The organism is Acidobacteriota bacterium (genome assembly GCA_018001935.1).
Lineage (GTDB): Bacteria > Acidobacteriota > JAAYUB01 > JAAYUB01 > JAAYUB01 > JAGNHB01.
The window spans coordinates 1-48,341 of record JAGNHB010000044.1 but is presented as its reverse complement, the minus strand read 5'-3'; the positions used below and the strand labels follow the sequence as shown (position 1 = coordinate 48,341).

The window sequence follows — 48,341 nt, the reverse complement described above, 5'->3', positions numbered from 1 at the left end:
CCACCGCTTCCCCCACCGCCCCCGCGACCCCCGCCGAGGGGCCCGCGACGTCCTCGGCGACGCCCGAAGCCCCCAAGAAGAGCGCTTATTCCCAGACCAAGGACATGGACTGGACGCTCACCCCGGAGCGCCGGGCGGCCATCGAGGCGGCCATCCCCGAGGCGAAGGGCTTCGTGGACGGCATGGCCATCGTCAAGGAGGTCGTCGAGAAGCAGGTCAAGGGCGACAAGGCCCGCGTCAAGCTCTTCCTCTCCAAGGCCAAGGGGAAGTACATCTACTTCGCCGCCCAGGTGAACCCCAACCCGTTCAACGACAACGCCAGCCTCAACCTGATCTTCAGCGAGGAGGGCCTGATGCCCGATTTCCTGATGGTCCAGATGGTCAAGCCCAAGGACCTGGACACCACGAAGTACAAGGAGCGCTACGGCGACTCCTCCGGGTACGTCTCCCCCTTCGTGGGCAAGCTCGGCGGGACCGACAGCCTGACCCTCGACCCGTCCTTCGACCTGCTGATCCCGGGGATCTGGAAGTAGGTTGTCAGGCTGAAGGTTGTCAGGCTGAAGGTCGGAGAGCGTTTCCCTTTCATTAGAGGCGTTCGACGGCCAGACGGGTCTGAGGGGGATGCCGGCTTCCCGTGCCCGAGCTTCAGCCTGAATCTCTACGGCCCGGTCTCTTTCTTTTCCGTTCGCTGCGGCCCCGTCCGGGGGGCCGCGTTTTTTTTCGCCCCCTGTGTTTTCCCCGAGTCCGTTTCCGGTTATAATCATCGAATCCCCGAAACCGAACTTCAAAGGAGGAAACACGAATGGGAATGATTGAGAAACACGACCCCGGCAGCTTCTGCTGGGTGGAACTGGGAACGGTGGACGTCAAGGGCGCGGAGACGTTCTACGGGGAACTCTTTGGCTGGACCTTCGAGGACAACTGCCCCGGCGGGGAGTGCAACTACTCCACCATCCGGCTGGAAGGGCTTTCCCTGGCCGGCTGCTACACGCTGTGCGAGGCGCATCGCGCCCAGGGGGTGCCGCCCCACTGGATGGGCTACGTGGCCGTCGAGGACGTGGCGGGCACGGCCGCCCGCGCCGGCGAGGCGGGGGGGCAGGTCCTGGCCGGGCCCATGGACGTCATGGACATGGGGAAAATGGCCGTCATCCGGGACCCGCAGGGGGCCGTCTTATCCCTCTGGCAGCCGGTCAAGCACGGCGGGTCCAAGGTCCGCGACGTCCCCGGCGCTTTCTGCTGGAACGAGCTGATCGTCAAGGACCCCGAGGCGGTCCTGGCCTTCTACAAGGCCGTGGCGGGCTGGGACGTGGTGAAGCAGGACATGGGCGGGTTCACCTACTACGTCTTCGTCAGCGACGACACCATGCGCGGCGGGATGATGGCCCTCGACCCCGCCTGGGGCGAGGTTCCGCCGCACTGGGCGGTCTACTTCAACGTCACCGACTGCGATGCCGTCGTCGCCAAGGCCGAATCGCTGGGAGCGAAGGTCCACATGCGGCCCACCGACATCCCGGGCGTGGGGCGTTTCGCCGTGATCGCGGACCCGCAGGGAGCCGTCTTCTCGGTGATCAAGATGGAGCCGCCCCAGTGCTGCGGCTGCGACGGGTGCTGCAGCTGAAGTGACTGTCCCTCGCCCCTCCACGGGGCGAGGGACCTATCTACGGGTTGTTGATCGCCGCCGCCCGGCTCTCCGCCCGCTCCCACGTCCGGATGAAGGCTTCCGCGCCGCCGAAGAGCATCGACAGCTCGGCGGGGGTGGCCCCCACGTTTTTCAGGTCCTGGATGAAATCCGGAAGCAGCCCGTAGTGTGCCATGCCGTCGATGTTCAGGTCGAAGTCCCGCACCCCTTCCACGCACTTCGAGAGCACGGGGTCGTCGTACCGGGCCGGTGTTTGCCAGTCGTGGTACCCCATCTCCCTCCACTGTTCCCACACGTCGTAGGCGGCCTGCTCCCACGCCGTCCGGTTGGCGTAGCCGTGGTAGGCCTTGAAGGCGGCCCGTGAATAGTCGCCGTTCGGGAGGGTCTTGTCGGGCTGGTTGCGGTCGATGCAGGCGGCCCAGTACCACCCGTAGTGGGCGCCGCTGATCTTCCCCCAGGAGATGTCGTCCCGGGGCACGCACCAGGGCTCGGGACCGATGTCGAACTTGTAGAAGGTCCCCTTGTCCACCTTGGCGAAGGCCAGGGCGGCCCCCTCCATGAACTCCCGCTGGAGGCCGTCCATGGGCTGGTGGTCGCCCGAGTCCCAGAATCGGCGGGCGTAGGGGGAGACCAGGCCGATGTCGTAGCGGACGCCGTGCTTCTGGGCCCTCGCCTCGTCCTTGATCCGGTGGTTGAAGGCGGCGTCCATCTCGCAGGCATGGCAGGCGTCGGTCCCGAACCGGGGGGAGGGCACGCCGTCGAAACCGTTGATGTCGGTCCCCAGGCAGACCCCTTGGCCGTTCATCTTCGGGAGGAGGGACCGGAGCTGCTGCAGGAACGAGAGGGAACTCCCCAGGCAGTTCCGGTCGTAGGAACCGGAGACGGTCGTCCAGTCGTCCGCATCCCCGTAGGGCACGTGGGCGTAGCGGTAATCCGTGAGGTAAATGTCGGGCTTCACGCCCCCCAGGACCGTCCCCAGTCCCACCACGCCCCCCAGGTCCCGGATGGCCTGGACCTGGTCGAGGTGGAGGGACCGCTCGTTGGACTGTTTCTCGGCGGGCTGCAGGTGCAGGTCGTCGCTGAGAGCCCTCAGGCCGGTGTGGGACGCCATGACCGGGTAGTCGAACTGCCGGGCCAGGGCGATGGTGTCCGCCTTGGCCTGGTCGGACATGTGGTCGAGATCCACCAGCATCCCCTTCTTGATCATGGCTTCGATGAACAGTTTCCCGAAGGGGGTGAGCCCCCGGGCGTTCCGGTGGGAATGCAGGGCTTCCTCGGCGGTGGTCAGGGTGACGTCCAGGTTCGGGAGGTCCGCCTGTTCCAGGAGTTCGCTGACCAGTTCCGCCATGCTCAGGCTGATGAGCAGGCTCAACGGGTCCCCCGGGATCAGCAGCGGGTTGGTGAGCGGGTTCCCGAAAAGGCCGTAGATGAAGACCGCGGGGTCGACGAGCCCCGGTTCGAGCTTCCGGTGGATGCCCCGGTCCCAGCCCTCCTTCAGGGTCAACCCGGTCCCGTTGTAGAAACGGTTGAGGATGTAGAACACCTCGCTGTTGACGGCCGTGCCCCCCACCCGGTTGTCTGCCAGGTGGACGGGGATGATGTGGCGGACCCCGAGCTTCCGGTAGGTCTCCAGGTAGTCCATGACCCGCTGGAGGTCCGCGGCCCGCTGGCTCGAGAGGTTGGAGAAGTACACGTTCTGCGCCAGTCGGTCCACCTCGATACCCAGCACCACCGCCAGCTTCCCCTCCGCGATGATCCGGCGGGCGTCGGCGGGCGTCAGGGCCAGCTCCGCCCAGTCGGGGGCCTGGTCGAGCAGCCACCACCGGGCCAGGTCCAGCTGGCTCTTGATGGAATCGTCGTCCCTGATCCCCGTGGGCCCGTGGCCGCCGATGCCGATCCCCGCCACGCTGAAGAGGGAAGCCAGGGCCTCGCAGTTCAGGGCGTCGGCCACCACCAGGCGGAGCCCGCCCTTCCAGGCCCGGCGCAGCCACCCCACCCAGGCCAGTTGGTGGTTCGTGGTGAGGTGGGAGGGCCACCCCTCGAAGTACGGCCAGCCGCCCCGGAAGTGGAACCCTTCCATGTTGAGGGGGATGTTGTGGTTGCAGTGGAGTGCGTCCTCGGGGTCCCCCTGGAAGTGCCCGTCCAGAACCCGGCCGTCCATGGCCCGCTGGGCGAAGAGGTGGGTGTGAAGGTCCGCCAGGCCCCAGGCGGGTTTCCTCTCGAAAAGGACAAAAGGCGCGTAAGCGGAGGACTGAACGGCATCCACCGTGATCCACGGGAAGGCGATCTCGCCGCCCCGCCCCGGGGTCACCACCGGGAGTTCCTCCCGGGAGTCCCGGAGAAACAGCGCGTTCCGGAGGCTGCCTAGGAAAGACACGGTCGCCTTGCGGTCGGGATGGGCCGCGAGGACCGCCTCGATTTCACCCCGGGCCTCGTCGATCACACCGAGGTGATCGCAGAACCGCCTCCGGATCGAGGAGGGGTCGGACTCGTCCACGATGCGCAACCGGGCCTTGCGACCTTTCAGCGCCCGCACGTCGAACCAGAGGGGGCGCAGGTGCCAGGTCCCCGGGCCGCACGTGAGGAGCTTCTCCTCCCAGACCCTGTTGTTCAGGGTTTTCAGGATCACCCGGGTCCCGGGGCCCCCGCCCCCGCCGACCCGCAGTCTCAGGTAGTCGGAGTCGAGGGTGAAATCGGGGGACTCGACCCAGCAGGGGGTGCGGGTCCGCTGCCGGGTGTTGAGAAAACACCGGCCCTCCTGCCCCACTTCCAGGATCACCCCCTCCCAGTAACTTCCCCCCAGCCGGGCGGGGTTGCGGCCGTCGGACAGGAGGATGTCCTGACCGCGGATCCCGCCCTCCACGCACCCGCCCCAGGGGTCCACCCGGGCAAGCAGGTTGGCCGGGGTCTCCGACCCCGCCCAGTCGAGGGTGGGCGGGAACAGGTCGTCCGGCGCGTACTCGAAGTCCCAGGCGATGCCGGCCCCCGCGGTGCCCGCCAGGGCCGCGAAAGACCACAAAAGGGCCTGCACGCGGCAAAGGACCTTTCCCCTTGTCCTTGACATCTTGACCTCCTGTGCGATTTGTCTTCGATTCGGCTCCTGCTTCCTTTATCCCCCGAAAACCCCGCTGCGGCTACTGGGACGTTCCCCCGAACGGCTGGGAGGAATCACCGGCTCCCCGGTTCGGGAAAAAAGAGGCGCTTCCCCGAAAAAAGCATGGACATTATTGTTCTTTGCGGTTATCCTGCACCGTTTAACCCCACTCATCTGGGTATTCCACTCGGAGGGATTGCATGAGTTTCAAGCGTACTTTTTCTGGGTTCCTTTTCATCCTCCTGGCCTTGCTCCTGACCGCCCCCGGCGTCGCGCAGAAGCAGGGCGAGAAGCTCGCCTTCGGCGACGACGACTCCCTCGAGGTCATCCGTGAGAAGATCCGACACAACGGGTACAAGTTCACGGTGGACCACAACCGGATCTTCGACATGAGCCCCGCGGAAAAGAAGGCCTTCTTCTCCCGCCGGCCCTCGGTCATCCCCGTGGGCCCGGTGGACAACTACGGGCCGCTGCTGAGCCTCGTGGGCAAGGTCGCCCTCCCCGCCGCCTTCGACTGGCGCAACGTGGGCGGCCACTCCTACATCGGCCCCGTCCGCGACCAGGGGAGCTGCGGCTCCTGCTACTCCTTCGGCGCCAACGCCTGCGCCGAGGGGACCTACAACTACGCCAACGGCCTCGTCGACGGCAACTGCATCGATTTCTCCGAGTCCTTCATCATCTGGTGCCTGGGCTCCATCGAGCCCTACAGCAGCCACTTCAGCGGCTGCAACGGCGCCGACTACGAGTACATGGAACTTCAGGCCCTGGTGGACATCGGCGTCTGCGACGAGGCCCACTTTCCCTACGTGACGAGCAACCCCGGCTGCACCCACTGGGGCGACCCCATGTACAAGTTCAACGGCTGGTACCGGGTCCCCTGCAACGACATCACCGCCATCAAGACCGCCATCTACACCTACGGCGTGGTGGACGCCGCCGTCTACGTCGACAGCGCCTTCTCGGCCTACAGCGGCGGGATCTACGAGAACACCTCCACCGAGTGCACCGGCTCCCCTACCTGCGCCTACGTCACCACCAACCACGCCATTTCGCTGGTGGGCTGGGACGACGCCGAGGGCGTCTGGATCCTTCGCAACAGCTGGGGAAGCACCTCCTGGGGCGAGGGCGGCTACATGCGCATCAAGTACACCTCGGCCCGCGTGGCCTGCTCGGTGTGCTACATGACCTACACCCCGGCGCCCAACGTGGTCCGCGACAGCGACGGCCTGACAGCGGAGAGCTGCTCCCCGGCCAACCAGGCCCTGGACCCCGGTGAGACGGTGGCCATGGACATCACCCTGAAGAACACCGGCTCCCTCGACACCACCAACCTCACCGCCACCCTGCTGGCGGGCGACGGCGTCACCAGCCCGGGCCCGGCACAGAACTACGGCGCCCTGACCGCCGGCGGGGCCGGGGTGACCCGGAACTTCAGCTTCACCGTGGACCCGTCGTACGCCTGCGGGGCGCCGGTCACCCTGACGCTTCAGCTCAACGACAACGGCACCGACCTCGGCACCCTGACCATCGCCAAGACGCTCGGGACGGTCACCGGCGGCGGGCTCACCTTCAGCTCCGGCGCCGTCTCCGCCCCCATCCCCGACAACAACACCACGGGTGTCAGCGTGCCGGTGGCCGTCAGCGCCTCCGGGCTCGTCGGCGGCGTCAAGGCCAAGGTCCGCATCGACCACACCTACGACGGCGACGTCACCCTGTCGCTGATCTCCCCCCTGGGGACCACCGTCGCCCTCTCCAACAAGCGCGGCAGCTCCGGCGACAACTTCGGCAGCGGCGCCCAGGACTGCACCGGCACCTACTGCGTCTTCGACGACGCGGCCGCCACCGCCATCGGCTCCGGCACCGCCCCCTTCGCGGGCAGCTACAAGCCCGACGGCACCCTGTCCACCTTCAAGGGCGAGGCCATGAACGGCACCTGGTACCTCAAGGCCGTCGACTCGGCCAGTTCCGACTCGGGGACCGTCTACTGTGTGGAACTGGAGTTCAGCCGCTCCGTGTGCTGCGGCCAGGTGGGGACACCCGACATGATCGCCGGCAGCAAGGCCCTCACCGCCGAGAACTGCTCCCCCGCCAACCAGGGCATCGACCCCGGCGAGACCGTCACCGTGGAACTCGGCCTCCTCAACGTCGGCGACGGCGCCACCACCAACCTCGTGGCGACGCTCCAGCCCGGCGGCGGGGTCACCAACCCCGGGCCCGCGCAGACCTACGGGGCCATGGCCGCCGGCGGCGCGGAAGTGAAGCGCTCCTTCTCCTTCACCGCCGATTCCTCCCTGACCTGCGGCGGGACCTTCACCGCCACCCTGCAGCTCCAGGACGGCGCCCTCGACCTGGGCACCGCCGATTTCGCCTTCAAGGTGGGCGCGACGCAGGCCGTATCCTTCGGCCCGTTCAACGGCGGCGCCGTGACGATCCCCGCCTCGGGCGCCGGCACGCCCTACCCGTCCACGGTCACCGTGGCCGGCGTGACGGGGACGGTGAGCAAGGTCACCGTCACCCTGAGCGGCCTGACCCACACTTTCCCCGGTGACATCGACATCCTCCTGGTTGGCCCCAACGGGCAGACCGTCATGCTGCTGTCCGACACCGGCAGCGGTACCGACGTCACCGGCGTCAACCTCACCTTCGACGACGCGGCCGCCTCCTCCGTGGGCTCCACCATCGTCTCCGGCACCTTCAAGCCCACCAACAGCGGCACCGCCGACGCCATGCCCTCCCCGGCCCCGGCCGAGCCCTACGGGACCACCCTGTCGGTCTTCAACGGCGTTGGCGCCAACGGCGACTGGAAGCTCTTCGTCCAGGACGACGCCACCCCCGACAGCGGTTCCCTGACCGGCTGGTCCCTCAACATCACCTCCGCGGACCCGGTGTGCTGCACCGGCGCCCCGCCCCCGGCGGCGGACCCCTACGACTTCAACGGCGACGGCTACACGGACATCCTGTGGCGCAACGGCACCACGGGCGCCCTGGGCGACTGGTACGTCACCCCGGCCGGCGCCGCGGCGGGGGCCCTCACGGGCACCGTGAGCGACGGCAACTGGCAGGTCTTCGGCTCCGGCGACTTCAACAGCAGCGGCATCGCCGACCTCATCTGGCGCAACGTCTCCACCGGCGACCTGGCCATCTGGCTGATGGGCGCCGGCGGCTACGACAGCACCGTGTCCCTCGGTTACGTGGACCCGGGCTGGAAGGTCCTGGGAGCGGCCGACCTCAACGCCAACGGCAACGCCGACATCCTGTGGCGCAACTTCAACGACGGGTACCTCTCCGTCTGGCTGATGTCCAACACGGTGGGCGTGCTGGGCTCCACCTTCGCGGGCGGGATCAGCTCCATGGAGTGGAAGGCGGTCGGTTCCGGCCACTTCGACAACGACGGGCGAGCCGACGTGCTGTGGTGGAACGCCACCACGGGCGTGCTGTCCATCTGGTTCGAGGACGAGAACGGCTGGCAGGGCGACATGTCGCCGGGAACCGTGGACACGACGTGGAAGATCACGGGGATCGGCGACGTGGACGGCAACGGGATCGACGACCTCCTGTGGCGCAACGCCACGTCGGGCGACCTGTCGGTGTGGTTCCTGAACAACGGCGGGACGGTGTCCGGGACGACGTTCCTGGGCGGGATCGCCGACCTGAACTGGAAGGTGAAGGGCGTGGGCTTCTTCAACAACGACGCCTACGCGGACATCCTGTGGCGCCACGCCACGTCGGGCGACACGGTGGTCTGGTACCTCTCCGGGACCGGCAAGATCGGGGAACTCTTCCTCGGCACGGTGGACCCGGTGTGGGTGACCCTCAACCAGGGGAACTTCCCCGGCCACACCGAGCTGCCGTAAGCGCGGCGCCTCGACGCTCAGTGCGAAGCCCGGCTCCCCCCGCGGGGAGCCGGGCTTTTTTGGGGGAAGGGGTTTAGGCTGTAGGCTGTAGGCTGTAGGTCCGGAGGGGGTTCCCATCGGGGTTGGTATCGGTATCGGTATCGGTATCGCAATCGCAATCGCAATCGCAATCGCAGTCGCAATCGCAGTCGCTTTCGCAATCGCAGTCGCAATCGCAATCGCAGTCGCTTTCGCAATTGCAACCGGTATCGGGCCGTTGCCCAGCGCCTGCGTTCTGACCCACCGGTTGTCGATTTTGGTTGCCTGCCGAGGCCGCTGTTGCAGGGCGAAGCCCCGGTGAACGGGACGACCGTGACCCGGCGGCCCGCGGTTTTCCGGCGCCGCATCCGGGGCGCACGGGTCACGGAGCGGTCTGTAACCAGGAGGAGCACCTCCGGGGGAACACCCGCCGGCTAAAATCTCTGTCGTGACCCTTTGCGGGGCTTGGCGTCCTGGCGTCATTGCGTGAGGTTGAGACCGCCGGTCCTCTTTGTGAGATCCTGGGCAAAATGAGCAAGCAATCGGGAGGCGACCGCTCGAGTCCGTGGCCGGATGCGGGACGAGAGAGCGTGGGTCGTGTTCCGTCCCGACGAGGTTGCCTGCCTTTCGCGGGAGGGGGCCTTCACGCGGACGCGCTCCCGCGGCGGCGGCCGAAGAGGGGGTAGGCGGCGACGCCGAGGCTGAGGCAGGCCGGGCCCCACAGACGGGCGTCCGGCCCGCAGTGGATGAGCATCCACAGGAAGAGCAGGAGGGGCACGCCCACCACCGCCGCGAGCCCGGGGCGCCCGCCGGGGACGGTGAACCCGCGGTGAAGGTCCGGCCGGGTCAACCGGAGCCGCCACAGGGAGAGCAGCGTCAGGGTGGAGGTGGAGACCCGCAGCCACATGTACGTCGCCACGAGTTCTTCGACCCGGAAGGCGGCGAGGGCCGCGCAGAAGAGGGTGGTCAGGACGATGGCCTGCACCGGGGTCCGGTAGCGCTCGTCCAGGCGGGCGAAGGAGGGGTGAAAGTAGCCGTCCTCCGCCAGGGTGAAGGGGAGGCGGGTCGAGGAGAGCAGGGTGCTCTGCAGGCCCAGGAGGACGGAGAGCATGGCGGCCCCGAACATCAGCAGCGCCAGGGTTTCGCCCCCCACGGTGCGGGCCGCCGTGACCATGTGGCCGGTCCGCCACTGCGCCCAGTCCGCTCCGGCGCCGATGGCGGCCATGGTGGGCAGCAGGAAGGTGACCATGGCCAGCGGCACCATGATGGCCAGGCCCCGCGGGAAGTTGCGTTCGGGCCGGTCGACCTCCTCGATGATGGTGGAGAGCTGTTCGTAGCCGGAGTAGAGCCACAGGCCGAGGGCGAGCCCCACGCCGTAGACCTCGCCCCAGGGCTTCCCCGGCGGGACGAGCGGCACGAAGGGATTGACGGCGGTGCGCGTGAACCCCAGGACGGTGAAGACGGCCACCGGCACGAGGACCACGACGAGCAGCATTACCGACAACTGCCCCACCACCTCGATGCCGCGCACGTTGACCCAGGCCACCAGCAGGAGGAAGAAGAGCGCCGCCAGCCAGTGGGCCCACCCGTGGGCCACCTGGGGGTAGACCTGGGCCGTGTAGTCGGCCAGGAGCACGGCGTAGGCCGCGTTCATGAGGAAGGTTCCGCACCAGTTCCAGAACCCGCAGAGGAAGCCGGCGAAATCGCCGAAGGCCGCCCGCGTCCAGCGGTAGAAACCGCCCTCCACCGGCATGGCCGTGGCCAGTTCCGAGGCGGCCAGGGACATGGGCAGGCTGAAGAGCCAGGGGACGACCATCAGGAAGAGGAGGGTCATCCCCGGGCCCGAGGTGGAGACCATCTCCTCGAAGCCGAATGGCCCCGCGGCGCAGTAGGCGTAAAGGACGGCGACGAAGGCGCCCAGTTTCAGTTTCCGGAAGCGCTTGTCTTCAGGAGCACCATTGCCCGGCTGGTTCGGCTTTTCGCCCATGCGCCCTCGCACGATGGCGGGCAGACGGCCTTGATCCGCCTATCCCCACCGCCCCGGTCCGATTCCCCCTGATCCCGTAACAATTTTCCCCTGAAACCGGGAGACCGTCAATCGGGATTTTCCCCGGCGACGGTTCGGATCCGGCTGCGCGAAAACAACAGAGTGACGGTTCCCGTCTCACGCCAAGTCGTTGAGACGCCAAGCCTCGCCAAGAAAGAGCCCAGGAATGGGCAACTTCGTCGTGCCTCTGCGCCTCCGTGAGAGCATTTCCGGAAAAGCTCTCACAGGGGCACGGAGCCGGGCACAAAGAGCCGCCTTGACATCGGGGCATTTTCACGGTATCAACGTTCTTCTCGGAGGGGCGCCATGACTGTTTCCACTTCCGTGAACAACCCTGCACCCGCCTTGTCCCGCGAGGCGATCGCGGCGCTGCCGAAGGTGGAACTGCACGTCCACCTGGACTGCTGCCTGAGCTACGACGCCGTGGCGCGGCTGGCGCCCGGGACCACCCGCGAGGCCTACCGGCGGGACTTTGTCGGGCCGGCGCGCTGCATCGACCTGGCGGCCTTCCTCCGGCACATCGACCGCAGCCTCGCCCTGTTGCAGACCGAGGAAGGCCTGCGGGTCGCCGTGGAGGACCTGTTCGGGCAGTTTGTCGCCGACCGCGTCCTCTACGCCGAGGTCCGCTTCGCCCCCCTGCTTCACCTCCGAAAGGGCCTGGCGGCGGACGTCGTCGTCGCCACGGTGGCGGCAGCCGTGGAGCGCTGCACCCTGGAAACCGGCGTGGAGGCGCGGGTCATCCTCTGCACCCTCCGCCACTACTCGGAAGCGCAGGGCCTGGAGACCGCCCGCCTCGCGGAACGCTTCCGCGGGACCGCCGTGGCGGCCCTGGACCTGGCCGCCGACGAGGCCGGTTTCCCCCTGCGAGAGCACGTGGCGGCCTTCTCCTTCGCCCGGGAGCGGGGGATTGCCCGGACCGCCCACGCCGGGGAGGCCCGCGGAGCCGAGAGCGTCCGGGAGACCCTGACGCAGCTGCGGCCGATGCGCCTCGGCCACGGCGTCCGGAGCGTGGAGGACCCGGCGCTGGTGGGGGAGTTGGCCGCGCACCGCGTCCACCTGGAAGTCTGTCCGTCCTGCAACGTCCAGATCGGACTCTTCCCCTCCCACGCCGCCCACCCGGTGGACCGGCTCTTCCGGGCCGGGGTTTCGGTGGGAATCAACACCGACAGCCGAACCCTGACCGACGTCACCCTGACGGGCGAGTACGAGCGGCTCCGGGACGCCTTCGGCTGGGGCCTGCCCGAGTTCTACCTGTGCAACCGGAACGCCCTGGACGCGGCCTTCCTGGACGACGCCGTCCACGCCCGGCTCATGGAGCGCCTGGAGGCCGGCTACGCCCCCGATTCCGCGGCGAGGTGACCCGTGATCGAATGGATCGGCTTCGACGCCGACGACACCCTCTGGCACAACGAAACCCTCTTCCACCTCACCCAGGAACGGTACGTCACGCTCCTGTCGGCGTACCACCCCCCGACGGAGATCGAGCGCAAGCTCTTCGCCACCGAGATGCGCAACCTCAAGGACTTCGGCTACGGCATCAAGGGCTTCACCCTCTCCATGATCGAGACGGCCATCGAACTGACGGAAGGCCGGATCCCGGCAGCCCAGGTCCGGGAGGTCCTCGAGTTCGGGCGGGCCATGATGCGCGCCCCGGTGGAACTCCTGGAACACGCCCGGGAGACGGTGGAGACCCTACACGAGTCGTACCCCCTTCTCCTCGTCACCAAGGGGGACCTCTTCGACCAGGAGTCCAAGATCGCCCGGTCGGGCCTGAGCCGGTTCTTCCGGGGCATCGAGATCCTGACGGCGAAAACGCCCGAGGCCTACCGGGACGTCCTGGAGCGCTACGGGATCGCCCCCGGCCGCTTCCTTATGGTGGGGAACTCCCTCAAATCCGACGTTCTCCCGGTGCTGGCCATCGGCGGTCAGGCCGCCCACGTCGAGTACCCCCTCTGCTGGGAGCACGAGAAGGTCACCGAGAGCGAGCTGGAGGGGAAGCCCTTCCACCGCCTCGCCTCCCTGGCGGACCTCCCCGCCCTGGTCGCCGCGATCGGGAGAGTGTGTTCAACCACTAATCTCACTAATTCACACTAATGATCAGACATATTCGAGGTCCGAACAGCCGAAGAAAGACTGAATTCACGGGGTTTCCGACGGTCCGGAGCGGCCCGACAGAGGAAGGCAGGAGTCATCACAGCACGAGGATCTCGAGGAGAACGGCTTTGACAACCACGGAAAAGGCTGCGATTGCGATACCGAAATCGATTCGCCCCCGTTGGGTTCTGGTCTGGACCTACAGCCTACAGCCCACAGCCTACAGGCTTCGAAGAACTCCATGACCGCCCGGGAGGTGTTGCTGGAGGTTTTCGGGTTTTCCGCGTTCCTGCCGCACCAGGAGGAGGTGGTGGACGCGCTGGTGGCGGGTCGCGACGCCTTCGTGGTGATGCCCACGGGCGGCGGGAAGTCCCTGTGCTACCAGGTCCCGGCGCTGGTCCGGCCGGGGACGGGCGTGGTGGTCTCCCCCCTGATCTCCCTGATGAAGGACCAGGTGGACGCCCTGCGAGCCAACGGCGTCCGGGCCGCCGCCTACAACTCGGCCCTGGGGGAGCGCGAGGCCCGGCGAACCCTGGCCCGCCTCCACGCCGGCGAACTGGACCTGCTCTACATCGCCCCCGAGCGGTTGCTGACCGACGCCTTCCTGGAGCGCCTGCGGGACCTGCCCCTCGCGCTCTTCGCCGTGGACGAGGCCCACTGCATTTCCATGTGGGGTCATGACTTCCGCCCGGAATACCTTGCGCTATCCCGCTTGCGGGATCTTTTCCCCGGCGTCCCCCTCGCCGCCCTGACTGCCAGCGCCGACCGGCAGACCCGGGACGACATCGTCCGCAAGCTCGGCCTGGAGGATGCCCTCAATGTCCTCGCCAGCTTCGACCGGCCCAACATCCGCTACGCGGTGGAGGCGAAGCACTCCCCGTTCCAGCAGTTGGTCAAGTTCCTGGCCGCTCGCCCGTACGACGCGGGCATCGTCTACTGCCTCAGCCGCAAGCGCACGGAGGAGGTGGCGGCAAAGCTCCGCGGACACGGGGTGAGCGCCTCCGCCTACCACGCCGGGTTGGCCGACGGGGTCCGGCGCCAGGTCCAGGAGGACTTCTCCCGCGACCGGGTGCGGGTGGTGGCGGCCACCATCGCCTTCGGCATGGGGATCGACAAGTCCAACGTCCGCTTCGTGGTCCACTACGACCTGCCGAAGAACGTGGAAGGGTATTACCAGGAAACGGGGCGCGCGGGGCGGGACGGCCTCCCCGCCGAGGCGCTGCTGCTCTACTCGCCGGGCGACCTGATGGCGGTGAAGGGGCTCATCGAGAAGGGGGAGAACCCGGAGCGCGTCCGCATCGAGCTGCACAAGCTGAACGCCATGGCGGGCCTGGCGTCGTCCGCCACCTGCCGCCGGCGGGCCCTCCTGGCCTACTTCGGCGAGGCCCGGGACGCCGACTGCGGCAACTGCGACGTCTGCTCCAGCCCACCGCGGCGTTACGACGCCACCGTGGACGCCCAGAAGATCCTCTCGTGCGTCTGGCGCACGGGGCAGCGCTTCGGCGTCAACCACGTCGTGGACGTCCTCCGCGGCGCCGACACGAAAAAAATTCGCGACTTCGGCCACCAGCGCCTGTCCACCTACGGGATCGGGAAGGACCGACCCGGCGAGGCCTGGAAGAGCCTGGTCCGGCAACTGGTTCACCTGGGGTACCTCGAGGTCGACCTGGAGCGCTTCTCGGCCCTGCTTCTCACGCCCGCGGCCCGGCCGGTGATGCGGGGAACGGTGGCGCTCGAGCTGACGCTCCCCGCCGAGGTGCTCGAGCCCCCGGCCCCGGGCGCCGCAAAGAAGCGGGGCAGGGCGGAGGCGGCGGTCGAGGCGGGGGTCTGGGCGGGAGCCGGGGCCGAGCCGGACGAGGTCCTGTTTCAATTGTTGCGGAAACTGCGCCGGCAGCTGGCGGAGGAGGAAAACGTCGCCCCGTTCATCATCTTCGGCGACGCCGCCCTCAAGCAGATGGCCGCCCGCCGCCCCGCGACCCTGGACGCCTTCGGCCGCACCCCCGGGGTGGGGGCGTTCAAGCTGCGCCGCTACGGCCCGGTCTTCGTCGAGTTGATCCAGGGCTATCTCCGCGAGACGGGGGGGTGAGCAGCACTCTGTCGGACCTGTCGGACCTGTCAGACTTGTCGGACTTGTCGGACCAGTCTGACGACCTGCAAAGCGGCCATGCACCCCCTCGCCGGATGCTCACTCCTTCCCCTGGCCCCTGGCGGGGGCCGCCGTCACTTCGCCATGAAGAGGATCTCCTGCTGCTCCGCCCGCTGGACGGCCTTGAAGAAGTCCCGGGCGTCCGGGTACCGCTCGACGGGCAGCGTCGTCCCCTTGACCTGGTACCTCTTCCGCACGACCAGCCGGTTGGGCGCCTCCTCCACGGCCACGGAGAAACACCCGAAATCGGTCTCCTTCCGGAGGGCCTCCAGGTTTTCCTCCACCTTCCAGCCCTCGGGGTAACGGATCGTGACCTCCTGGACGGAGACCAGGGCACTCCCCCCGAGGTCCACGGGCACCTGTCGCTCCGGCTTGGTCAGGACCGGTTTCCCGACGTCGATGACGAAGAAGGGCTGGAACAGCCACAGGCTCCCCGTGGGGCGAAGGACCCCGTTGGACTCCACGGTGTAGGCGATCACCAGGTCCTTTTCGGGGTCGAAGAGGTTCTTCCACTCCAGGGCGGTGAGCCTGACGTCGGGAATCCGCTGGGAGAGCCAGCCCTGCCACTTCTTCCGCCGTTCCAGCTCGGTGATCTCCCGGTAGTCCTGCCTCAGGCCGCCCATGATCCCGTTACGGTACGTCTCCACCACCTTGGCGGTGATGAACCCGGAAACCGCCAGGGTGACGTCCACCTTCACCTCCGCGCTCAGCTCGAGGTCCGGCGCGTCGATGGTCACCAGTTCCCCGCCCTGTTCCCTGACCAGCAGGCCTTTCGCCTGGCGCATCCCGGGCGGCAACGCGGGCCATCCCGCCGTTTCGCAGGTGGGGTCGAAGAAGCGGGTTGCCCCGTCCGCCGGTTTGAGGGCGACGATGCAGTGGTTGAAATCGGAAAGCGACGCGAAGTCGGGGTCCGGCCGTCCGTCCCCGCGGGAGCTGCACAGCACGGGCCAGGCCGGGATGCCCCGGCTCCGGAGCAGGTGCATCAGCAGAAAAGACTTTCCCTTGCAGTCCCCGAACTTCGACGTGCAGACCTCCTCGGAGGGGGTGGGGATCATGCCGCTGAGCCCGATGTGGACGGAAACGTAGCGCACCTGGGACTGCACCCAGGCGCAGAGGCGTCGGACCTTCTCGGGGTCGTCCGCCGCCCCCTCGCAGATTTCGTCCGCCAGGGCGTTCACGGACGCCGGGACGGGCCACCGGGCCGACGTGAGCCCGCGATACCAGTCCGCGGCCTCCGCCCAGGTCTTCGCCGCGAAGCCCGGCCGGAGGTGGAGTCGGACGGCCACCTGTTCGGCGACATCCCGCCGGGGCGGGAGGCAGGGTTCGTCCGTGGGGAGGGCCGCGACGTCCTTTCGGCGGAAGACCCAGGTCCCCGCGGCGGAGATGGGTTGAAAATCCTTGATGTTGTAAGCTTTCCAGGTCAATTCCGCCCCGGGGGGGACCCGGACGACGAGCTCGGAGTGGCGCGTGGGGATGTCGCCCTGGAACGACCAGCGCAGGAAAGGCGGGTAGTCCCGCTGCTCCGTCTCGTACTCGAAGCAGACGAACGCGCCTTTCCCCACGTTCGGCAGGGAGGCGACCCGCTTCTTGTACTCGGTGAACAGGCTGCTCTCCAGGAGTTGGGTTTCGGTGGTGTCCTTCATCTTGACCTGGGCCACCTTGCCGTTGGGTTCCTGCACCCAGCCCCGGAATTCCCGGATCTTGAGGTTCGGCCCCGCGGACAGGGCACGGACGCCATGCCGCTCCCCCTCTGCCGACAGGATGCGGAACGCTTCACGGACGGTCCGGGTCATCACGCCCTGGTCGTCGAACACGGCTTCGGAATAGTCCATCAGGCAGACGGCGTCGTGCTTGACGGGGTCGTATCCCGAGACGCTCTCGGCGGCGAGGGGAACGGCCCACTCGGGGAGCTTGTCCTCGGCCCTCAGCCCGGCGGGGGCCAGGGCCGCCAGGGCGACGAGCAACGAGGCGGCGAGGTGTCGGGTGCGTGCCTTCATGGCTCACTCCGGCCGCTTCAGGACGACAGTGGTCTCGTCCCCTTTGCGGGCGGCCTGGTAAAACCCCTTCACCAGGCCGTAGTGCGTCGCTTCGTAGAAGGCCCCCTTGCAGCGGAACTGGCGCTGGAGCTTGAGCGTTTCGCCCTCCATCGACGTTTTCAGGGAGTAGCTCCCCACGGGGTTGTCGAAATTGACGGGGTTGGGGAGCTGGTCACTGGTGACCCCCGTCGGCAAGGTGAAGGAAAGGGTGTCCTCGACGAGGTAGGGGTAGGACATGCAGACCGGGAAGCGGCGGGTGTCGGTCTTGAAGTAGTCCGTCTGGTTTTTCCCCAGGAGGGAAGGCTTGAGCAGGTAGCGTGTCCGGGTCTCGGCCAGGCAGTCGGGCACGGTGAACTCGGCGGTGATGGAGAGGGGGGCCTGGGGGTCGCGGAGGTTCAGGAACGCGTAGGCCGTCAGCTCAACCTTCTCGAAGTCCTTTTCGAGGTATTCCTTGACAAAGGTGCGGCGCTCCTCCTCCGTCTCGTCGTCCCAGTAGTTCCGGGTCATGAAGTCGGGGTTTCCAAAGTAGTCGAGCCGGAGCTTTCCCTTGAAGGCCCGCCCCTCGAAGGTGCCCTCGAGGGTGCGAACCACCCGGTTCTGCTCGGCTTTTCCCGGGGGGGCCAGCAGGATCTCGGCGCTCTCGGGGGAGAGGACGATGACGTCGGTGTCCTGCTTGTACCACGCCACCTGCCCGTAGTTGCAGTACGGGGTGGAGGGGTCCAGGTAGCTCCAGCCGCCCGCGTCCTTGACGGCCACCAGCGGCTCGTCGAACTGGTTGAGCAGGATCTCCCGCCGGAAGTAGGTGTCGTCGCGCCCGCAGGCCCAGGCCGGGTGAGCGTCCAGGTTGGCGGAGCGGAGGAGCGCGGTGCAGAGCAGCATGATGTCTCCCCGGTCGCCCTCGCCGTTCTTGATGACGTCGTCCACCTTCTTGTTCGCCTTCTCCTTCTCCTTGCTCTTCTCCTTCGCGGCCCGCTCCTCTTCACCTTCTCCTTGCTCTTCTCCTTCGCGGCCCGCTCCTCTTCACCTTCCCGCAAAAAGCTCGTGTTCTTGAAGTTTCGGACGACGTAGTCGTAGATCTTCCGGGCCGCGTCCTCCCCGGCGGGCTGTCCGCCCAGGATGGTGTCCCGCAGCTTGTTCACCGCCTCCTTGGACTTGATGAACTCGTAGGTTCTCTTACCCAGCTCTTTCCCGAACTGGTTCCAGAACAGCTCGATGTACCGGGCCTGGCCCTCGCGGGTCTTGAGGTCCAGGGAGGAGGCGTTTTCGACCTGCTGGAAAGCATAGTAACGGAAGAAGTAAACTCTCAACTCCTCCCCGGGCGGGAGGAAGTCGTCCTCGGGCTCGGGCGGGACGTTGACGGCCGAGTAACGGATTCGCCCGCCGCTCTCCTCGGTCCGCCGGGTGGACGCCTGCCGGTAGGTGTCCACCACGAAATTGTTGTAGAGCCTGACGTCGCCCTGGTCGAACTCGATCCAGGAATCCAGGCTCGCCAGCTGGTCCTCCTGGAAGGGCCAGCTGAAAACCACCATCTGGATCTGCTCCAGCGGCGCCTGGAGGAAAACCTCCACGATGGAGCCGGCCGAGACGTCGGGGAGGGCGAACACCTTCATCTGGCTCTTGTTCCCCTTCTTCTTGGCCACCACCTTCTTCATGATGTCGTCCTTCTGCAGCTCCACCGACGTGCCGTCGGGGCGAACCGTCCGGGCCAGGATCTTGCGGGTGTTCTCCGGGACCTGGAAGTTGGCGCAGTCCCGCCCGGCGTCGTTGAGCACCTTGATGGCGGCGTGGTAGCTGTAAACCCCCCCGATCACCTCGGCGTGCCGGAACAGGAAGATCGCCTTGGCGCCGGGCGCCACGTGGGTGTCCGTCATGGACAGCTCGTTCGGGGTGAAGACCGCCCACTTGCCCATCTCGACCTTGGCGGGCAGGGCCGTGCAGAGGGCGGCCAGGGCGAGAACGACCAGACTTTTTCGCATGATGATCCCTCCAGCAGTGAGTCCAGTGAAAGTGCCGGAGATGGGCGGGCGGTGGGCACGGATCGACGGCAAACCCCTTTTGTTTTCCTTCACGGTCCGCCGGTCGGCGCAACCGTCCCCCTCCCCGGAGAACAAGCGAAAGCATACGCGCCCGCTCGGGAGCATTTCAAGGGGAAAGCGTATCGCGCGACTGGGAATTTTGTCCGATTACAACAAGATTGTAAAGGGAGTCATCAATTCATAGCCCGACTGTGATATGATAGCCGGTCGAGGGAGCCATGGCTTCACGCACAACCATCGTCCTGGAGGATCGTGACCGGCTTCTCGATCTCATGGACGGGCGGGATTGAAGGCGGGCGACCGAGACGGGATACCTTACGATCCGATGCCCGGGACAGGTGGCCGATGCCCCGTTTGCGTTGCCGGTTTCCACTGGCTTTCATGGCGCTCGCCGGCGTTTTCTTCGCCGTGTGCCCCGCCGCGGGCGGCTTCGGAGTGCCCCTGTTCCGGAATCTCTCCGTCGATGACGGTCTCCCGGAGAACAGCGCCTGGGACCTGTGCCAGGACCGGCTCGGCTTCCTCTGGATCGCCACGCAGAACGGCCTCGTGCGTTACGACGGCTACCGCTTCGTCACCTTCAAGCCCGATCCCTCTCTCCGGAACGGAATCCGGGGACGCTCCATCTACGCCGTGGCCGAGGGGGCCGACAGCGCCATCTGGGTCTTCAACGAGCGGGGGCTGGAGCGGCTTGACCGGCGCAGCGGGACGTTCAGGCTCCACCCCCTCGACTTCCCCAACACCGACGACTTCCGCATCCTGCGGATCTTCGAGGACCGGCGGGGGAGAATCTGGCTTTTCTCCCGAAGCGGTCTTCTCCACCGGTTCGACCCCCTGTCGGGCAAGTTTCTCTCCTTTCGGCACGACCCGCGGGACCCCCGTTCACTCGCCCACTCGGAAGTGACCACGAAGGATTGCTTCCTGGAGACCAGCCGAGGGGAAATCTGGGTGGGCACCCGGGGCGGCCTTCACCGGTTGGATCCCCTGGCCGATGCGTTTGGCCGGGTCCCGCTCGGCGACGGCGCCGGGGCCATGGAGACCATCACCTGCCTGGCGGAGTCGATCGCTTCCCCGGGGACCCTCTGGGTCGGCACCGGGAGCGGCCGCCTGTTGAAAGTCAACGGGGGTGCGCCGGCCGGGCGGGCCGCCCTTCTCGAGGAGCACCGGTTGTCGGCCACCGCGGGGCAGGCCGCCACCACCTGGGTCACCGGCGTCCTCGAGGACCCTCGTCGGGGGATCTGGCTCACCACCACGTCCGGCCTGTTCCTCGTCGACCGTGACGGCCGGGCCCGGCCGATAGCCCGCGCGGGGCCCGGGAACGACCCCCCGTACGCTCTTGTCGGCCCGGTGATCGAGGATATCGACCGACGCCTCTGGTTCCGGTCCATGGACCTGAGAACCCTGTTCTTCTTCGACCCCGAAACCGGCCGCCTCACCCGCTACACCGGGGATTCCGGGGACCCCTCGGGCTTGCGGGCCGGCAACGGCCTGATGGCCCTTCTCCTGGATCGCAGCGGGGTCCTCTGGGTGGGCAGCTGGCTGGGGGGGCTGAACCGGATGGACCCCACCGGGGAGAACTTCCGGTGTCTGCGTCACGACCCCGTCCGCCCCGACAGCCTGGCCGACGACAATGTGCGATCCGTCCTGGCCGATCCCGAGGGCCGGCTGTGGGTGGGGACCGAGGGCGGGCTCGACCGCCTGGACCCGGACACGGGCCGGTGCGAACACCTGCGGGTCGCCCCCGACGGCCCGGAGCGTTCGGGCAACCGGTTGATCCGGTCCCTCTGCGCCGCACCCGACCGGACGCTCTGGATCGGGACCAACGGGGGCTTGCTCAACCTCGACCCGGCCTCGGGCAGAATCACCCGGCGGCTCACCCGCACCCGGACCACCCCGGACACCGAATTCCTTGGCCTCGTGGACCGCCTGGTCCGATCGCCGGGCCCGAGGGCCGCCATCACCGGCGCCGGGAACAACCTCGACGAGACCCGCTCCTTCACGCTGCCGGCGGAGACGCCGGTCCTGGTGGTCTGCGCCGGGGAGGCCGCCCCAACCCTCGACGACTTCGGCTGGCTCGAGGACACCGGGGGCCGGACCCTCTGGCAGTTCTCGCTCCGGTCGTCCCTTCACGCCGGCGGCGCCGGGCGCAACCGGGTCGACACCGCGGTGCTCACCCTGCCGGGTGGGACCTATCGCCTCCGGTACCGGTCCAACGCCGTCCACTCCGCAGCGGGCTGGGTCGAGGCGCCGCCGGAACGGCCCGGCTGGTGGGGGATCCAGGTCCTCCCCCTGGACAGTGCCTCCCGCGAGTCGATTCGTCGCCTCACCCGGGAGCGGGAGGACGACAGCTTGTCGAACGACTCGGTCCGCGCGCTGCTGGCCGATGCCTGGGGCCACCTCTGGATCGGGACTGCGAACGGCCTGGATCGCTACAACCCCCGAACCGGCCTTCTGCGCCATTTCCGGCGCCAGCCCGAGGCCCCCACGAGCTTGAGCGACGACAACATCACCGCCCTGCTCCAGGACCGCGCGGGCTTCCTGTGGGTCGGCACCAACGACGGGGGCCTGCACCGGTACGACCCGTTGACCGAGTCCTTCCAGCACTACCTCCCCCGACGCTGCGTCCTGTCGCTGTTCGAGGACTCCGCCGGCCGTTTCTGGGTGGGCACCTACGAGGAAGGGCTCTACCTCATGGACCGGCGGAACGGGACCTGGCGGAACTTCAGCGAAAAGGAGGGCCTGAGCAACGACCTGGTGTCGGGGATCCAGGAGGACCGGAAAGGCTTCCTCTGGCTGGCCACCGCGCGGGGCCTGTCACGGTTCGACCCCCGGACGGGTACGTTCCGTCATTTCGACGTGACGGACGGGATCACGGTCAACAACCGCCTCTTCACCCTGTCGAAAGGCCCCGGGGGTCGCCTCTGCGCCGGCGGCAGCCGCGGGCTCGGCCTGTTCGACCCCGACCGGATGAAGGACAACCCCTATCCGCCGGCCGTGGTGCTCACCGGCTTCCGCCTTTTCGGCAAGTCGGTTGCGCCTTCCGCCTCGGGCCCCCTGGCCGCCGACATCAGCCTGGCGGACGAGGTCCGGCTCTCGTGGGAACAGAATACCCTCACCTTCGAGTTCGCCGCGCTCCACTACAGTTCCCCGGCCCGAAACCGCTGCCGCTACCAACTGGAGAACTTCGACCGGGCCTGGATCGAGGCGGGCCCCGAACGCATGGCCCACTACACGAACCTCGACCCGGGGACCTACACCTTCCGCGTGCAGGGGTGCAACGGGGACGGCGTCTGGGACCTCGCCGGCCGCTCCATCCGGGTCGTCATTTCACCGCCGTTCTGGAAGACGATCCCCGCCTACCTGCTCTACCTCGCCGTGGCGCTTCTGCTCGTGGTCGGGACGCACCACCTGAGGGTCTGGAGGCTCAAGCGCAGCGAAGCCCTCCTCAAGCGGCAGGTGACCATCAAGACCGTGGAGCTGTCCCAGGCCAACACCCGCCTCTCCCGGGCCAAGGAGAGCCTGGAAAAGGCGATGGCGGACCTCTCCGCCAGCAATGCCGCCCTGGAGAAGGCCAACGAGGTCAAGGGCGAGCTGCTGCGCATGGCCGCACACGACCTGAAGAACCCGCTCACGGCCATCGTCGGGTTCACCAAGCTGCTCCGGCCCAAGCTGGCGGGGGAGCCGAAAAACCGGGAACGGCTCGACATCATCGGGGAATCGGCAGACCGGATGTTCCACCTGATCACGGAACTCCTGGAGACCGCCGCCATCGAGGACGGACGCCTGGTGCTCAACCGCGTGGCCCTCGATGCGGGCGACCTGGCCGCCGGCGCCGTGGAGGACGCCCGCCCGGCCGCCGGGCAGAAAGGCCAGACCCTCCACTTCACCGCCATGGGCGGCTGCCGGGTCGAGGCCGACCCCGGCATCCTCCGTCAAGTCCTGGACAACCTCGTCGGGAACGCCGTCAAGTTCTCCCCGCCCGACAAATCCATCTGGGTCACCGTCGAACGGGAGGACGGGGAGGTCCGGATCGGCGTCCGCGACGAGGGGCCGGGCCTGACGGAGGATGACCGGCGGAAGGTCTTCGGGAAGTTCCAGAAACTGTCGGCCCGACCCACGGGGGGCGAGTCCAGTTCCGGCTTGGGGCTCTCCATCGTCAAGGGGCTCGTGGAGCTTCACGGCGGACGGATCGGCGTGGAGAGCGAGGAGGGCCGCGGCGCCCTCTTCTGGGTCGCCCTCCCCTTGGCCCCGGCGGAAAGCCACCCCTCTCCGCCGACACCGGGCACCTGAGCGGGGAACCGCTTTTCGCATACCGGGCAGATTTCCGGGCTATTCCGAGCGTCGTGATCTGACACACGCGGGCTGCCCTGTCGCCGGGGCGGACCCGTCGCTGGTGACACACCCCTTCCGACGCGATCCGGCGGTTTTCGCACCGCACGCCGCGGGTCGAACTTTTTCCCGGTCCAGGCGTATCATATCCAAGAAAAACCCCGGTCGAAAAGAGGCGAGACCGGAACCCGGGGGGGAGATACCGCCCACGACGCCACGGGCGCCAGGAGAGCGACGTCATGTGGATCTTCACGAACCGCGGCTTCCTTTCCATCGTCGACGACCGGCACCAGAAGGGGAACCTCCTGGTCCGCGCCCGGAGGCGGGAGCACCTCGAGACCCTCTTCCCCGGCCGGGGGATTGCCGAGACCCCGGAGCGGGACTACCGGTTCCGGACCTCCGTTCCCCGGGCGGAGGTGGCGGAAACCCTCCGACGAGAGGTCGAATCCGTCGACTACCCGAACTTCAAGGCCTCGCTGGGGAACGAGGCGTATCACCAGGCTTGCCACGAGGTGTGGAAAGTCATGTTCAACTACCAGAACCGGAAGCTGTCCTGATGGTCCCCCGGCTCGTGCCGCCCCTCCTGTTCCTGGCCCTGGCCCTCGCCGCCGGGCCCGCTCCGGCCGGCGCGACGACCCCCTCCCCGGACCGGCCGGCCGGCCGGGTGCAACCGGGCCCGGCGCCGCCCCCGTTCCCGGTCGTCTTCGTCACGTACGTGACCACCCCGGGGCAGGACCGGGCCGCCGGGCTCCTCGTGGACAGCATCCGGGCCTTCGGCGGGCGCTTCAGGGCCGCTCCCGTCCTCGTGGTGCTGACGGACCCCGACGAGGTCCCCGCCCTCCGCCTGCGGTCTCGAAAGGACGTTCGCGTCGAGGAACTGCGGCTCGACGCGGCGGTGAACGCCTACCCCTACGCATCGAAAGCCTTCGCCGCCGCCCGGGCCGAGGACCTTTACGCGGGGAGCGCCCGGGTCCTCGCGTGGTTCGACCCGGAGACCCTCCTCCTGCAGGAGCCCGAACTCGACCTCCCCGACGGGGTCACGCTGGCCGTGCGCCCCGTCCAGGTCCGGAACGTAGGTCTCCCGTGGGACGCCCCGCCCGACGCCTTCTGGTCGGCCCTCTACGCGCGCTGCGGGGCCGAGCCGGGACGCGCCGTTCCGGTGGAGTCCTTCGTGGAGGGGCAACGCCTGCGGGGCTACCTCAACTGCGGCATCTTTGCCATCCGATCCGACACGGGGCTGCTTCGCGAGTGGGCGCGCCTCGTCGACGAGTGCCTGAAAGACGAGGCCTTCCAGCACTCCGCCTGCAGCGACGCCCCCCACCGGATTTTCCTTCACCAGGCGGTCCTGAGCGCCCTGGTGACCGCCCGGCTCACCCCCGACCGGATCCGGTTTCTACCCCACGGCCACGGCTACCCCCTGAACCTCCACGCCCGGCTTCCCGCGGAACGGCGGGCGGCGGCCCTTGGCCGGGTCGTCACCCTCCACCACGAGATGTGCATCGACGCCGACCCCGCCTGGGCGGACGCCCTGGTCCTGGCGGCGGGCCAGCGTGCACGGCTCGAGAAGATCTACCTGGAATCGCTGCGGGTCTCGGGGCCCATCTTCCGCGAGGAAGGCTCCTGCAACAGCTACCTGGTGAAGACGCCCGGCGGAAGCGTGGTGATCGACCCCGGCGGGGCATCCTCCCCGCAGAGCCCACTCCGGCGGGTCGCGAAAGGTTCCCCCCTGAAAGCCGTCCTCCTGACCCACGCCCACGAGGACCACCGGGGCGGGATCGCGTCGTGGAAGAACGGCGCCTCAACCCCCGTGGTGGCCCAGCGGGAGATGGTGGAGTTCCTGCGTTACCACGACCGGCTCCGGCCGTTCCTGGAGGGTCGCCGCGCCGCCCAGGGCGCTCAGCCGGTTCCCGCCCCCCCGGGGGCGGAGACTCCCGTCGAGGCCACGGTCCTCTTCACCGACCGCTACGTCCTGACCGTGGGCGGGATGCGCTTCGAGATGATCCACGTGGGCGGCGAGACGCCGGACCAGTCGCTGATCTGGGTGCCAGCCCTCAAGGCTGTTTTCATCGGCGACAACTACTACGCCTCCTTCCCGAACCTCTACACCCCCCGGGGGACGAAACCCCGGTGGGCGCTGGAGTACGTTGCCGCGCTGGAGAAGGCCCTGGCCCTGCAACCGGAGCTTTTGCTCCCCGGGCACGGGGAGCCGCTGGTGGGGCGGGACCTGGTCCGGCGGAAGCTGACCCGCTACCGGGACGCCGTTCGGAAGGTGCACGATGACGTGGTGGCGGGCATGAACGCCGGGAAGGACGTCTTCACCTTGATGCGGGAGGTCCGCCTCCCGCCGGAACTCGAGGTCCCGCAGTTCTACGGGCGGGTGTCCTGGTCGGTCCGGGGGATCTTCGAGGGGTACGCCGGGTGGTTCGACGGAAACGCGGCGAACCTGTACACCTTGCCCCCCGCCGACACCGACGCGGAGCTGGTCCGCCTGGCGGGCGGGGCGGACGCCGTCACCCGGCGTGCCGTGGAGGCGCTCGGGGAAGGGGATGCGGTTCGCTCGCTCCGCCTGGCGGACGCGGCCCTCGCCGCCGAACCGGGTCACGCCGGGGCGCTCGACGCCCGCCTGACGGCGCTCCGCGCGCTCCTGGCCCGGTGCACCAACGTTATCGAGCGCGGGTGGCTCCAATCCGCGATCCGCGAGACCGATCGGGCCATCTCTCGCTGGAAGCGATGACCGTCATCCCCTGCGCCGCCAGGTACCCTCCTGCCAATTTGCACAAGGAATGCTTCCCCTGGCTCTGGCCGTCCCTCCGGGCAGCGAGTTCTTGCCGGCGGCGCGCGGGAGGGCGCGACCCCAGCGCAACCCACGCGGTAGACGGCGCTGATGGGGCACCCTGCACGGAACGGCGCCTTGGCGAGAGCCGATCCGGATTTTTATCTCGCCAAGGCGCAAAGAACGCAAAGAAAAGATGATGGGTGCGGAATAATCGGCGCCGCGGAATACGCGGGAAAGGGGAGGCACGAACGCTTCGTGTCGCGCCGCGGGCCATGAAGGACCCGGCTTCCCCGCACCCTTTCGGGCTTACAGGGCGGGAATCAACAGGGACCCTTTCACGGATTCCTCGGGATTCCTCCGCGCAGGCTGAAGCCCGCGCCACAGCCCTTAGCGGCGCCGGATCCGCCCGCCGCCCCCGCCGCCGCCCCGGCGACTCCGCCAGCCGCCGCTGTCGGCGTCGAAGCGCCGGCTGCGGAACTCGCCCTTGCTCCGGGCTTCGTAGTCCCGATCGAGGTCGCGGGTCGCACCCCGGTCCCGGTGCCGAGCGGACGCGGGTTCCCGGGCGGCGTCGGAGGTACGGCGGTCCTGCCCGTCGGCCTTCGCGGCGGGGACATCCCGGTCGTGGCGGTCGCGGCCGTCGCCGGTCGTGGCGCCGTCCTTGGGCTGCCGGCCGCCGTCGGGCGGGTCCACCGGCTCCCAGGACCCGTCATCCCGCTTGGACCAGGTCTTCGTGTCCCGGTCGTAGTGGTAGACGTCGCCGTCCTTGGAGGCGTAGATGTCGTTCTTGCCGATGGCCGCGCCGTTGTGGGTGTCCCTGTCATAGATCACGGCGCCGCCCGCGCTCCCGTGGTCGCCCGAGTAGATGTTGCCGCCCTCGATCTTTCCGCCCGCGATCACCCGGCCGGTTTCAGGGTTGTAGGCGGCCCCGCCCTTGGCGTTCACCCAGTTCCCGGTGTAGACGTTGGTGTCGCTGATGCGCCCGGCCCGGCTGTAGGTGCCCGTGCTGGGGTTGTAGCCCCGGTAACGGGCGCTGCTGCCGATGTTGCCGGTCCAGGGGTTGGCCCAGGCCGCCCGCGTGCCGTGGAAGGCCACGTCCCCCCACCGCCCGTAGACGTTCACCGCGGCGAAGCCGCCCCAGGCGCCCCAGCCCCAGGCGGGGTACCAGGGGCCGTACCAGCCCCACCACGGGCCCCAGTACGGGTGGTACCAGCCCCACCCGTAACCGACGCCGAACCCGATGGCCCAGCCGCAGCCGGAGGTCCAGACGAAGGTGGCGCCGTAGCCGTAGGTGCAGGGCCAGCCGTACCACCAGGCCCCGACGTAGGGCGGGTAGTACCAGCCCGAGCCGTACACCACCACCTTCTCGGGGGTGACCACGGTGCCGTAGTAGCCGGGTGTGTAGCCGACGTAGACCACGGTGTCGGTGTACCCGTAGATCCGCACGTAGGTGACGTAGTGGAGCGGGCTGTTTACCGGGATGGCGTAGATGGCCGCGGGGACCGAGGTCGCCACCGCCCACGGCCCTTTCGGGACGGAGGCCGTAAACCAGACCGCGTTCTCCAGGGCGTAGAAGGCGTCCGGGGACACCCGGATCACGGGGGTCCGGGCGTTGACCGCGTACTTGAGGTTTGTCCCCTCGATGTCCTTGAATTTCGGGTCGCCGTCGTACTTCACCTCCAGCTTGGCTGCGCTGCGCGTGATGGTGGCCGTCTGGGGGATGGAATTGGCGATCAGCGCCTCCTTGGCGGGGCCGGTGCCCGGGATCGAGGCCAGCACGCCTGACTTGGCGTGGTCCAGGGGGATGCGGGCGAAACCGGCGGGGAGCTGGCTCCCGGCCACGAACTCCCAGGGCCCCGCCAGGGCTGTTGACCGGAACCAGCGGCCGGAGAGGAGTACGTAATAGTGGGAAGTCGCCGGGTCCGTGAACAGGTTACTGCCCGTGTTGGTCACCCAGAGGAGACCAGTGCCGGGGATGGCCTCGGTCTGCGGCGTACCCTGGGTCTGGATCAGTTCCGCGGGGACGAGGCTGACGAGGATGGCGGGGACCTTGCCGCTCCTGGCCGCCAACTCCAGGGTCATCTTTTCCCCGCTGTCACCTTCCAGGGGCTGGCCTTCCAGAACGTCGACCTGGCCGGCGGCAGTGGCGGCGGCCAGGGCCTTGGCCAGGCTCCGGGGCGCTTTTTTCACCGGCGCCCAGCCCCCGTCCAGGGTTTTCGCACTCATCCAGCCGTCCATGATGCGCAGGTAGTAAACGCCGTCCTTGGGGTCGTTGGCCAGGAGCACCCGCGTGTTGATGACGCGCTGGAGCCCGGTGCCCTCCATCGGCCGGAGGACGGGTTCCCCGTCCACCAGGACCAGCAGGGCGGGGGTCATGCTGAAGTAGACCCTGGGCGGGTCGTTCCGCACGGCGTGGGTCTCCACCGGCGGCGCGCTTTCGGACGCCGCCAGGGCCGCTTCGAGGCGGTCCAGGGAGATCACGCGATCCTGCCTGGAGAGCCCTTTCTGGAGCGCGGCCCCGTAGGCGCCCGCCTGTGAAGGCTGCGTGGGGAAATCCGCCTTGACGAGGTTCAGGTTGTCCAGGTCCACCAGGCGGTTGACCTTGTCCACCTCGGTCCGGGCCGTGAACCAGATGACGCCGTAGTGGGCCGGGTCCTGGGTGCCGGCGGGGATGACCCCCACGGCCGCCCGGGCTTTCAGCAGGGTGTCGGTCCACGCCTCCAGCTGCGGCTGGAACAGGCGAAGGGTGACTTCCCCGGCCGGGATGTCGCGGGGCCAGCCCGGGTCCGACAGCGGTTCCTGCGCGGCCGGGGCCGGCCCAGCCGGGGCCTGTCCGGGCGGCGCGGTCTGTCCCGCGGCCGGGAGGGAGGCGGCCAGGAGCGCCGCCAGGGTCGTCAGCAACAACACCAGGGTTTTACGTCTCATGCGATTTCCTCCGAGAATTTCGTTCCGGGGCGGTCTGCCGGGCGCCCGGGTCCCGTGCAAGGCGTCTCTTGCTTATAACACATATCCCCCTGCAAGGAAAACGACGGTTGGGAAACGGTGCCGCGAAGCGTGTCGCAGCCCCCGCAGCGGCAGCGAAAAGGCGCACTATCGCAGTCCGAAGCACTGGGGGTCGTCGGCGAGGAGGTCGCCGGTGAGGGCGGCGGCGAGGGCCCGGCAGCCGGCGCACCCGGTGACGGTGCAGCCCCCGCAGCGGGGGCCGTCGAGGCGGGGTTTGACGCGATCCGCGGCGTAGGGTTTCAATCGCTCGAGGATCACGGGGAACGCGTCCGCCAGGACGTTGCCCAGGGGAACGGGCAAGCGTCGGCAGGGGTAGACCGTCCCGTCGGGCATGAGGCCCATGGACGTCTCGCCCAGGTTGCACAGGGCCCCCACCAGGGGCTCCTCGGGGTCGTCCAGGCGGAACCACCAGGCGCGGTACGGTAAAAGCTCTTCAACGTCGGCGTCCACGCCCGCCCGGTCCGCCAGGGTGGCCGTCACCCGCCGCCAGTCTGCCGCGGAGAGGACCTGGTCGGCCATGGCGCGCCCGGCGCCGAGGGGGACGAAGCGCTCGAAAATCACGCCGGCGGCGCCCGTACTCCGGGCGAAACCGAGGAGCCCGTCCACCGCGTCCCGGTTGTGGCGCCCGAGCGTCGCCATCAGCACCACGCCGACATGCGGCAGCATCCGGCGATAGGCGGAGATCCCGGCCCGGACCCGCTCCAGGTTCCCCCGGCCCCGGATCGCGTCGTTGACGGCGTTGACGCTGGCCTCCACCGAGACCTTCAGGTATCGGAGCTTTCCGAGGCTTGCCAACTCCGCCAGGAGGTCCTCCCCCGCGATGGTGCCGTTGGTGATGAGGTTGATCTCCAGGAGGTTGGGGTAGCCTTCCAGGTGGCGCAGGAAGGGCGCGAGGTGGGGGACCAGGAGCGGCTCCCCGCCCGTGATGTTGACGGAGACCTCCCGGTTTGGCAGGGAACCGAGGACGGCGTCCGCCATGCGCTTCAGCACGTCGAGGGGTCGCTCGCCGGCGGGCGAGAAGTCGTCCTGGTAGCAGTGGACGCACCGGAGGTTGCACCGGTCGGTGAGGTGCCACTGGAAACCGAATTCCAGGGGCTCGCGGGCCGGTTCGAGTTCGACGGGTACCATGGGCCTCCTCTCGTGGCCGCCGTTCCTGGGCGGCCCCGACATTTTGCCCCAGAACCGCCGCCGCATCAAGACCCGCTGTCAAGTGAACGGGACAACTCTCGTGGCGAATCGGAAACATCTGACCGGTCCGACTTGTCCGACTTGTCTGACTTGTCTGACTTGTCTGGCGCCTTCGAGGCTTTCCGCGCGGTGACCCCCGAGAATTTGTGTTTCCCCGCCTGCCGTTTCGGTCTATAATGTGCGCTTATCTTTGGGCGGAGGCGCACCATGCCGGGGTGGATCAAGGGAGTGTTCATGGTTTCCGCGTCGTTGACGGTCTTTCTCGTCTTCGGGGTGCTCTGGAACCAGGTGGCCGCCAAGGACGAGGATTACAAGAACCTCGTGGTCTTCAACGAGGTGATGCGGAAAGTTCAGGATTCCTACGTGGAGAAGCCCGACCTCCGGAAGCTGACACTCGGCGCCCTCCGCGGCCTCGCCTTTGGCGTGGACGTGTTTTCCTGCTACCTGAGCCCCGAGGAGAAGAAGTTCGTCGATGCCCGCAAGGAGTTCGCCGCTTTCAGCACGGGGATCATCCTCGCGCCGCGAAGCGGGTTCTACCGTGTCATGGCCGTTCGTCCCGGGTCCTCGGCGGAAAAGGCCGGCATCCTTCCCGGGGACCTCCTGGAGGAGATCGAGGGGCGCGGGACCAGCGAGATGCCCCTCCCCTACGTTCAGGCGATGCTCACCGGCCCGGCGGGGTCGGAGGTGAAGGTGGGCATCCAGCGGGGGCAGGACGACGACATGCGGGAACTGGCTCTCAAGCGGGAGTCCTTCACTCCCTCGGCCCCGGAGTTCCGCATCCTCGAGCCCGGTTACGGCTACCTGAAGGTCAGGGAGATCCACGACAAGGCGACCGACGAGGTCCGGCGGGCCCTGAACACCCTGGTCAGCAGCGGGGTGAAGCATCTCGTCCTGGACCTGCGGGACTGCTGCACCGGCACCGTCGAGGAGGGCCTCGACATCGCCAACCTCTTCGTCGCGAGCGGGACCCTGGCCGTCCGCCTCGTGCACGGCGGCGACCGCGCCGCCCTTCCCGCCGCGCCCGAGAAGGCGGTCTTCACCGGCCCCCTGGTGATCCTCGTCAACGGTTTCACCTCGGGGCCCTCCGAACTGGTGGCCGCCGCGCTCAAGGACAACGGGCGGGGCAGGCTGGTGGGTCTGAAGACGCTGGGGACGGCCTCGGAACAGAATTGGCAGGACCTCCCGGACGGCAGCGCGCTCTACCTGACCTCCGCCCGCTACCTGACCCCCTCCGGGCAGGCGATCACCCACGAGAAATACAACCAGGCCGGTATCCGGCCGGACCTCAAGTCCCCTCCGGAGGACTTTGCCCTCTCCCTCTACATCGATTACGAGATGTCCACCGGCGACGAGTCGGTGTCCCTGTACCGGAAGTACGTGGACAGCGTCTACGAAAAGCAGCTCGAGCAGGCCGTGGACCTGCTCAAGAACCCCGAAAAGGACCTCCGCGCCAGCGTCGTGGAGAACTAGGCCCGACGGCCCAGGGTGACCGATGGATCTCACCTTCTTCACGGATCGTTTCGGGCCGCAGTCCGAGGAGATGGAGCTGCTCCGGTCCATCGACCCGCACCGTCTGCCCCGCCACGTCGCCGTCATCATGGACGGGAACGGGCGGTGGGCGGCCCGCCATGGCAAACCCCGCGCGGAGGGCCACCACGCCGGCGCGGAGTCGGTCCGGCGCATCACCGAGACCGGGGCGGCCCTCGGCCTGGAGTACCTCACCCTCTACGCCTTCTCCGTGGAGAACTGGAAGCGCCCCAAGACCGAGGTCCGCGACCTGATGAGCCTGCTGCGGCGTTACAGCCGCGAGGAACTGCCGACCCTGATGCGGAACAACATCCGGTTTCGGACCGTCGGCAAGCTCTCGGACCTGGGGGCGGTCACCCGTCGGATGGTGGCGCACACCGTGAGGACCACCGAGGGAAACACCGGCATGGTGCTCAGCCTCGCCCTCAACTACGGCGCGCGGACCGAGATCGTCGATGCCGTGATCGCCGTCGCCCGGGAGGTCCGGGCCGGGCGGCTCGCCCCCGACGCCATCGACGCCTCCGTCGTGGAACGGCACCTCTACACCGCGGGCATCCCCGACCCCGACCTCCTGATCCGGACCAGCGGCGAGTATCGCGTGAGCAACTTCCTGCTCTGGCAGATCGCCTACACCGAGTTTGTCATCCTGCCCGTCCTCTGGCCCGACTTCCAGGCCGTCGACCTCCTCCGGTCCATCGGGGAGTTCCAAAGACGCGACCGCCGGTTCGGCGGCGTGACGCAGGCCTGACCCATGCTGACGCGGATCCTGTCGGCCCTGGTCCTGATCCCCCTGGTCCTTCTGGTGGCCTACCGGTGCTCCCCGCTCGCCTTCGCCCTGGTGGTGACCGGGGTCGGGACCCTCTGCTTCCACGAGTTCCAGGGCATGGGCCGGGAGCGGATGGGGGCCTCGGGCGGCTGGGCGCTCACGGTCGTCGCGGCGGCGGCCGGCTTTTTTGCGGTCTACCCGGCCTTTCCGGACCACCGGTCGGTCTCCGCCGCCGCGTTCTTCCTCGTGGCCGGGGCCCTGGCCGTCGCCCGGGGGCGCGGGCCCGGGGAGGCCCTGGGGCGCCTGGCCTGGCCCGCCGTGGGTTTCCTGTACATCTTTGTGCTGTTCTCCTGGCTGTACGACATCCGGTTCGGTCTCTCGACGGACCGCGGGCCGCTCCTGCTGGTCCTCTTCTTCCTCGTCCAGTGGCTGGGGGACTCCTTCGCCTACCTCTCCGGCCGCCTCTTCGGCCGGCACAAGCTCTGCGAAGCGGTCAGCCCCAAGAAGACCGTGGAGGGGACCCTCGGCGGCCTGCTCGGGAGCGCGGGCGCCGGCGTCGCGGTGGCCCTCGCCGGTTTCCCCGAGAGGGCGTGGTGGCCGTTCGCGGCCGCCGCGGTCTTCCTGGGGGCGGCGGGCCAGGTGGGTGACCTGATGGAGTCCCTCTTCAAGCGCTGCTGCGGCGTCAAGGACTCCTCCGGGCTGATCCCGGGGCACGGGGGGATGCTGGACCGGATCGACTCCCTGCTGTTCACGGCCCCGGTTTTCTACTTCCTGATGGGGATGGTGTTGAAACACGCATGAGCCAGATTTCCCGGACCCTTGCGATCCTCGGTTCCACGGGCTCCATCGGCCGGAGCACCCTGGAGGTCGTCGGCCGCCGAGCGGGGGACTTCCACGTGGCCGGCCTGGCCGCGGGCCGCAACGTGGAGGAACTGGCCGGCCAGATCGCCCGGTACGGGCCCCGCCTGGTCTCGGTGGCCACCCCCGAGCGGCGGGACACCCTGCTCCGCCTCCTGCGCGCCCGCGGTTTCGACCCCCGGGTCCTGGACATCCTGGTGGGACAGGCGGGCGCCGAGGCCGTGGCGATGCTCCCGGAGGCGGACATCGTGGTGTCCGCCATGGTGGGTTTCGCCGGCCTGCGCCCAACCTGCGCAGCCGTCAACGGGGGGAAGACCGTGGCCCTGGCCAACAAGGAGACGCTCGTCGCGGCCGGGGGCCTGGTGATGGCGGCGTCCGCGGCCTCGGGCGCCCGGGTCCTCCCGGTGGACAGCGAGCACAACGCCATCTTCCAGTGCCTGGCGGGCCAGGACCCCCGCACGGTGGAGCGGCTGTGGCTGACCGCTTCCGGGGGGCCCTTCCTGCACACCCCCGAGGAAGCCTTCGCCGGCATCTCCGTGGAGGAGGCGCTGTCGCACCCCACCTGGAAAATGGGCCGCAAGATCACCGTGGACTCCGCCACGCTGATGAACAAGGGGCTGGAGGTCATCGAGGCCCACTGGCTCTTCGGGATGCCGCCGGAGCGGATCCGGGTGGTCGTGCACCCCCAGTCGGTCATCCACTCCATGGTGGAGTTCCGGGACGGCTCCTTCCTGGCCCAGCTCGGTATCACCGACATGAAACTGCCCATCCGCTTCGCCCTGGACTACCCCGAGCGCAGCGACACCGACCTGCCGCGGCTCAACCCGTTCACGCTCCCGGCGCTGGAGTTTCAGGAGCCCGACACCCGCAAGTTCCCCTGCCTCACCCTGGCCTGCCATGCGCTGGAAGCCGGGGGCACCGCCGCCGCCCACCTGAACGCCGCCAACGAGGTGGCCGTATCCGCGTTCCTGGACGAGGTGATCCCCTTCACCGCCATCCCCGAGGTGATCCGGCAGTGCCTGGACCGTCTTCCCCCCGGCCCCGCCGACACCCTGGAGGCCGTGGAGGACGCGGACCGCCGGGCGCGGGAGACCGCCCGAACCCTGATCCAGGAGGGAATCGCTTGAACGTCCTGATCAACCTGGTCTCCTTCGTCGTCATCCTGGGCATCATGATCTTCCTGCACGAGCTGGGGCACTTCCTGGCTGCACGGGCGTTCCGGATCCGGGTGGAGATCTTCTCCCTGGGTTTCGGAAAGCGGCTCTGGGGCTTCACCCGGGGCGGGGTGGACTACCGCGTTTGCGCCGTCCCCCTCGGGGGGTACGTCAAGATGTCCGGCGAGCACTTCGGGGAGGACCTCTCCGGCGACCCCGACGAGTTCCTGTCGCGCCCCCGGTGGCAGCGGGCGGTAGTGACCGTCGCCGGACCCTTCATGAACCTCTTCCTCGCCGTGTTCCTCCTGTGGGTCAACTACATGGTGGGCGTCGAGGTGCCGGGTTTCTACCACGCCCCGGCGAAGGTGGGCCTGGTGGCCGCGGGGTCCCCCTCCGCCGGCCAGGGGATGGAACCCGGCGACGTCATCGTCTCCGCCAACGGGTCGCCTGTGAAATCCTGGGCCGACTTCGTCATCCAGTCCGTCTCCCTGTCCAACCAGGACGTGAACCTCGTCCTGCGGCGGGACGGGAACGAGTTCTCCCGCCGGGTCCGCTTCGGCGAGACCGTCACCGACCCGTCGGAGATCTCGGGGATCTACCCCTTCGTCCCCGCGCGGGTCGAGTTGGTGGTGGAAGGGTCCCCGGCGGCCCGGGCCGGGCTGAAGGCGGGCGACGAGATCCTCTCCGTCTCCGACGGGAAGTCGGTGGTCCGCGGGTACATGGCCTCTTCCCGGATGATCCGGGAGCGGGCGGGCGAGGTGGACTATCCCGCGCTGGGCGAGTTCCTCTTCCGCGCGGTGACGCCCCCCGTCGGGGTCTCGCTTCCCCCCGGGCTGATGCCCGTCCCTCCGGACGGGACGCCGGGCAACCCCTTTGCCCGCGTCTGCACGGGCCGCCCCCTGCGCCTGGAAGTGCTCCGCGACGGCCGGGCTCTGCCGATGCAGTTGGTCCCGGCGGCCACCAGCGGCGAGGACGGCCGCGGGCTCGCGGGGTTCCAACTCGACTTCCAGCTGGTCTCGGAGCGCCATGGCCCCTGGGCGGCCCTGACCAAGTCGGTGAAGGACAACCTCCAGTTCGTGGCCATGACCTACCGGATTCTCGCCAAGGTGATCTCGGGGACCCTGTCCATCCGGCAGTTCTCGGGGCCCATCGGGATCGCCCGCGCCTCCGGAGAGGCGGTCAAGACGAAGAACCTGGTGGTCATCTTCAACTTCATGGCCCTCATCAGCATGAACTTGGCGGTCCTCAACCTGCTCCCCATCCCGATCCTGGACGGCGGCATGCTCTTCTTCCTCCTCCTGGAGATGATCTTCCGCCGGAACATCCCCCTCTGGGTCAAGGAGAAGGCCGTCACCGCCGGCCTCTTCCTCCTGCTGGCCTTCATGGCCGTGGTGGTCTTCTTCGACGTCATCAAGGCGTTCCAGTGATCTCCGCAGCGTGCGGCGACACGCTCCATGGCGCCCCTTTGGACGGTGCCTGGGCCGGTTCAGGGTGATCGGAAACACCTCTTCTCTGTGCCTTCGTGCCTTCGTGAGAGACCTTCCGGAAGCCTTCTCCAGGAGGTAGGGGACCCGGTGAAGGCAAGCTTTCGTGCCCTGGGCCGAATCCCCGGCAATCCGTATTTCTTTGCGAGCTTGGCGCCTTGGCGAGAGCCAGATCCGGATCGATTCTCGCCAAGACGCCAAGCTCGCAAAGGAAGACCGCATCGGGCGCTACTTCCGCACTCGGCCGACGCTTCGAATGATCAATCCCGCTATCTTGCGCGATTTGGCAAGGATTTTTCTTTGGTGCGGGGTCGGCGGGGTCGCCGTCCAACCGACCCGAAACGCCATTTCGCAACCGATTCTTTCCAAATCGGTTGCGAATTTGTTTCTGGAGAGGTACTGATCCCCTTTCGACTGCGATTGCGATAGCGATACCGATTGCGATACCGATTGCGATACCGATACCGATACCGACCCCGATGGGACCCCCCCCTCCGGACCTACAGCCTACAGCCTAAACCCCTTCCCCCAAAAACCCCGGCTCCCCGCGGGGGGAGCCGGTCTTCGCACTGATCGTCGAGGCGCCGCGCTTACGGCAGCTCGGTGTGGCCGGGGAAGTTCCCCTGGTTGAGGGTCACCCACACTGGGTCCACGGTGCCGAGGTACAGGTCCCCGATCATCCCCGTCCCGGAAAGGTACCAGACCACCGTGTCGCCCGACATGGCGTGGCGCCACAGGATGTCCGCGTAGGCGTCGTTGTTGAAGAAGCCCACGCCCTTCACCTTCCAGTTCAGGTCACCGATCCCGCCCAGGAACGTCGTCCCGGACACCGTCCCGCCGTTGTTCAGGAACCACACCGAGAGATCGCCCGACGTGGCGTTGCGCCACAGGAGGTCGTCGATCCCGTTGCCGTCCACGTCGCCGATCCCCGTGATCTTCCACGTCGTGTCCACGGTTCCCGGCGACATGTCGCCCTGCCAGCCGTTCTCGTCCTCGAACCAGATGGACAGCACGCCCGTGGTGGCGTTCCACCACAGCACGTCGGCCCGCCCGTCGTTGTCGAAGTGGCCGGAACCCACCGCCTTCCACTCCATGGAGCTGATCCCGCCCGCGAAGGTGGAGCCCAGCACGCTCACCGTGTTGGACATCAGCCACACCGACAGGTACCCGTCGTTGAAGTTGCGCCACAGGAGGTCGGCGTTGCCGTTGGCGTTGAGGTCCGCGGCGCCGAGCACCCGCCAGCCCGGGTCCACGGAACCCAGGGAGACGGTGCTGTCGTAACCGGAGGCGCCCATGAGCCAGATGGCCAGGTCGCCGGTGGAAACGTTGCGCCAGACGAGGTCGGCGCGGCCGCTGCTGTTGAAGTCGCCGGAGCCGAAGACCTGCCAGTTGCCGTCGCTCACGGTTCCGGTGAGGGGGCCCGCCGAAGCGCCGGCCGGGGTGACGTACCAGTCGCCCAGGGCGCCCGTGGTGCCGTTGCGCCACAGGATGTCGGTGTAACCGTCGCCGTTGAAGTCGTAGGGGTCCGCCGCCGCGGGCACGGAGGTGCAGCAGACGTAGCGGATCACCGCGAGGTTGTCGACATACCATCCGGTGTCACCGGAGGAGGAGTCGCAGCCGAGGCGAAAGCGGAACTTCACGCTCTTGCCCGCCGCGGCGGCGGGAAGGTTCACCTTGACCTGGGTGAAGGCGGCAAGGTCGCCGCACCACGCGGAGCGGCCGCCCAGCGGGTTGGAGTAACCGGTGGAGAGGGTCGCGGTGTACCCGCCCGAGGCGAAGGAGCCGCCGGCCGCCAGGATGTCCGTGAAGGCGCCGCCGTCGATGGAGATCTCCAGGACGCCGCCGTCCCAGCTGGAGCCCTCGAAGGCGTACTTGTGCCAGAAGGTCAGCTGGTCCCCGGCACTGATGGCGATCGAGGGCGTCTCGAGCCGGCTGTCGGTCACGACGTTGGCGTCCACGATGAAGGCCGCGTTGGGTGCGGAGTTCGCGGACGCGCTCGACGTCGCCCACGTGGCGGACCCCGACGCGACCGTGGCGGACCAGCCCGCGGGGAGCGTCGGCGCCGTCACGGCGTCGAAATTCTCCGTGAGGGCCGTCTGGGTGGCGCCGGTCACCAGGGTGGCGGAAACGCCGGGGAGGTTCGTGGCGCCGTCCTGGAGCGCCAGGGTCATGGTCACGGTCCCTCCGCAGCTCACGGAGGGGGATACGGTGAACGAGAAGTTTCGCGTCGCGCTGCTCCCCGCGGCGACGGCGCCGTAAGACACCGGCCCCGACGGGGCGGTCACGCCGCCGGTGGCCTGGAGGGTGGCCGTCAGGTTGGTGAAGGCCGTGGCGGTCTTGTTCTTGAGGGTGACGGCGTAGGTCACGGTCTCGCCCGGGTCGGCGGCGGAGTTGGCCGGCGTGCACCCCTCGGCGGACAGGGCGCTGCCCGTCAGTTCCACCGGGTCGATCCAGGCCATGTGGGCCAGCATCCCCACGGAGGCTTTCACGAACTGGGTGAAGAAGGTCATGTTGAGGGTGGGGAGCGTGTCGTTGACGGTGTGGTAGTAGTCGCAGAAGTCGGCGTCGCTCTCGATGGCCAGGATGGCGGGGTACTGCTGGTTCCAGAACGAGGCGTGGTCGCTGGCGGTGGTTCCGTTGGCGATGATGCTGGGGGTCAGGCTGACCCCGTAGGTGGCGATCACGTCCGCCAGGAGCTGGGCGAGGGCATTGCAACCCGCCGGGGAGGCCTTGGAGTGGATGTCGATGTCCGGGCCGCCGGTGGAATCCCAGGCGATCATGTCGAGGTTGAGGACCCCCTTGATCTGCATGCCCAGGCCGGCGGCGTACTGGGCGTATTTCCCGCTGCCCACCAGGCCCTGTTCCTCGCCGGCCCAGAGGGCGAAGATGATGGAGTAGTCGAAGGTGGCGTTCTTCATGAGTTGGGCCGCCAGCAGGACGGCGGCCGACCCGCTGGCGTTGTCGTCGGCGCCCGGGGCGGTGGCGCCGGAAGGCATGTCGTCGAGGTGGCCGCAGATCATGACGTACTGGTCCGGGTAGGTGGACCCGACCTTCTTGCAGATGACGTTGCGGGACCCCGCGCCGGTGTAGTTGTAATACTCCGGGCTGTACCCCAGGGACTGGAAGTACTCGTAGGCGTACTGGGTGGCCTTGGTGATGTTCTCCGTGTTGAGGGAGTACCGCGAGACCAGGGTGTAGGGCGAGCCGCCGATGCTGACCGAATTCACGCCGCTCAGGTTGGCCACGAGGGTGTACAGGTCGGAACTCGTGACGGTGCTCATCAGGCTGGCGACCCGGTCCTGGTAGGTGATCCCCGCCAGGGTCCGGTCCGCGGCCCGGGGCTCGACGGCTTTCGCGTCCAGGGTGACCCGCGACAGCTCGAAGCCGGCTTCGGCCAGCCCCATGGCCCGGGACTCGCTCATGCTGACCAGGTACTCCCGCCCCTGGCCGAAGAGGACCCGGACGTCGAAGGGGAAGACGTCCGCCGTCCGCCCCCCTCTTCCGTGGATCAGCCAGTAGTCGTCCGCGGAGATGGTCGCGTCCAGCTCGGTGACGGGGGTCCCGGAAGCGGTGAGCCGGAGCCCCTGCTCGGGGCTCACGGCCGCGAGGAGGGCCCCGTCGGTGAAGTAGGCCAGGAAACGGCCGCCGGCCTTGGCGAGATCTTCGGGGGAGGTTTTTTCGACGCGGACCAGGCGGTGGCCGCGCAGGGCCGCCAGGTCGTCCCAGGACGACGCGGGCGCGGCGGGTAGGGACGAGATCAGCAGTCCCGCCAGGGCGATGAAAGCCAGGTTCTTTACGTGTCGTGTCATGCGTGCCACCTTTTCTCGAAGCGGTTCGGGCAATAAACCCTGGATTGTACCTTGGAGGACACGAAAAGGGAACACCGAAAAGAGGAAAATCGTCAGAACCCGCTGCGGGTGACGGTGCCGTCGGGGGCGATGACGATCTCGGCGTCGGGCAGGTCTTCCAGGTCGCAGGGGGTGTATCGGTCCGTCAGGAAGTGCACGGCCTGGTTTTCCGAGCCCCGGAGGTCGTGGGCGAAGTGGCGCATCTCTTCGTACGGCCCCGCCACCAGGATGTCCGTCATCGCGAGGATCGCCGGACCGTGGGGAAGCCGTTCGATCTCCTCCCGAGAGTAGCCGGAGAAGAGGACCACGGAAAGGCTTGTTTCACGCCGCAGGTCTGCCAGGAAGTTCATCAGGGCCTCGGGCTGCTCCAGGGGTTCCCCGCCGCTGACGCTGACGCCCTCGATCGCCCCCGCCCCGTCATCCGTTGCCGTTGACGCGTCGATGACCTGCCGGGCGAGGCCCCCGACGTCCACCGGATACCCCCCGGCGGGGTCGTGGGTCTCCGGGTTGAAGCAGCCGGGGCAGCACCGTGCGCACCCCTGCACCCAGATGCCGAACCGCACCCCGGGCCCGTTGGCCCGCGTCCGGGGCATGACGGCATGGACCCTCAACCACCTCGGGGAATCGGTCGTCATGGATGGTCCCGCAAGAGGTCGCGAAAGAGGGATTTCCCGCGAATAACGCGAAGATACGCGAATTTATAACACGAATAATATCTATTGATTATTGATTTCTGATTCGCGTTCATTCGCGTGATTCGCGGGCAAAATAGGTCATTTTGCAGGGTCGTCTACATTCACTGAAGGACGGGGACACCGAGGGTTTCAGCCGCCGAGGCAAGGCGCTGGTCCCGCGTGGCCAGAGGGGACCCCCTTCTCAGGGCCAGTTCCAGGTAAGCCGCGTCGTACGCGGACAATCGATGTTCACGGGCCAGGGTGATGACACCCGACCAGGCATGGGTTGCGCTCTCGGGGTCCACGACGATCGGTAACGCGCTGAGCAGATTCAGAAAGGCGGCAGCGGCCGCCCGGCTGATTCGCCCTCGCCGTTCGGCGACAACGAGGGCGTTGGCCACTTCGAAATACCACAAGGAGGGGACCATCGTGACGCCGCCCTCCAACGCATCGAGAAGCGACTCCGATCTCTCGGTCTTTTCATCTTCAAAACACCAGCACAGGGTCATGGAACAGTCCAACACGTACTCCTTCACCGGCGCCCCTCCTCGATCAACTCCCGGACGGATATCCCCCCGAGTGCCCATTGCCGGCGGTTCTCCCGGATTCGCCGAATCACCTCCGCCCGGGAGGTCAGATCGGATTGGGCCGCCGGGCAAAGGCGGGCGACCGGGTGACCATGCCGGGTGATGATCACCGTTTCCCCGGCGGAAACCTTCTGCAACAACTCGGAAAGGCGGGTTTTTGCCTCGAAGGTCCCAACGTGGATCATGTCTCCTCCTTTAAACCAGTCTGAAACTAGTTTAACAAGAGGGCTCAGGCCTGTCAAGGGTGACGGTTTCGTAAAAAGCAGGAAAACGAACGGGAAAGGGTCTGTAAGACGTTTGTTTGAGCCATCACCCGGAGGGTGATGGTACTTTTTGCGACCGCGTCAAGGATGACGGGTTCGTGGAAGGTGCCATCGCCGTCCGGGGGAATGTGGAGAGTGGTTGTTGAGGTCAGGCCTTCTGCGTGAGGGGGTCGGAAAGCCCGTCGTATTCGGGCGCCTCGTCGTACTCCGCGGTGAGTTCGCGATGGACGACCTCCCCGCCGAGAGCCTCCTCGAGGGGGGCAGTGATCCCCAGGCAGCCCTGGCCCTTGGCTCCGCGGACCTCGATGCGGACCGTTCCGTCGGGGTTGATGTAGACGTCCAGTTCCTGGATTTCGCTCATGCCGTCCTCCTGAGAAAACCAGCCTTTCGATCTCGAGCCCCTCGAGGCGTTCGGGGTGGGCCTATCCGGCCCGCGACCGTCCCCCCCCGCCAGGCGCCGGGGACCTCTGCCCGGGGTGCCGGGGCGGCTCCCGTCACGCCTTCCCCTTGCCGGGGGGCGGTTCGGGCGGGGTGAAGGGCTCCAGCGGGATGAAGTCGAAATGGTCCGCGGCGTTGCCTCCGCCGGGCGACGACCGCGGGGGCCCCGGGGCTTCCGCCCGGGTGAACGGCTCCACCGGGGGCGCGGGCGGAGGGTTCGGGGCCCGGAGAATGGCGGGGGGGACATCCCCCCCCGACAGGTCGCCGAGCGCCTCGGCGATCTCGCCTTCCGGCGTGCCCGGGCGCCGGCGGATGATGAAGTTCTCCGTCGGGGGGGCGTCCGGGGTGCCGCCCAGGATCACGTTCAGGAGCTTGCGCTCGGTCTTGGAGGGGCTTTCCATCTCCCGGAGGATCCGGAGCGCGGCTTCCCCCTCGGGGGACCCGCCGGGGTAGCGCCGCAGGAATTCGGCCGCGGCGGCCCGGATCTTCTTCGACTCGTCCGCCAGCGAGAGGACCACCATGATCACCACCAGCCCGAGCCAGAGCAGGGAGCCGTACCCGACGGTCTGCCAGAAACTCCACCGAAGCAGGTAGTTGGACGCCAGGATGATGCCGAGGGGGATGAAGAAGATCATGGAGAGGCCGAGGAACACGGACCACCGGTCGATGGCCTGGATGAGGCGGCCCAGGAAGGACCGGAGGTCCTGCTCGATGCGCTGTTCGTCCACTGTTCGGGAGGGGGGCGGGGAAGCCATGCGCGCTCCTTCAGTTCACCATGCGGCGGAGCACCAGGTGGACCTGCTCCTCGGGCCCGACCTCCTCCTCCACGAGGCTGAAGTTCTGCGCCCCGAGGGTCGCCAGGGCGGCGTGGTAGGCGTACCGGCGGGACAGGGCCTTGAGCAGTGACTCGGGGGTGTGTTCCTTGACGTAGTACCAGTCCGCCACCATTTCGTAGGTGTCGCCCACCCGGCGGAAGCCGATGGGGTAGTTCGGGTCGCGGGTGGAAACCCGGATCTGAGCGGGCGTGGTCTTCCCCATGAAGCCCCGGACCATCAGGTCTCCCTCCTCCCAGGCCAGGCCCAGGTCGTTCAGGGCTTTCTTCAGGAAATCCAGTCGGGTGAACCGCGTCTTGAGGGTGGTGAATTGCGACATGTTTCGACCTCCGGGGCGTCAGTTCTTGCTGAACGGTTCGATCTGGATCTGGACGAAACGCTTGCGCGCCTCCTCCACCTCGAGGAAAGAGGCGGACTGTGCCCGCCCTTCCGTCAGCCAGGAACGGAGGTACTCCACGGTCTCCCGCTGGGAGATGCTCAGGGGGACCAGCCGCCCGATGGCGGCGGCGATGTCCGCCGAGGTGAACTCCCGGGCGGGGGACGCCGCGTCGTTGAAGGCCAGGTACATGGCGTCGATGACGGCCTGCTCGATCTCCGCCCCCACGTAGCCTTCCGAGAGCCGGGCCAGTTGATCCAGGTCGAAGGCGTCGGGGTTTCGCCGGCGCTTTCGGATGTGGACCCCGAAGATCTCCTTCCGCTCGACGTCGGTGGGGAGGTCCAGGAAGAAGATCTCGTCGAAGCGCCCGCGGCGGAGCAGTTCGGGCGGGAGCAGCTCCACCTTGTTGGCGGTGGCCACGATGAAGGCGGGGCGGGTCTTCTCCTGCATCCAGGTGAGGAAAGTCCCCAGGACGCGAAGGGAGGTGCCCCCGTCGAGCCCGCCGGACGCGAAGGCTTTCTCCAGCTCGTCGATCCAGACGATGCAGGGGGCGACGGTTTCCGCCAGGCGCAGGGCGCGGCGGGCGTTCTCCTCGGACTGCCCCACCAGGCTCCCGAAAAGGGCTCCCACGTCCAGGCGGATGAGGGGCAGGCGCCAGAGATGGGCGATCATTTTGGCGGTCAATGACTTCCCCGTTCCGGGGATGCCGATGAGCGCGATCCCCTTCGGTGCGGGGAGGCCGTAGGCGGCGGCCTCGGGCGAGAAGGCCCGTTCCCGCATCCGGAGCCACTGCTTGAGGATCTCGAGCCCCCCCACGTCCCCGATGGCCTCGGCGGGGGTGAAGAACTCCAGGGCGCCGGACTGCCGGATCACCTGTTTCTTCTCGGCCGTCACCAGCTCGATGTCCTTCTCGTCCAGGGAACCGTCCAGCACCAGGGCCTTGGAGAAAACCCGCAGGGCCTGGCGGCAGGACAGGCCCAAGGCGGCCTGGACGAGCCGGTCCCGCGTCGGGGCGTCCGGGGTGATCCGGACCCCGGGGGTCTCGCGCAGCTTGTCGATGATCCCGGCCAGCTCCGGCGGGCCAGGCGGGGGAAACTCCACGATCACCGCCTCGTCCCGGAGTTCGTCGGGGACGCAGGCCGTCGTGAGGGTCACCAGCAGCGTCTTTCGGGTGTACTGGAGTTTCCGGGCCAGGTTCTTGAGCTTGCGGATGACCCGGGGCTGGTTGTGCCAGCACTGGTGGAAGTCGGGCAGGACGAAGACCACGTTGCCCTCGGCCTTGTCCACCACCTCCAGCAGGGAGACGGGGTCCTTGGGCGGAAGGGCGGGGGAGAAGCTCCCCAGCAGGGGCAGGAGGAAGTCGGCCGCGTCCCACGACACCAGGGGACGGTTCCCCTTCCGGCAGACGCCGGTGACGGCTTCGAGCACGCGCTCCTCTTCCGGCGAGACGATGCAGACCAGGGGAAAGCGCGAGCGGAGGAAGACCTCCAGTTCCTGTTCGAAGTTCATGTTCGCCATTTCTGCCCTCCGCCCGCGACCGGGTCACCGGAATTTAACCACGAACCACACCAACCACACGAACAAAATCACCGCCGACCGCTGTCGGGGTCGGAATCGGTATCGGATTCGCTTTCGGAATCACTCGTTCGCCCCGGTCCGGCCGCTTCCCCTCGTGCCGCGCCTCCGGACCCCGATCCTCCCGGCCCCGACTCTTCAGGGCCCCATCCGGGAGAACCGGTCGTCTCCGCCCCGGGCCGAGGTCGCGCCAGGAGGTAGTCCAAGAGGCCGACCGGAAGGACCATCGCCAGGCCGGCCAGCCAAAGAAACACTTTGAGCATGTTAACGGTTACTCCGACCTTGCCTTCCCAGGGTTGAAACAGAGACACGAGCACTTGGGGGGCCCAGTTGATGACATAGCTCAGCCAGAGCGCGGTGAATCCCTGCCGGGCGACCCGACACCGCTCCGGGAAGTTCTTCCTGAAAGCCGGCTCGATCGCCCGGTAGAGACAGAAAAGGAAGAGGATCAATCCGACCCCCTTCCCAGCTCTCACGAGCCAGAGTTCGATTTTCCCTGTTTTCTGTATTCCCCACAGAGAGGCCAGGATGTCGGAGAGAGAATGAAAACGGTTTCCGATCAAGTCGTTGGATGTGCATGGTGCCAGCAGTTGGAGCCCCACCATGAGGATCGCCCCGCCGAGGGCGAGACGGCGAAAATCCTCCCGGCCGGGCTCAAAGGCGGCGCCCCGAAGCCCGGCGTAAAGGGCGGCGATGCCCAGGAAGCTCGCTACCACCCGTACGCGGAGGTACGACGGCCCTTTCGGATTGAAGAAGAAAAGGTAGAAGGGGGCGTCCGGGTGAATCGCAGGGACTGCCAAAAGGATCATGAAGGGGAGCAGGCCCAGGCCGAGGAGGAAGGCGCCGCGCTTCCACCCCGCGTGACGGTCCCTGGAGAGCGCCAGCAGGCTCAAGCCCGCAATCAGCGGGAAAACCAGGAACAGGCCGTAGAAGCCATCCCCCCGCTCCAGTCCCTCGATATTGGGGAAGGTCCATAGGGGCGGGTCCCACATGGGCAGAAGAAAAGCCGCGAGGAGAAGGGCGCCGGTGCAGCGCATGTCCGGTGCGAGAAGGTTCAGGGATGGACACAGGCCCGAAGCTGGTCCCGGAGGCCCGATCCTGTCTTCGCTGCCGGCCGTCATGGTGACCTCCAGTCCCCGAAGGAAGGTCGCGAAAGAAACGGAACAGACGCAGGATAAACAACCCCGCCTTTGGAGTCAAGCCGAACCCGGGGGTTCGTTGGCGGGAAGGGGGGCGGGGCCCGGCGGGAGCGTGCCCAGGAGGAGGTCCGTCAGGCCGACGGGGACGATCAGGGCCACCCCCGCGACCCAGACCAGGACCTTGAAGAGGCCGGCGGCGTCGTAGAATGCCTGGTCCCTGGACTGGAAGAAGATCACGAGGAGGGCGGGGAGCAGCTCGACGATGTAGCGGGCCCACAGGGCCACGAACCCCTGGGTCGCGGCCCGGCGGGGGTCGGGGGCCCACCGGCGGATGCACAGCCCCAGGGCGCGGTACAGGCAGAAGAGCAGAAGGGCCAGGCCGGCGAGCTGCCCCGCGGCGACGATCCCCTGTTCGAGGCTCCGGCACCGGAACAGCAGGTGGAAGGGGACGGCGATCTCGGGCAGGGACGCCGGCCCTCCCCAGGCGTAGGCGAAGGGGACGCGGACCGGGAGGACCTGGAGCCCCAGCATGAGCACCGCCCCGCCGAACGCGAGGAAGCGGAAGACGCGCTCCCCTGGCCGGATAAGGGCGCCCCGCAGGCCGGCGTACAGGGCGAAGAAGCCGACGAACCCCGCCGCTAACCGGAAGAGCCCTCCCACCGGGCTGACGGGCATGAACAGGCGGGCGAGGAAGAGCACCAGGTCGTGCAGGGCGGGAGCGGTGAACACCACGACAAAGGGGAGAAGGCCCAGGCCGACCAGGAAACTCCCCCGGACGGCCCCCGGCCGGCGGAGCTTCGCCAGCGCCAGGAGGGAGAGGCCCGCCGCCAGCGGGAAGCCCAGGGAGAAGGTCTCGGCAAACCCGCCCCGGCCGAGCCGGACGAGGTTGGTGAACTCCCACCCCGTCCCGTCGCGGTGAAGCGGCAGGATGAAGGCCAACAGGAGGAGGACGCCGGCGAAGTGCATGTCCAGGGCGGGGCGCCCGGAGTCCAGGGGGCTGTCCATCCACGTCGGCCCCCCCACGGCGTCCGGCGGGATCGCCGGGAGGGCGGGGGGCGCGGCCTCCCCGGACGGGGCCGCGGAGGGCGTCGGGCGCCCGTCCGCGGAGCCGGCGCCTCCTGCCGGGGGTGCGGGGAACGCGGCCCCGTCTTCGGCATCGGGCCCGGGGGGGGCGGGGTACTCGACCCCGTCTATGGCACGGGTCATGAGGGTCACCTCCGGACAGCTTGTTCGCACGGGGAGAAACCGGGCAGGGGAAGGATAAACATCCGGTGCACCGGAGTCAAGCGCGACATCCCCGCCAATAGTGCCATCACCCTCCGGGCGATGGCTCAACCCAAGGCGTTGCAGATATTTTCCAGTTCGGTTTCCGACGGTGGCGAGGCCGCCCGGCATGGCGGTCTCGCCATCGTGACGCCGCCTTCGAGAGCGGTGAATGAAGGCAACGAACTTCTCCGGAGAGAGGACCCACCTAGAGCCACAGGGGGGCGGGGCCGGGAGAGCGCCGATCGAGGAGGTCCGAGGCCAGGAGTTGGTCCAAAAGGCCGAGGAGGGCCTCCCGGTCCCGCGGGAGGCGGCCTTCCAGCGGAACCACGTTGGACGCGTGGTCGGCGCGGAAGACGGTCCCGTGAAGGTCGAGCCCCTCCAGGATCCACCGCAGTTCCCGCACCGCCTCCCACGCGGTGAGGGGCTGGAAACGGCCGGCTTCCAGGTCACGGTGCAGGGGGGTGCCGGGGACCGGGATGACCCGCAGGGCCGACAGGAGCGGCGGGTCCATGCGATTGAGGGCGTCCGCGGTCGCCCGGGCGTGATCCTGGGAACGGGCGGGCCCCGAGAGGCCCAGCAGGACCATCACCGAGACCCGGAGCCCGGCCGCGGCCGCCCGCCGGCACCCCTCGACCATGGTCGCGGCGGTCTCGCCCTTGCGGGCCGAGCGGAGGGTGGCCTCGTCGCCGCTCTCGAGGCCAAGGTAGAGGGTGCGGAGACGGAGGGCCCGGAGCCGGGAGAGGTCCGCCGCGGTTTTGGACGCGAGGGACCGGCCGTTGGCGTAGGCGGCCACCCGCGCCAGGCGGGGCAGGGCGGCGCCCAGGATCTCGAGGATGGACGCCAGTTCGCCCGGGTCGCGGTGCAGGACGTCCCCGTCGGCGAGGAAGACGCGTCGGGCGTCGGGATCCCGGGCCGACTCGGCCGCGACGAGGGCCCGGATCTCCTCCAGCGGCCGGGGACGGAAGCGCATCCCCTTGTACATGCCGCAGAAGGTGCAGGTGTTGTGGGGGCAGCCCTCGTCCACCTGGAGGACCAGGCTTCCCGCCTCGGCGGGGGGGCGGAAGCGGGGGAGGTTGACGGGGGTTCCGAAGGCGGCGCTCACGGGGACATCATATACTGCGGAGGAAAGTGTGAAAAGTGTGAAAAGTGTGAAATGTGCGAAAAGTGTGAAAGAATGCGGAAACGCGAGGCAGGCCCAACCCACCGTGACAGCGATTCAGTGGGCCAAACCCCGCTTGAAGCCAGCAGCCAACGGCCCCGTCTCCCGCCCCCGTCCTGTCTTCTGCCCCCGCCCCGTCT

At 68.1% G+C, this 48,341-nt stretch carries 32 protein-coding genes; 14 read left to right on the top strand and 18 right to left on the bottom strand.

Features of this window, described 5'->3' with window-relative positions:
• Both KA419_15250 and KA419_15245 read left to right on the top strand, forming a co-directional pair.
• On the top strand, positions 1-533 hold a 533-nt coding region (locus tag KA419_15250), incomplete at its 5' end, for a hypothetical protein (protein ID MBP7867293.1).
• A gap of 275 nt (positions 534-808) precedes the next feature.
• Positions 809-1,618, top strand: coding sequence for a VOC family protein (locus KA419_15245; GenBank protein MBP7867292.1), 810 nt, complete (start codon positions 809-811; stop codon positions 1,616-1,618).
• 40 nt (positions 1,619-1,658) lie between these two features.
• Here the strand turns inward: KA419_15245 and KA419_15240 are convergent, their stop codons facing one another.
• Positions 1,659-4,703, bottom strand: coding sequence for a membrane dipeptidase (locus KA419_15240; GenBank protein MBP7867291.1), 3,045 nt, complete (start codon positions 4,701-4,703; stop codon positions 1,659-1,661).
• 230 nt (positions 4,704-4,933) lie between these two features.
• Here KA419_15240 and KA419_15235 point away from each other — a divergent pair, with 230 nt between their 5' ends.
• Positions 4,934-8,587, top strand: coding sequence for a proprotein convertase P-domain-containing protein (locus KA419_15235; protein ID MBP7867290.1), 3,654 nt, complete (start codon positions 4,934-4,936; stop codon positions 8,585-8,587).
• 661 nt (positions 8,588-9,248) lie between these two features.
• Here KA419_15235 and KA419_15230 read toward each other — a convergent pair.
• The gene (locus KA419_15230; GenBank protein MBP7867289.1) at positions 9,249-10,592 is read right to left on the bottom strand and encodes an APC family permease; all 1,344 of its coding nucleotides are present in this window, start codon (positions 10,590-10,592) and stop codon (positions 9,249-9,251) included.
• Positions 10,593-10,958: 366 nt separating this feature from the next.
• Here KA419_15230 and add point away from each other — a divergent pair, with 366 nt between their 5' ends.
• The 3 genes from add to recQ all read left to right on the top strand — a co-directional run bounded on the left by add (position 10,959) and on the right by recQ (position 14,832).
• On the top strand, positions 10,959-12,011 hold the full coding sequence (gene add, locus KA419_15225; GenBank protein ID MBP7867288.1) for an adenosine deaminase: 1,053 nt from the start codon (positions 10,959-10,961) through the stop codon (positions 12,009-12,011).
• Positions 12,012-12,014: 3 nt separating this feature from the next.
• Entirely contained in the window at positions 12,015-12,746 is a 732-nt protein-coding gene (locus KA419_15220) for an HAD family hydrolase (GenBank protein ID MBP7867287.1), read from the top strand.
• A 241-nt stretch (positions 12,747-12,987) separates the two neighbouring features.
• The gene (gene recQ / locus KA419_15215; protein ID MBP7867286.1) at positions 12,988-14,832 is read left to right on the top strand and encodes a DNA helicase RecQ; all 1,845 of its coding nucleotides are present in this window, start codon (positions 12,988-12,990) and stop codon (positions 14,830-14,832) included.
• A 134-nt stretch (positions 14,833-14,966) separates the two neighbouring features.
• On the opposite strand, the gene KA419_15210 is transcribed toward recQ, so the two are convergent.
• The 3 genes from KA419_15210 to KA419_15200 are packed head-to-tail and all read right to left on the bottom strand — an operon-like array spanning position 14,967 to position 18,904.
• On the bottom strand, positions 14,967-16,889 hold the full coding sequence (locus tag KA419_15210; protein MBP7867285.1) for a DUF3857 domain-containing protein: 1,923 nt from the start codon (positions 16,887-16,889) through the stop codon (positions 14,967-14,969).
• A 3-nt stretch (positions 16,890-16,892) separates the two neighbouring features.
• On the bottom strand, positions 16,893-17,519 hold the full coding sequence (locus KA419_15205; protein ID MBP7867284.1) for a hypothetical protein: 627 nt from the start codon (positions 17,517-17,519) through the stop codon (positions 16,893-16,895).
• On the bottom strand, positions 17,432-18,904 hold the full coding sequence (locus tag KA419_15200; protein ID MBP7867283.1) for a DUF3857 domain-containing protein: 1,473 nt from the start codon (positions 18,902-18,904) through the stop codon (positions 17,432-17,434). Before KA419_15200 ends, KA419_15205 begins: the two co-directional genes overlap by 88 nt.
• Before the next feature lie 405 nt (positions 18,905-19,309).
• Between KA419_15200 and KA419_15195 the strand changes: the two genes are divergently transcribed.
• The 3 genes from KA419_15195 (at position 19,310) to KA419_15185 (ending at position 26,024) form a co-directional block, all read left to right on the top strand.
• Positions 19,310-23,251 carry a hypothetical protein gene (locus KA419_15195; GenBank protein ID MBP7867282.1) on the top strand — a complete coding sequence of 1,314 codons (3,942 nt, stop codon included), beginning with the start codon at positions 19,310-19,312 and terminating at the stop codon, positions 23,249-23,251.
• 278 nt (positions 23,252-23,529) lie between these two features.
• On the top strand, positions 23,530-23,847 hold the full coding sequence (locus KA419_15190) for a hypothetical protein (protein MBP7867281.1): 318 nt from the start codon (positions 23,530-23,532) through the stop codon (positions 23,845-23,847).
• A complete protein-coding gene (locus KA419_15185; GenBank protein ID MBP7867280.1) occupies positions 23,847-26,024 on the top strand; it encodes an MBL fold metallo-hydrolase in 2,178 nt (725 codons plus the stop codon). The genes KA419_15190 and KA419_15185 overlap by 1 nt, the downstream gene beginning before the upstream one ends.
• A 429-nt stretch (positions 26,025-26,453) precedes the next feature.
• On the opposite strand, the gene KA419_15180 is transcribed toward KA419_15185, so the two are convergent.
• Together KA419_15180 and KA419_15175 are read right to left on the bottom strand one after the other, a co-directional pair.
• Complete coding sequence (locus tag KA419_15180) at positions 26,454-28,988, bottom strand: hypothetical protein (protein ID MBP7867279.1); 2,535 nt, start codon at positions 28,986-28,988, stop codon at positions 26,454-26,456.
• Positions 28,989-29,153: 165 nt separating this feature from the next.
• Positions 29,154-30,194 (bottom strand): radical SAM protein, encoded by a 1,041-nt coding sequence (locus KA419_15175; protein MBP7867278.1) that lies wholly within the window; start codon positions 30,192-30,194, stop codon positions 29,154-29,156.
• Between the two features lie 267 nt (positions 30,195-30,461).
• On the opposite strand from KA419_15175, the gene KA419_15170 reads away from it, so the two are divergent.
• From KA419_15170 to rseP, 5 genes are read left to right on the top strand one after another with little or no spacing between them, the layout of a single operon-like run.
• Complete coding sequence (locus KA419_15170) at positions 30,462-31,724, top strand: hypothetical protein (GenBank protein ID MBP7867277.1); 1,263 nt, start codon at positions 30,462-30,464, stop codon at positions 31,722-31,724.
• Positions 31,725-31,746: 22 nt separating this feature from the next.
• On the top strand, positions 31,747-32,529 hold the full coding sequence (locus tag KA419_15165) for an isoprenyl transferase (GenBank protein ID MBP7867276.1): 783 nt from the start codon (positions 31,747-31,749) through the stop codon (positions 32,527-32,529).
• Positions 32,530-32,532: 3 nt separating this feature from the next.
• Positions 32,533-33,348: a phosphatidate cytidylyltransferase gene (locus tag KA419_15160; protein ID MBP7867275.1), complete on the top strand. Its 816-nt coding sequence runs from the start codon at positions 32,533-32,535 to the stop codon at positions 33,346-33,348.
• A complete protein-coding gene (locus KA419_15155) occupies positions 33,345-34,532 on the top strand; it encodes a 1-deoxy-D-xylulose-5-phosphate reductoisomerase (protein MBP7867274.1) in 1,188 nt (395 codons plus the stop codon). Before KA419_15160 ends, KA419_15155 begins: the two co-directional genes overlap by 4 nt.
• Positions 34,529-35,986, top strand: a complete 1,458-nt coding sequence (rseP, locus tag KA419_15150; protein MBP7867273.1) for an RIP metalloprotease RseP — start codon at positions 34,529-34,531, stop codon at positions 35,984-35,986. Before KA419_15155 ends, rseP begins: the two co-directional genes overlap by 4 nt.
• Before the next feature lie 647 nt (positions 35,987-36,633).
• On the opposite strand, the gene KA419_15145 is transcribed toward rseP, so the two are convergent.
• The 11 genes from KA419_15145 to KA419_15095 form a co-directional block, all read right to left on the bottom strand.
• Positions 36,634-39,852, bottom strand: coding sequence for a M20/M25/M40 family metallo-hydrolase (locus tag KA419_15145; GenBank protein MBP7867272.1), 3,219 nt, complete (start codon positions 39,850-39,852; stop codon positions 36,634-36,636).
• A gap of 92 nt (positions 39,853-39,944) precedes the next feature.
• Positions 39,945-40,526: a radical SAM protein gene (locus KA419_15140; protein ID MBP7867271.1), complete on the bottom strand. Its 582-nt coding sequence runs from the start codon at positions 40,524-40,526 to the stop codon at positions 39,945-39,947.
• A gap of 161 nt (positions 40,527-40,687) precedes the next feature.
• Entirely contained in the window at positions 40,688-41,152 is a 465-nt protein-coding gene (locus KA419_15135; GenBank protein ID MBP7867270.1) for a type II toxin-antitoxin system VapC family toxin, read from the bottom strand.
• Positions 41,098-41,337, bottom strand: a complete 240-nt coding sequence (locus KA419_15130) for a type II toxin-antitoxin system prevent-host-death family antitoxin (GenBank protein ID MBP7867269.1) — start codon at positions 41,335-41,337, stop codon at positions 41,098-41,100. Before KA419_15130 ends, KA419_15135 begins: the two co-directional genes overlap by 55 nt.
• Before the next feature lie 226 nt (positions 41,338-41,563).
• Positions 41,564-41,776, bottom strand: a complete 213-nt coding sequence (locus KA419_15125; GenBank protein ID MBP7867268.1) for a DUF2997 domain-containing protein — start codon at positions 41,774-41,776, stop codon at positions 41,564-41,566.
• A gap of 133 nt (positions 41,777-41,909) precedes the next feature.
• The gene (locus tag KA419_15120) at positions 41,910-42,608 is read right to left on the bottom strand and encodes a hypothetical protein (protein MBP7867267.1); all 699 of its coding nucleotides are present in this window, start codon (positions 42,606-42,608) and stop codon (positions 41,910-41,912) included.
• 10 nt (positions 42,609-42,618) lie between these two features.
• Positions 42,619-43,005: a DUF1257 domain-containing protein gene (locus tag KA419_15115; protein MBP7867266.1), complete on the bottom strand. Its 387-nt coding sequence runs from the start codon at positions 43,003-43,005 to the stop codon at positions 42,619-42,621.
• A gap of 18 nt (positions 43,006-43,023) precedes the next feature.
• A complete protein-coding gene (locus KA419_15110) occupies positions 43,024-44,571 on the bottom strand; it encodes an AAA family ATPase (GenBank protein MBP7867265.1) in 1,548 nt (515 codons plus the stop codon).
• 77 nt (positions 44,572-44,648) lie between these two features.
• On the bottom strand, positions 44,649-45,758 hold the full coding sequence (locus tag KA419_15105) for a hypothetical protein (GenBank protein MBP7867264.1): 1,110 nt from the start codon (positions 45,756-45,758) through the stop codon (positions 44,649-44,651).
• 75 nt (positions 45,759-45,833) lie between these two features.
• A complete protein-coding gene (locus KA419_15100; protein MBP7867263.1) occupies positions 45,834-46,982 on the bottom strand; it encodes a hypothetical protein in 1,149 nt (382 codons plus the stop codon).
• A gap of 265 nt (positions 46,983-47,247) precedes the next feature.
• Positions 47,248-48,144 (bottom strand): radical SAM protein, encoded by an 897-nt coding sequence (locus KA419_15095; GenBank protein ID MBP7867262.1) that lies wholly within the window; start codon positions 48,142-48,144, stop codon positions 47,248-47,250.
• Positions 48,145-48,341: the final 197 nt, after the last annotated feature.

Bases quoted from the DNA above. Each gene is read 5' to 3' on its own strand.
- KA419_15165 (MBP7867276.1), top strand. From the start codon at position 31,747: ATGGATCTCACCTTCTTCACGGATCGTTTCGGGCCGCAGTCCGAGGAG.
- KA419_15120 (MBP7867267.1), bottom strand. From the start codon at position 42,608: ATGGCTTCCCCGCCCCCCTCCCGAACAGTGGACGAACAGCGCATCGAG.
- KA419_15200 (MBP7867283.1), bottom strand. From the start codon at position 18,904: ATGCGAAAAAGTCTGGTCGTTCTCGCCCTGGCCGCCCTCTGCACGGCC.
- KA419_15180 (MBP7867279.1), bottom strand. From the start codon at position 28,988: ATGAGACGTAAAACCCTGGTGTTGTTGCTGACGACCCTGGCGGCGCTC.
- KA419_15175 (MBP7867278.1), bottom strand. From the start codon at position 30,194: ATGGTACCCGTCGAACTCGAACCGGCCCGCGAGCCCCTGGAATTCGGT.
- KA419_15185 (MBP7867280.1), top strand. From the start codon at position 23,847: ATGGTCCCCCGGCTCGTGCCGCCCCTCCTGTTCCTGGCCCTGGCCCTC.
- KA419_15145 (MBP7867272.1), bottom strand. From the start codon at position 39,852: ATGACACGACACGTAAAGAACCTGGCTTTCATCGCCCTGGCGGGACTG.
- KA419_15100 (MBP7867263.1), bottom strand. From the start codon at position 46,982: ATGACCCGTGCCATAGACGGGGTCGAGTACCCCGCCCCCCCCGGGCCC.
- KA419_15230 (MBP7867289.1), bottom strand. From the start codon at position 10,592: ATGGGCGAAAAGCCGAACCAGCCGGGCAATGGTGCTCCTGAAGACAAG.
- KA419_15170 (MBP7867277.1), top strand. From the start codon at position 30,462: ATGCCGGGGTGGATCAAGGGAGTGTTCATGGTTTCCGCGTCGTTGACG.
- KA419_15210 (MBP7867285.1), bottom strand. From the start codon at position 16,889: ATGAAGGCACGCACCCGACACCTCGCCGCCTCGTTGCTCGTCGCCCTG.
- KA419_15125 (MBP7867268.1), bottom strand. From the start codon at position 41,776: ATGAGCGAAATCCAGGAACTGGACGTCTACATCAACCCCGACGGAACG.
- add (MBP7867288.1), top strand. From the start codon at position 10,959: ATGACTGTTTCCACTTCCGTGAACAACCCTGCACCCGCCTTGTCCCGC.
- KA419_15135 (MBP7867270.1), bottom strand. From the start codon at position 41,152: ATGGGCACTCGGGGGGATATCCGTCCGGGAGTTGATCGAGGAGGGGCG.
- KA419_15110 (MBP7867265.1), bottom strand. From the start codon at position 44,571: ATGAACTTCGAACAGGAACTGGAGGTCTTCCTCCGCTCGCGCTTTCCC.
- KA419_15115 (MBP7867266.1), bottom strand. From the start codon at position 43,005: ATGTCGCAATTCACCACCCTCAAGACGCGGTTCACCCGACTGGATTTC.
- KA419_15160 (MBP7867275.1), top strand. From the start codon at position 32,533: ATGCTGACGCGGATCCTGTCGGCCCTGGTCCTGATCCCCCTGGTCCTT.
- KA419_15155 (MBP7867274.1), top strand. From the start codon at position 33,345: ATGAGCCAGATTTCCCGGACCCTTGCGATCCTCGGTTCCACGGGCTCC.
- KA419_15245 (MBP7867292.1), top strand. From the start codon at position 809: ATGATTGAGAAACACGACCCCGGCAGCTTCTGCTGGGTGGAACTGGGA.
- KA419_15130 (MBP7867269.1), bottom strand. From the start codon at position 41,337: ATGATCCACGTTGGGACCTTCGAGGCAAAAACCCGCCTTTCCGAGTTG.
- KA419_15240 (MBP7867291.1), bottom strand. From the start codon at position 4,703: ATGTCAAGGACAAGGGGAAAGGTCCTTTGCCGCGTGCAGGCCCTTTTG.
- KA419_15190 (MBP7867281.1), top strand. From the start codon at position 23,530: ATGTGGATCTTCACGAACCGCGGCTTCCTTTCCATCGTCGACGACCGG.
- recQ (MBP7867286.1), top strand. From the start codon at position 12,988: ATGACCGCCCGGGAGGTGTTGCTGGAGGTTTTCGGGTTTTCCGCGTTC.
- KA419_15140 (MBP7867271.1), bottom strand. From the start codon at position 40,526: ATGACGACCGATTCCCCGAGGTGGTTGAGGGTCCATGCCGTCATGCCC.
- KA419_15195 (MBP7867282.1), top strand. From the start codon at position 19,310: ATGCCCCGTTTGCGTTGCCGGTTTCCACTGGCTTTCATGGCGCTCGCC.
- KA419_15105 (MBP7867264.1), bottom strand. From the start codon at position 45,758: ATGACGGCCGGCAGCGAAGACAGGATCGGGCCTCCGGGACCAGCTTCG.
- KA419_15235 (MBP7867290.1), top strand. From the start codon at position 4,934: ATGAGTTTCAAGCGTACTTTTTCTGGGTTCCTTTTCATCCTCCTGGCC.